Genomic DNA, 57671 nt, shown 5'->3' on the forward strand with positions numbered 1-57671 from the left:
GTGAGGTCGTCGATCCCGGCCGACGCCGAGGTCATCACCGCCTCGGTGCGCAGCGGGTTGATCTCCGAGACCGCGCCGACGAAGGTCGTCTTGCCCACGCCGAAACCGCCCGCCACCACGATCTTCGCGGAGGTGGTCGAACGGCCGCCGGCGGGCACGTCGCCGACGAACTGGTCGGCCTGCTGCGGCACACCGGGCGCCTGGCCGGGGTGGCCCATCTGACCGATCCCCGTCTGCGGGCTAGAGCTTGCGAAGTCCACTGAGCACCCTTTCGAGCAAGGTCACGTCTGGAGCGCCACCGGGGTCGGTGCCGCCGCCGGGCTGATGGATCGCCACCATCCCGGCCTCGGCGAGGTCGGCGACGAGAATCCGGGCCACCCCCAGCGGTATTGCGAGCAACGCCGAGACCTCGGCAACCGATTTCACCTCAAGGCACAGATGGCAGATCCGCTGGTGCTCGGGGAGCAGACCCTGCAACTGCGCCGGATCTGCGCTGGTGCTCACCAGCGCCTCGATCGCGAGTTGGTAGCGCGGCCGGGTGCGGCCGCCCGTCATGGCGTAGGGACGTACCAGGGGTTGGTCGCCTTCGCCCCCGAACGGTGCCTGCTGGTTCGCACCGTACGGGTCGGGTGAAGCGGGCGGCGGGGTCATGTCTCCTCCGAGAGAGGGATCAGTGAGATAAGGGCAAGGTGCGGGCTGTGGTGCTCATGTGGGGGGAGCGTGCAAGATCAGTTGAGAATGCTGCCCTGCAGTTCCGCTCGCACGTCTGGAGTGAGTACTGTTCCAGCACGGTCGACGAGCAGGGCCATCTCGTACCCGATGAGGCCGATGTCGGCCTCCGGGTGCGCAAGGACGGCGAGTGAAGAACCGTCCGAGATCGACATGATGAAGAGGAAGCCGCGCTCCATCTCCACCACCGTCTGGTTGACACCACCGCCTTCGAAGATGCGGGAGGCGCCGGCGGTGAGCGAGGTCAATCCTGAAGCGACCGCCGCCAGTTGGTCGGCACGGTCGCGCGGAAAGCCCTCGGACATCGCAAGCAGAAGCCCGTCGGCAGAGACCACCACCGTGTGCGACACCCCTGGGGTGTTCTCCACAAAGTTGGTGATCAACCAGTTCAGATTTTGCGCCGCCTGGCTCATCGGACTCAACTAACGCTCCTGCTGGTAAGTGGGGCCAATGCCGCGCCCATCCGTGCCGGCCTGCCGGCCCTGCTGGATGCCGCGACGGAGATTGGTCAGCCGGCCGCGTACGTCGTCCGGCGCACGCGAGACCTGCGGTCCCGGCTGCTGTGCGGACGACTGCTGTTGGGCGGTACCCGCGACCAGGTTGGCACGGGGCACCCGCCGCGGCAGGCCCGACGTGGTGACTCCCCCGGCGGACGGCTGGCGCACCTGTTCGGCACGGCGCCACCGCTCGTCGTTCGGCGAGGCTCCCCAGTGGGAGCCGGTGTCGGAGCCGTCCTGCGGCGGACCCTGAACGGGCTGTGGCTGCGGAGGTACGGCGGATGCCGGCTGATCCGGGCGCGGGGTGGGCGCCTGAGGCGAGCGCGGAGGGATGTCCGCTGACTGCTGCGGCGCCTGAGCTGGTGGCTGCTGCGCCTGAGTCTGCTGTGGGGGGAAAGGGGCACGCGCCGACGGCCCCGCACTGCGGAACCAGTTCGACTCCATCGAGGCGAAGATGGGGGTCGGGGCATCATCAGGTGCCGGAGGAACGGCGGGTATGCCGTACTCCGGTGCCGCGTGCGCCTGTTGTTGCTGGTGCTGCTGCTGCTGGGGCGCGTTCTCCTCGCCCCGCCGGGGAAGCGCGGGGAACTGCCCCGTCCCGCCGGGACCGGCGGCGCCGCCGCTTGAGGCCCCGGTGAAACCGGGTTGTGCGTACTCGCCGGTGGCCTCGTGTTCGTCGTGGCCACGCGGGAGGTCTTCGGTGGGGGCCTGCTGTCCGGCCGCCCAACTCGGGCGCTGCTGCTCGGCGTTGCGCTCACCGGCGTCCGGCCTCACAAACGCGCCGGTGTCGCCGGGGCCGCGCTGCGGCGCCACGGCGGGGAACTGAGCGGTGTCGCTCGGTCGCGTGAACTCGCCCGTCTGCCCCGGACCGTGCCCGGCACGTCCGTCCTGCGGCGGTGCCGCGAACTCGCCGGTGCGGCCGGGGTTTTGGCGTCCGCCTTCGGGGCCGCCCTGCTGGGGGTCGCCGCCGACGGCGGGGAACTGCCCAGTGTCGCCGGGACCGCCGTACGGCGGGACGGCAGGGAACTGGCCCGTGTCACCAGGACCGCCCTGCGGCGGAACGGCAGGGAACTGACCCGTGTCACCAGGACCGCCCTGCGGCGGAACGGCAGGGAACTGACCCGTGTCACCAGGACCTTGACGTCCGGACGACGGCCCGCCTCCGGTGAGCTCGGCCGGGTTGCCCCGGCTCGGCAGCGGCGGCGACGTACGGCCGCCGGGGGCGGACGGCGTCCGGGGGCCCTGCGGGCCCTGCCCGAAGCCGCTGCGGCCCACGGGCGGTGCGCCGAAGAGGTTGCCGGCACCCGACTCCTCGCCGCCGCTGCCCGGCAGTGCGGGACGCGGCCCGCCGCCCGCGACCTGCCCGCGCGACGGACCGCCACCGAGCTTCCCGCCACCGGGACCGCCCTGCGGTTCGCGCTGGAGGGCCGCGGCGAGGCCGCTGCCCTTGGGCGGACGCCCGCCACCGGGACCGCGGGGACCTGCGCCCGGCTTGCCCTTGTTCGCGCCGCCCTGTGCGACGTCGACAGGGAGCATCACGAGCGCGGTGGTACCGCCGGAGTCCGAGGGACGGAGCTGTATGCGGATGCCGTGCCGGAGGGAGAGGCGGCCGACGACGAAGAGGCCCATGCGGCGGGAGACGGAGACGTCGACCGTCGGCGGGTTGGCGAGCCGCTCGTTGATCGACGAGAGGTCCTCGGGCGAGAGGCCGATACCGGTGTCGTGGATCTCCACGAGGACGCGTCCGTCGGGGAGTGCGTGGCCCGTGACCTTCACCTTGGTCTGCGGGGAGGAGAACGAGGTGGCGTTCTCCAGCAGCTCGGCGAGGAGATGGACGAGGTCGTTGACGACTCGCCCGGTGACTTCGGTCGCCGGGACGGAGCTCAGCTCGATGCGCTCGTACTGCTCCACCTCGGAAGCCGCTGCACGCAGGACGTCGACGAGCGGGACCGGACGCGTCCAGCGACGGCCCGGCTCCTCGCCGGCGAGGACGAGGAGGTTCTCACCGTTGCGCCGCATGCGGGTGGCGAGGTGGTCGAGCTTGAAGAGGGAGGAGAGCTGGTCCGGGTCGGCCTCGCGGGACTCCAACTCGGAGATGAGCGAGAGCTGGCGCTGGATGAGGCCCTGGCTCCGCCGCGAGAGGTTGGTGAACATCGCGTTGACGTTCCCCCGCAACAGCGCCTGTTCGCCTGCGAGGCGGACGGCCTCGCGGTGGACGTCGTCGAACGCGGCCGCGACCCGGCCGATCTCGTCCCGGGTGTGGACACCGACGGACTCGACGGAGGTGTCGACGTCCTGCGGCTCGGCCTCCGACATCTGGCGGACCAGCTCAGGCAGGCGCTCACGCGCAACGTCCTGGGCGGTGTCCTGGAGGCGGCGCAGCGAGCGCACCATGGAGCGCGCCACGACGAAGGCGCCGACGAGCGAGATGCCGAGGACCAGAAGGATGATGGCGCCGTTGAGGAACGCCGACCCCTGGGCGTCGGAGCGGAGTTCGCGCGCCTGCTGCTCCATCTGGGAGAGGAGGCTGGCCTCGATCTTCGCCATCTCGTCGATCTTGGAGCGGTCCTGGTCGAACCAGTCCGGGTAGGAGCGGTACTGCTCCTTGATGGCTCCGCTGTTCTGCAGCACGCGATCGCGGTACTTGTCCGCGGTGGTGATGTTGACGTTCCCACCGTTGAGCGGCTTGGTGAGGTCCGACGCCTTGTCGTCACCGTAGATCTGGCTGAAGCTGGTGAGTTGGGCCTTCTCGCTGTCCGCCGCCGTGCGGGCGTAGAGGCGGTCGCTCTCCGAAAGCTGCGGGCCGCCGCTGCGCGCGAGGCCGGCCGAGATGACGGCACGCTGGATGGACGCGTACTCCTTGGCGCTGGAGAAGGCCGCGAGCGCACGCGTGGACTGGATCATCTCCGGGTTGCTCGTCGCCTGGGCCATGTCCTGGGAGAGCGAGAGGAGCGACTCGATGAGCTGGTTGTAGCTGTTGACCGTCTGCGAGACGTAGGCGTCGTTGTCGTACGCGCGGTCACGGATGTCGTTGATGTCGGTTAGCTGACGGGTGATGTCCAGGACGGTGGACTGGACCCCGGCCATCACCTTGTCGCTGCCGTCGATGTCGCCGGTGGCTTCCTTGAACGACTGGAAGGCGCGGTCGGTCTCCTCGCGGGGCGCGACGACCCAGTCGTCCTTGGCGTTGCCCGTACCCACCAGGGGACCGGCCGAGCGGTCCCGCTCCTCCTGGAGTGCGGCTGCCAACGCCGTTGCCTGCTCCGTCATTTCGGTCAGGCGCTTCATGTTGTCGAGCTGGTCGACGTTGTCGAGGGAGTCGCCGATGCGCAGGGCGCCGAGGGTGGTGGCGGCCACGACGGGGAGGGCGAGCAGGGAGACGAGGCGGGTGCTGATGCGCCAGTTGCGCATGCGGATTCTGGAGCCGGGGCCGGTCGGGGCCTTCCCTGCTCCCTCGCCCTTACCGCGGTCCTTGTCTCTGGAGCCGTCTACGTCGTGAACGGCGGCAGCGGGACCGCTCTCCTGGGCACGCTGGGCGGCGGCGTCGGACGAACTGCCCGACTCCGCTTTCCCCTCGGCGTTGCCATCCCTCTTGAAACGTCCCTGCACTAGCGTCGCAACCTCTGGACCAGGCGTCCTGCCGCGTGGACGGCGGGACGGTATCGAGTCACGGGGGGACATCCCCCCTTGGCGGTCGTGAATGACCGGCGCGCCCCACCCGACCGCCGCGCGGCGCTGGTTGAGCGCCTGTGCGCGCCGGCTGTCGTCCTGCGGCGGTCCGTGGAATTCCAGCACAGTGCCGGATCTCCAACAAGGGCTGTGGAAAACCCGCGGAGCCGCATGACGCTTCGCGCACGTCGGGTCACTACACGTGCCGAGCAGTGCTCGAAATACCGGACTTTTCCCTACGAGGCGAACAGCGGAGCGCTCCGCCTCACTGACGCGAACTGCGCGCACAAGCTCACGATGACGAGCATTGTCCGCTATGCCGCGTGCCCGAAATGCCTTGCGGGCGGCCTTCGTTCATCACTCGGTGAGCAAACTCACAGGATGATCGTGGCCTAGCTCACGCGTCGGTAGGGAACGGCGGGCCTACCCTCGGCGTTCACAGCGAGTAGCAGATCCACAAGTGCCGAGCAGTCAGTGAGGTAAGGGCAGACGTGAAGTCCACCAGCAGCCACAGGAGCATAGCCAACCCCCGCCGCACCACCCTCGCTCACCTCGAGGACGCCGACGATCTCACCACGCAGGCAGTCCGCGAGTCCGAGCAGAACGGCGAGGAGGCTCCCCTCCCGAGTGCAACCGCGAACCCCCGGCGCACCACCCTGGTGGACTCCCCCGCAGACTGAACGCCCGTGCGGAGCCGCTCGGTTGAGTGAAGCGCCCGAGGCGCCTCCGCGCACCGGCACGGAAAAGGGGCGGCGCGCCCGACCTTGGTGGTCGGAAACGCCGCCCCTTTCGCGTCACCCGAGGCGCCGTCAGCCCTGCCAACTGTGCGGCGCGCGAAACCCGTGCTGCCGGTCGAGGCGCCGCCAGCCGGCCTTGCTGGCACGGTGCGGACGCGTGGTGGCGGGCGCTCGGTGCGCGCTCGTGGCACGGGCCATCAACAGGGCGGTGACGGCGGCGAGTTCCTCCTCGCTGGCGTTGCCCTTCTCCACCCGGATCGGGTGACTGCCTGCGGTAAGCGAACTGTCGGAGTCCACGGTTTCCTCTCTTCTTCCCGTGCGTCGGTTCTCAGTCTTCTCGGCGGAGCCGGGCTCCCGCAGAAGCGCATTGCGCCTCACTGGGGCGGGTTGCCGTGCTTCCGCGCGGGCAGGTCGGCGTGCTTGCTGCGGAGCATCGCGAGGGACGCGACGAGTACCTCTCTCGTCTCCGCCGGGTCGATGACGTCGTCGACGAGGCCGCGCTCGGCCGCGTAATAGGGGTGCATGAGCTCGGACTTGTACTCCTTGACCATCCGCTGCCGCATCGCCTCGGGGTCGTCCGCGCCCGCGATCTGCTTGCGGAAGATCACGTTCGCCGCACCCTCCGCGCCCATCACCGCGATCTCGTTGGTCGGCCAGGCGTACGTCAGGTCGGCGCCGATGGTCTGCGAGTCCATCACGATGTAGGCGCCCCCGTACGCCTTGCGCAGCACCACGGAGATCCGGGGCACCGTCGCGTTGCAGTACGCGTAGAGGAGCTTGGCGCCGTGGCGGATGATGCCGCCGTGCTCCTGGTCGACGCCCGGAAGGAAGCCGGGGACGTCGAGGAAGGTGAGGATCGGAATGTTGAAGGCGTCGCACATCTGGACGAAGCGGGCGGCCTTCTCCGACGCCTCGATGTCCAACACACCGGCGAGCGACTGCGGTTGGTTGGCGACGATGCCGACGACCTCGCCGTCCATCCGCGCCAGGCAGACGATGATGTTGCGCGCCCAGCGCTCGTGCACCTCGAGGAACTCCCCCTCGTCGACGAGCTCCTCGATCACCTTGCGCATGTCGTAGGGGCGGTTGCCGTCGGCGGGGACCAGGTCGTAAAGGCCTTCGCCGCGGCGGTCGGCCGGGTCGGCCGGCTCCTCGGAGGGAGGGTTCTCGCGGTTGTTCTGCGGGAGCAGCGAAAGGAGGTAGCGCACCTCCTCCAGGCAGGTCTCCTCGTCGTCGTAGGCGAAGTGGCACACACCCGACGTCTCCGCGTGCACGTCGGCCCCGCCGAGCGCGTTCTGGGTGACCTCCGCGCCCGTCACCGCCTGGACCACGTCAGGGCCCGTGATGAACATCTGCGAGGTGTCGCGGACCATGAAGACGAAGTCGGTGAGCGCGGGGCTGTAGGCGGCGCCACCGGCACACGGGCCGAGCATCACCGAGATCTGCGGGATCACGCCCGACGCCTTGGTGTTGCGCTGGAAGATGCCGCCGTACCCCGCGAGCGCGGAGACGCCCTCCTGAATACGCGCGCCTGCACCGTCGTTGAGCGAGACGAGCGGCGCTCCCGCGGCGATCGCCTTGTCCATGATCTTGTGGATCTTCGCGGCGTGCGCCTCGCCCAGCGCACCGCCGAAGATGCGGAAGTCGTGCGCGTAGACGAAGACCGTCCGCCCGTGCACGGTTCCCCACCCGGTGATCACACCGTCGGTGTGCGGCTTCTTCTCCTCCAGGCCGAACCCGGTGGCGCGGTGCCGGCGCAGGGTTTCCACCTCGTGGAAGCTGCCCTCGTCGAGCAGCAGCTCGATACGCTCGCGCGCGGTCAGTTTCCCCTTGGCGTGCTGCGTCTCGGTGGCCCGCTCGCTCGGGCCCCGATACGCCTTCTCACGGATGGCGTGCAGTTCGGCCACGCGCCCGCGGGTGTCCTGCGGTTCGGGGGCCTCCGGCGTGGTCTCCGCCGCCTGTGGTGACAGCTCGGGCAGATCGGTCATGTATAGACCCTACGAAACGCAGGCCCGCCACAGCGTCGTCGGATTCGTACAGTCTCGGCGGCGGTTTCATGGCTCCGCTGGACAGAACTGGCCAACAACGGGTTACGAAGACGCCCCGATGCAGGTCCGCGGCACACCCTGTGTCTCTGTCGCTGTGGAGACCCCACAGCGAATGGGGACGCTCACTGTACTCGCGCGCGGCAGACGGCCGGCGCTCCACTCCGGCGCGGGGCCTGCTCCGCCCCGCGCCCCCTCGTCGCCCGAGCGATGTCAGTGGTCGCTGCAATGCTCTCGACGACACCGCCGAGAGGCAAAGGAGCCCGAGTTGACCGCCTCCACACCGCAACACTTCGCCGCCGCCCTCGCCGGCGACGCGCGCACACCACCCCCCGCGGCGGCCGGCGAGCGCGAGACCCTCGTCGCCTTCCTCGACTGGCACCGCGCCACCTTCGAAGCGAAGTGCAGCGGTCTCGCGCCCGAACGCCTCTCCGAACGCGCCGTTCCGCCTTCCGAGCTCTCCCTCCACGGGCTCGTCCGGCACCTGGCGGCGGTCGAACGCTGGCTGGTGGTTCCGGGTGCAGTTCGCCGGCGAGGACGTCCCGCTGCTCTACTACACCGACGACGACCCCGACCACGAGTTCCACGCCCTCGCAGGCGACCCGCAGCAGGCGCTGGACACCTGGCGCGCCGAGTGCGCCCGCGCGCGGGAGATCGTCGCCGCTGCCTCGCTGGAGGAGACCGGCGTGAGCCGGCGCACCGGCGAGCCGGTGTCCCTGCGCCGCATCCTGGTCGCCATGATCGCCGAGTACGCCCGCCACGCGGGCCACGCCGACCTGCTCCGCGAGCGGCTCGACGGGGCCACGGGATGGTGAGCGCGGCCCGGTCCCCAACTGCCGGGCTGATGCACCGGGTTGGGGCACGGGCCGGGCGGCGGTCAGTCGAGCGGCTCCTCGCCCGCGCGCAGGAGGCCGTAGGTGCAGCCCTCGGAGAGCGCCTGCCAGGAGGCGGCGATGACGTTGTCGGCGACGCCCACCGTCGACCACTCCCCCGAGCCGTCGCTCATCGAGATCAGCACGCGCGTGGTGGACGCCGCGCCCTTCGCCCCTTCGAGGATGCGGACCTTGTAGTCGACCAGTTCCAGCCGCGCCAGCGCCGGGTAGATCCGCTCGAGGCCGACGCGGAGTGCCTGGTCGAGCGCGTGGACCGGGCCGTTCCCCTCGCCGGTGGCGACCTGGCGCTCGCCCTTGGCCCTGAGCTTCACCGTCGCCTCGTTCACCTGGGCTCCGTCGGGGCGCTGCTCGACGATCGTGCGCCAGGACTCGAGCTGGAAGTACCGCTCGGCCACGGGCCCGCTCCCCGAGCCCCTCTCCACCTCCGTGCGCAGGAGGAGTTCGAAGGAAGCGTCGGCCGCCTCGTAGCTGTAGCCCTTGAGCTCCTGCTCCTTGACGCGCTCGACGATCCGTCCGACGAGGTCTCGGTCCCCGCCGAGGTCGTAGCCGAGCTCCTTGCCCTTGAGCTCGACGGAGGCCCTCCCCGCCATGTCGGAGACGAGCATCCGCATGCTGTTCCCGACGAGTTCCGGGTCGATGTGCTGGTAGAGGTCCGGGTCGATCTTGATCGCCGAGGCGTGGAGCCCGCCCTTGTGCGCGAAGGCCGAACTCCCCACGTACGGCTGGTGGGTGGCCGGAGTCAGGTTGACGACCTCCGCGATGGCGTGCGAGACCCAGGCCGTCTCCGCGAGCGTGCCCTCCGGGAGGACCCGCCGGTCGTACTTGAGCTCCAGCGTGGGCACGACCTGGAAGAGGTTGGCGTTGCCGACGCGCTCGCCGTACCCGTTGGCCGTGCACTGCACGTGGGTCGCCCCGCCGTCGACGGCGGCGAGCGTGTTGGCGACCGCGCACCCGATGTCGTCCTGCGCATGGATGCCGAGCCGCGCCCCGGTGTCCGCGACGACGGTGCGCACCGTCGCCTGGACCTGCGCAGGGACGGTCCCGCCGTTGGTGTCGCAGAGCACGACGACCTCGGCGCCGGCCTCGGTCGCCGTCGTGACGACCCGCTCCGCGTAGGCCGGGTTCGCCTGGTACCCGTCGAAGAAGTGCTCGCAGTCGACGAAGACCCGGCGCCCCTTCTCCCGCAGATAGGCGACGGTCTCGCCGACCATCCGCAGGTTCTCCTCCAACGTGGTGCGCAGGGCGAGTTCGACGTGGCGGTCGTGCGCCTTGGCGACGATCGTCACCACCGGAGCACCCGAGTCGACGAGTGCCTTCACCTGCGGGTCGATCGAGGCGGGCACACCCGCGCGGCACGTCGAGCCGAAGGCGACGAGTGTGGCGTGGCGAAAGTCGATCTCGCGCTCCGCGCGCTCGAAGAACTCCGTGTCCCGCGGGTTGGCCCCCGGCCAGCCACCCTCGATGTAGCCGATGCCGTAGTCGTCCAGGAGGCGGGCGACGGCGAGCTTGTCCGCGACGGTGAGGTTGATCCCCTCGCGCTGCGCTCCGTCGCGCAGCGTGGTGTCGAAGACGTGGAAGGCGGGATCTGCGGCGGCTGCGTCCTCGCCGAGGCGAGGACGCCGATGCTCCGCCGGCTGAGCGGCATCCGTGGTCATGTGCTTCTCGACTCCTGTACCGAAGTGAAGGGTCCGGAATGGTGATCCACTTGTCGCCTGCCCGCGCTCCGATCGGCTCCGCCGGGTGGTGCGGATACGAAAAAACCTCTCGCGGGTGCGAGAGGTCTGCGCGCGGGTCTGGGACACGGCTTCCGTCGCCGCACAGATGGTGCGGCAGGCGGTCACTGCGGACCGGCGCGCCAGCCGATAATCATGGCGTACATGGGCACACTGCGATTTTTGCACGCTCTTCGCCGCTCATCGACGGCGTCTCACGATCCGGTCAGCCCGACGGGCAGGAGGCTCCCGCGGCCGACAACTCCGCGGCGCCCTCCGTGAAGCGGAAGCAGGCGGGCCCGTGCGCCGGACCCGCCCGCCATGACACCCCGGGCAGCGTGAGCCATCTCACCGCGCCGCAGGCAGCTCCGCTCTCAACCGAGCTTGCGCATCCAGCCGTGGACGTCCTCGCGCCGGCCGCTCTGGATGCCGAGAAGCGCTTCGCGAAGCTGCATGGAAACGGGGCCCGCCGTGCCGTCGCCGACCTTCCACGCGTGGTCGCGCGACTTCACCTCGCCGACAGGCGTGATCACAGCGGCGGTGCCGCAGGCGAAGACCTCGCTGATCGAGCCGTCCGCGTTGCCGAGCCGCCACTCCTCGGTCGAGATGCGCCGCTCCTCCGTCGGGTAGCCCAGGTCCTCGGCGATCTGGAGCAGGGACCGCCGCGTGATACCGGGCAGGAGGGTGCCCGTGAGCTCGGGGGTGACGACCTTGGCGTCCGCACCGGAGCCGAAGACGAAGGCGAGGTTCATGCCACCCATCTCCTCGACCCAGCGCCGCTCCACCGCGTCGAGCCAGACGACCTGGTCGCAGCCCTGCTGCGCCGCCTCTGCCTGGGCGACGAGCGAAGCAGCGTAGTTCCCCGCGCACTTGGCCTCCCCCGTGCCGCCCGGCGCAGCGCGCACGTAGTCCTCGGAGAGCCAGACCGAGACGGGCTCCACACCACCGGGGAAGTAGGCACCGGACGGCGAGGCGATCACCATGAAGAGGTACTCGCGCGCCGGCGCCACACCGAGCCCGACCTCGCTGGCGAACATGAAGGGCCGCAGGTAGAGCGACTCCTCACCGACGCCGGGCACCCACTCCCTGTCCTGCTCGACGAGGATCTCGCACGCCTCGATGAAGGTCTCGACGGGAAGTTCGGGCATCGCCAGCCTGCGTGCGCTCAGTTGGAACCGCTCGGCGTTGGCGTCGGGCCTGAAGACGGCGACAGAGCCGTCGGGCCTGCGGTACGCCTTGAGCCCCTCGAAGATCGACTGGGCGTAGTGGAGCGTCTTGTTCGCCGGGTCGAGGGAGAGCGGGGCGTACGGCTCCAACTGCGCGTCGTGCCAGCCGCGGCCCTCGGTCCACTTGATCGTCACCATGTGGTCGGTGAAGTACCGGCCGAAGCCTGGTTCCGCGAGTGCAGCCTCCCGCTCAGTCGCGGGCAGCGGCTGGGCCGAGGGCTTGAGTTCGAAGTCGATTCGGGGCGTCATCTGCGCGTCCTCCGCTGGGTGTCGTGTGGACCGCGCTCCCTTGCTGCCCCCGGACTCCGGGCCACAGGCCCTCGCTGCTCCGGCACTGCCTGTCGGCGGCCCACGTTCGATTATCGCGCGTGCGGACCGAAATGGGGACGGGGGGATGGCGGTCGATGTGTGGGAAGGTGCACCCGGCCGAGCACAGCACAGCGGCCGGGCGCCTGGCCCGGCCGCTGGTGGCGGTTGAGTCCGGGCCTAGCCCGCTACTCGTGCCGCGAGCGCGTCACCGATCTCGTCCGTGGTGCGGACGGTCTCCGCGCGCTCGGCGAGATCGGCGGTGACCGCCTCGTCGATGCGGGCGGCCTCGGTCTCGTAGCCGAGGTGGCGCAGGAGCAGCGCGACGGAGAGGACCGTCGCCGTGGGGTCTGCCTTGCCGCTGCCGGCGATGTCGGGCGCGGAGCCGTGGACCGGCTCGAACATCGAGGGGTAGGCGCGGGACGGGTTGATGTTGCCCGAGGCCGCGAGGCCGATACCGCCCGAGACGGCGGCGGCGAGGTCGGTGAGGATGTCGCCGAAGAGGTTGTCGGTGACGATCACGTCGAAGCGCTCGGGGTCCGTCGTGAGGAAGATCGTGGCGGCGTCGACGTGGAGGTAGTCGGTGGTCACCTCGGGGAACTCGGCTCCGACGCTGTCGAAGATCCGCTTCCAGAGGTGACCGGCGTGCACGAGCACGTTGTTCTTGTGGACGAGCGTCAGCTTCTTGCGGGGGCGCGCGTCGGCGCGCGTGTAAGCGTCCCGCACCACGCGCTCGACACCGTAGGCGGTGTTGACGCTGACCTCGTTGGCGATCTCGGCGGGCGTCCCCGTCCGGATGGCACCGCCGTTGCCGACGTACGGGCCCTCCGTCCCCTCGCGGACGACGAGGAAGTCGATCTCCGGGCGGCCCGCCAGCGGCGAGACGGTGTTGGGAAAGAGCTTGGAGGGACGGAGGTTGACGTAGTGGTCGAAGGCGAAGCGCAGCTTCAGCAGCAACCCGCGCTCCAGGACGCCCGAGGGGACGCTCGGGTCACCGATGGCGCCGAGGAGCAGCGCGTCGTGCCGGGCGAGCCGCTCCAGCTCCGCATCGGTGAGCGTCTCGCCGGTGGCGTGCCAGCGGCGGGCGCCGAGGTCGTACTCCTCGGTCTCCAGCTTCACGTCCGACGGCAGGGCGGCGGTGAGGACCTTGATGCCCTGGGAGACGACCTCCGGGCCGATTCCGTCACCGGGGATCACTGCGAGGCTGATACTGCGCGACATGACCGGGACCTTACTCCTCGTCCCATGACATGACACAACCGGCTCGCATCCTGGACACGTCGGCTCAACGCACGGAAGCGGGAGGGGAGTTCGACCACCGGCCCCCGCCCGGCTCAGTGGCCGGCCGAGCCTCCGTTGTCCCTGCGGTCGAGCGCGCGCTGGAGGGCGGCCGCGGCATTGCGGCGGACCGCCTCGTGCTCCTTCGCCGCCGCACGTACACGGCGGGCCCTCGGCGTGGTGGTGGCAGTCTCCATGGCTTACAACTCCTTCTGCTGACGAGTCGGGAAGAGGCGCTCAGGGTGCCGTCCTCCACGCCGTCACGGCGGCGCCCCGTCGCGTGGCACGCGGCAGAGCACATGGGAGGGCGGAAAAGCCGGAAGCCGCGGGGGCATTGGGCGCCGCGGGGATCACCCGCCGACGCCGAGCCGCGTCCGAGGAAGCTCGATGGAGCAGATCGTTCGGCTTCTACAAATGTAGGAGCCCGCAGCCGTTCTGTCTCGCCAATTACTCGGTCTTCCTACTATCTGAGACGACGCACCTCCTCCGCCCCTGGCCGCTCCGGAGCCGCGCGGAACACGAGGACGGGCCCGGCCCTGCTCCGAGGCGAGGAGCAGGGCCGGGCCCGTCGTGCCGGGTGCGCGGCGGCGTCAGTCCATGTGCGGGTAGCGGTAGTCGGTCGGCGCGACCCGCGTCTCCTTGATCGCCCGCGGCGAGGACCAGCGCAGCAGGTTGAACTTCGAGCCCGCCTTGTCGTTGGTCCCCGAGGCCCGGGCACCGCCGAAGGGCTGCTGCCCGACGATCGAGCCGGTCGGGCGGTCGTTGAGGTAGAAGTTGCCCGCGGCGAACCGCAGCTTCTCCGACGCCTCGGCGAGCACGGCGCGGTCCTGCGCGAGGACGGCACCCGTGAGCGCGTACCCGGAGGCCGACTCCATCTGGTCGAGCATCGCGTCCCACTCCGCGTCCTCGTAGACGTGGACGGCGATGATCGGCCCGAAGTACTCCTCGGTGAAGACCTCGTTCGCAGGGTCCGAGCAGACGATCACCGTCGGGCGGACGAAGTAGCCGACGCTGTCGTCGTAGGTACCGCCGGCGATGATCTCGCAGGACGGGTCGGCCGTGGCGCGGTCGATCGCCGCCTTGTTCTTGGCGAACGCGCGGTCGTCGATGACGGCGCCGAGGAAGTTCGACAGGTCGGTGACGTCGCCCATCGCGAGCCCCTCGACCTCCGCGACGAGCTCGTCCTTGAACCCGCTCTCCCAGACCGAGCGCGGCAGGTAGGCGCGGGAGGCCGCCGAGCACTTCTGGCCCTGGTACTCGAACGCGCCCCGCGTGATCGCCGTCTTGAGGATCGCCGGGTCGACCGAGGGGTGCGCGACGATGAAGTCCTTGCCGCCGGTCTCGCCGACGAGCCTCGGGTAGGAGCGGTAGTTGGCGATGTTCTCGCCGACCGACTTCCAAAGGTGCTGGAAGGTGGCCGTCGAGCCGGTGAAGTGGATGCCGGCGAGCTCGGGGTGCGGAAGCGCGACCTCGGAGACCTCCCGGCCGTCGCCTGTGACGAGGTTGATGACGCCCTTCGGCATCCCTGCCTCCTCCAGCAACTCCATGAGCAGCACGGCGGAGTGGGTCTGCGTCGGCGACGGCTTCCAGACGACGACGTTGCCCATGAGCGCAGGCGCCGTCGGCAGGTTGCCTGCGATCGCGGTGAAGTTGAACGGGGTGACGGCGTAGACGAAGCCCTCCAGCGGGCGGTGGTCCATCCGGTTCCACACACCGTTCGGCTGCACCAGCGGCTGCTCGGTGAGGAGTTCGCGCGCGAAGTGGACGTTGAAGCGCCAGAAGTCGATCAGTTCGCAGGGTGCGTCGATCTCCGCCTGCTGCGCCGTCTTGCCCTGACCGAGCATCGTGGAGGCGGCGATCTTTTCGCGCCAGGGGCCCGCCAGGAGGTCGGCGGCCTTGAGGATGATCGCGGCGCGGTCGTCGAAGGAAAGAGCGCGCCAGGCGGGAGCGGCCTTGAGCGCGGCGTCGATCGCGTCCTGCGCGTCGGCGTGGGTGGCCGTCGCGTAGGTGCCGATCGCCTTGGCGTGCTGGTGCGGCTGCACGACGTCGACCCGCTCGCCGCCGCCCATCCGCCGTACGCCGTCGATCGTCATCGGCAGCTCGATCGGGTTCTCGGCGAGCTGCTTGAGCTCGCGCTCCAACCGCGCGCGCTCGGCGCTCCCCGGGGCGTACGTCTGCGGGGGCTCGTTGTACGGGGCCGGGACCTGGGTGACAGCGTCCATGGTTCTCTCCTTCGCCGGTGTGGCGTTCTCTACGCTACGTGGGTGTGCCGCTCGGCGGCGGGGATCGGGTCAGCCCCTGGTGACCAGGGACCGCAGGAAGAAGCCGACGTTGGCGGGACGTTCCGCGAGGCGGCGCATGAAGTAGCCGTACCAGTCGGTGCCGTAGGGGACGTAGACGCGCATGCGGCGGCCGTCGGCGACGAGCCTGGACTGCTCCTCGGTGCGGATGCCGTAGAGCATCTGGAACTCGTACTCGTCGCTCTGCCGCCCGTTGCGGACGGCGAGTTCCTCCGCGAGGGCGACCATGCGCGGGTCGTGCGAGCCGACCATGGGGTAGCCCTTGCCGGCCATGAGGGTCTTGAGGCAGCGCACGTACGCCCGGTCGACCTCGTGCTTGCTCTGGTACGCGACCGAGGCGGGCTCGTCGTAGGCGCCCTTGACGAGCCGGACGCGGGAGCCCGCGCCGGCGAGGGCACGGCAGTCGTCCTCGGTGCGGTACAGGTAGGACTGCACCACGACGCCCGTCTGCGGGTACCGCTTCCGCAGCTCGGCGAGGACGGCGAGCATCGAGTCGATGGTGGTGTGGTCCTCGGCGTCGAGGGTGACGGTGGTGCCCGCCTCGGCCGCCGCCTCGACGACGGCGAGGACGTTCTCGAAGGCGAGGTCCTCGCCCCCGTCGGTGAGGCCGAGGCCGAAGGCGGAGAGCTTCACCGACATCTCCGCGCGGTCGCCGAGGCCCGTGCCGGCGAGCGCCTCGACGAGCCGGAGGTAGGCGTCCCTGTTGCCCAACGCCTCGCTGCGTTCTGTGATGTCCTCGCCGAGGTGGTCGAGGGTCACCCGCTTTCCGGCGTCGGTGAGCGAGGTGACCGTCTCCATCGCCGGTGCGAGCGCCTCGCCCGCAACGAAGCGGTCGACGACGGGCCGGGTGACCGGAGCTGCGGCCACGATTCTGCGGATGCTGTCGCTGCGCGCGGCGGCGAGGAGCACGGGACCCAGCACGGGCACCTCCACGGGTTGTGCGTCTGTCGGCTCGACGGTGCGGGAGCCACCCAGAACCTAAGGATCGTGCCGGTCGGCAGCCATCGACACCTGTCACGTATCCGTGGCCCGGATCTCAGACAGATGTACGAGATCGGGCACGCAGGTGGAGGAGAATGTCAGGAGCGCCCGGCGGTACGACCGCGGCAGGAGGACGCGGCCGGCGGAGAAGGAGGCGGGGATGCGTGAGGACTACCAGACGCTCATCGACGGGGTCTCCACCCTGCTCGGCACGCCCGCGCTGCTGGAGGGGCGGGACTTCGGGCTGATCGCCTTCGGCGCGCACCCCGGGGACGGTGCGGAGGCCGCGCTCGATCCCGTCCGGACGCGCTCCATCCTTCAACGGGGCTCCAGTTCGGCGGTGCGCACCTGGTTCGAGGGCTTCGGCATCACCCGCGCCGCGGGCCCCGTCCGTATCCCGCCCGACCCGTCGGCCGGCGTCGTCCACGGGCGGATCTGCCTGCCGGCCCGAGAGAGCGGCGTCGTCCACGGGTACATCTGGCTCCTTGACGACGGAGTGCTCTCCCTCGACGATCCGCGGCTCGACGCCGCCATGGGCACGGCCGCACGGATCGGCCAACTCCTCGCGGCACGCACCCGGAGCGAAGCGCGGCAGGGCGAGCTGCTGCGGGCCGTGCTCACGGGCGACGAGGGCGCCGCGCGCGACGAGGCAGAGGCCGAACTGCGGCATGCACTGGGACCGGTGGCGCAGGGCCACGTCGCACTCGTCGCCGTGACGCCGTGGCCCGCGCCGAGCGCCGGGCGCGCTCCCGCGCAGGTTCCCTACCTCATCGCCCACACCCCGCTCGACGGAACGCTCGCCGTGCTCGTACGGCTGCGCACCTCCGACGTGGGCCCGGCGGCGGAGGCGGCGGAGAGGCTGCTGGGGTGCGGTGAGGCTCCGGGGGCGACGGGCGCCTGCGCGGGGGTGAGCGGAGCGCGCGAGAGCGCGAGGGGGTTGCGCGGCGCGTGGCGTCAGGCGCGTGCGGCGGCACGTGCGGCGGGTGCGGAGCGGCGGTTCTCGCCGGTGGCGAAGTGGGACGGGATCGGGCCGTACCGCCTCCTCACCGAACTCGACCCCGGGCACGCGGAGGACGCGGCCGTACTCCCGCTCCTCGGCCACGCGCACCGCGAACTCGCCCGTACCGCCGAGGTGTTCCTCGACCATGCCGGCCAAGCGTCGCGGACCGCGACAGCCCTCGGCGTCCACCGGCAGACCCTCTACTACCGCCTCTCCCGCATCGAGCGCCTCACCGGGCTCGACCTGGACGATGGCGAGGACCGGCTGCTGCTGCACATGGCCCTCAAGACGAGGCGGTTGTAGGGGCGTTGGCGCTGGAGCGCAACGGCGCCCGGCTCCGGTGCGGGGGCCGTCCGTCGGACGGCAGGGCATCGGTGCTTCGCGGCGGCTGACGGGTTCCCGTAGACGGTCGGGGACGGCTACCGTCCTGCCTTTCTCCGGTGAACTCGCCTGAGTATGCGGTGCGTTCACCCGCTGGAGCGCCGTGCAGTGCGCGCGAGCGAGCGCTGCGGGGCCCGCCAAGCGGGGCGGCTACGACTGCGCTTGCCTCCACCTCAGCGCCGTCGAAAAGGCGCCTCGACCGTGCATGGCCGCGACGGCAGGCGTCCGCACCTTCGCACGGGCGGGTGGAGCGTGCCCGCCACGCCTGGTCCGCCCCGGGGGAAGGGCTCCCGGCCGAGCCCGCCGACGTTGGACGGCGCCCCCGGACATCAAACGCCCCGCAGCCACACCCGCACTGCGGCAAACGGGAGTTGGCCGCCCGAACGCCGTGCCCTACTCCCGCTCGGTTGGCCCCGGCACCTCGCCACCCGCACCCAGCGTCAGTGCGGAGTCGGCGTGGAGCGTGAGGCGTACCGGCACGAAGTCGGCCGCGTCGACCGGCGACTCGGCGGTTCCGGGGTGGCGGGCGAAGCGCGGATGGGCGCCCCCGCTGAGCTGCCACCGTATGCGGTGGCCGACATCGAAGCGATGGGCCGTCGAGCTCATCGGCACGGTGCGGTGCGACGGTTGCTGCCCCTCGGTCCGCACCTGTCCCAACCCGTCGCAGACGTTGACGGAGCGGCCCTGCGCGTCGACGTCGCACAGACGGGTGAAGACGGCGGCATGGCCGGTGTCCGTCGAGACGCTCAACCGTGCGGAGACCTGGCCCAAGACGTCGACCGGCTCGGTGAGCGGAGGCCCCGTGAACGTCAACACGTCGTCCCTGGTCTCCAGTACGCCGTTGTCGCGGGGACCGGCAGCGGGCGAGAGCAGGGGGCCGCCGACGGACGGCGTGGGGTCGTCCGGGTCGTACCGGAAGGACGCCAGAGGCGCGGAGCCGGTGGGGGCCTGCTGGGTGAGATGTCCGTGCGGGGCGGGGAACCAGACTCCGGCGCCCGTGGGCGGGGGCCAGTCGTCGAGGTCCCGCCACGCGTCCTCGCCGCTGACGTGCACACGCACCCTGGTGGGACGGAGACCCGAAGGGTCACCGGACAGGTGGGCGCGGAGCCAGGCGAGACTGTCGGCGAACACCTCGGCCCACCCCCGTTGGAGGGCCGAGGTGTGCGTCCAGGGGCCGACGAGCAGGGCGGCGTCGCACCCTGACCGGCGCAGGCGCGCGTACTGCTCCAAGGTCTGGTCGAGCAGCGCGTCGTGCCATCCGGTGACCAGGGCGGTGGGCACGTCGAGCTGCTCGGCCGATGCGGCCAACGAAGCGCCGTGCCAGTAGGCGTCGTCGGGGTCCGGATGCGTCATCACGTCGTCGAGCCAGGGCACTTCGCCACCGAGGGCAGGCACGTACGCCCCGCGCAGCGGCCGCGCAGCGACGACGCCGCGGAGCCGGCGCTGGAGGCGCAGCGTCGCCCTCATGAACCGTGGCACGCCCCTGTGCTGGTAGGTCAGGCCGGCGCCGACGGAGAGGGTGTTCTCCAGGCGCAGCACACCGTCGGCGTGGAAGAGGGCGTGAGGGTCGTGCAGTCCCAACTGCACCACCATGGCCTTCAGTTCGGGCGGCGGCTCGGCAGCGAGCGCCCACTGCACGTAGGCGAGGTAGCTGGGGCCGACGGTCCCGAGGGTGCCGTCGAACCAGGGCTGCTCGCGGAGCCAGGCCACCGTCGCCCGGGCGTCGGCGACCTCGTTGCGCCACAGGTCGAACGCGCCACCCGAACCACCGGTGCCGCGGCAGCTCTGGAGGACCACGTGGAAGCCCTGTTCGGCGAAGAGGAGGCCGTACATGGGCGACCACGGCAGACCTCTGCCGTACGGCGAGCGCACCAGGAGAGTGGGGAAGTCGCCCTCGGCGCGGGGGAAGTAGTGGTCGGTGACGAGCGGGCTGCCGTCGGCGCCCGGCACCGGGAGTCCCGGCTCCCACCCGGCCTCGTACAGCTTGGCGGGGAGGCGGCGCCATGTCGCCCTCATCGCCCGTGCGGCGCGTGGGGGTTTCCCACGGGGCGGCGTCCAACTCGACGTCGGGGCAGGGGTGTCGGCTCGCTGTGTCATCATGGCCTCCCGTGTTTTCCGTACGGCGTACGAGAATACAGGGTGTTTCACTGAGAGGCTCAACAAGGCCAACGCGACCGAGAAAAGGCGTGGACCATGCCTCACGACGAAGGCGCCCGCGGCGTCGACCCTCAGCAGCTCTGGCTGCACTCCGGCCCCCCACGCAGAGGTCGCAAGCCTGCCTACAGCCGAGAGGCGATCACCGCGGCAGCCGTCGCACTCGCCGACGCGGAGGGGATCGAAGCCGTCACCATGCGGAGAGTGGCCGCGCAGGTCGGCGCCGGCGTGATGTCGCTCTACAGCTACGCGCCCGACAAGGAGACGCTGCTGCACCTGATGGTCGACCACGTCAGCGGCGAACTCCCGACCACCGACCCGCTCACCGGTGACTGGCGCGTCGACCTCAAGGCCGTCGCCCATCGGCAGCGTGCCCTCATGCTGCGGCACCCCTGGCTGCCGGCGGCGCTCTCCACCCGCCGTACTCCGGGCCCCAACGCCCTGGCGTTCCTCGAGCACGTCCTCGCAGCCCTACGGCCGACCGGCCTGGACGGTGCGGCGAAGCTGGAGGTCTTCGCCCAACTCACCGCGTTCGCGGCCGCGCACGTCTCCCACGAGATCACACAGGCCGCGGCCGCACAGTCCACCGAGCGCGCCGGAACCGAAGCCCGTTACCTCGCCGCGGTCGCGAGCGACGGCGCACACCCCGAGCTCGCCGAAGCCCTCTCCGCTCCCGGGCGCCCCCTCACCCCCGAAGCCACCTTCGCGCGGTTCCTCAACCGCCTGGTCGACGGGCTCGCCACCGGCTGAACCCACCCCGGCGGAAGCCGCGCAAACGGGCCGGGCTCGGCAGGAGGTCGAACCTCCCGCCGAGCCCGGCCCCTTGCTGCTGCGCCCGCGCAGAGCGGCTCGTCCCGCGCAGGCGTCCGGTTCACTCCGTTAGGTCGACCCCGCGGGCGCGGGTGGCGCCGACCTCGCCGGCGATCTCGTTGAGCACCGTGGCACCGACGGTGTCGTCGACGGTGAGGGCGACGACCGCCTCACCGCCCTCCTCCGCCCGAGAGACCTGCATACCGGCGATGTTGACGCCGGCCTCGCCGAGGATGCGGCCCACGGTGCCGACGACGCCCGGGCGGTCCGTGTAGCTGAGGAACGCCATGTGGTCGGTGAGGGCGAGGTCGACGTCGTGGTCGTTGATGGCGACGATCTTCTGGAGGTTCTTCGGACCGGCGAGGGTGCCGGAGGCCGAGACCTCCTCACCGCCCGAGAGTGTGCCGCGCACGGTGACGACGTTGCGGTGGTTCCGCGCCTCGCTCGACGTGGTCAACCGCACCTCGATGCCGCGCTCCTGCGCGAAGAGCGGGGCGTTGACGTAGGAGACCGTGTCGTCGACGACGTCCTCGAACACGCCCTTCAGCGCGGAGAGTTCCAGCACCTTGACATCGTGCTGAGTGATCTCGCCGTAGACCTCGACGTCGAGCCGGACGGCGACCTCGCCCGCCAGCGCCGTGAAGATGCGGCCCAGCTTCTCCGCAAGCGGCAGCGCCGGACGGACGTCCTCGGCGATGACCCCGCCCTGGACGTTGACGGCGTCCGGCACCAGTTCGCCCGCGAGCGCCAGCCGGACCGACTTGGCGACGGCGATACCTGCCTTCTCCTGCGCCTCCCCCGTCGAGGCGCCGAGGTGCGGGGTGCAGACGACCTGGTCGAAGGCGAAGAGCGGGGAGTCGGTGCAGGGTTCGGAGGCGTAGACGTCGAGCCCCGCGCCTGCCACGCGCCCTTCCTTGAGCGCTGAGGCGAGCGCGTCCTCGTCGACGATGCCGCCACGCGCCGCGTTGACGATGCGGACGGACGGCTTGACCTTGTGGAGCGCCTCGTCACCGATGAGGCCCGCGGTCTCCGGGGTCTTCGGGAGGTGGACGGTGACGAAGTCCGAGACCTCCAGGAGTTCGTCGAGGGAGAGCAGCTTGACGCCCATCTGCGCGGCGCGGGCCGGCTGGACGAACGGGTCGTAGGCGACGACCTTCATGCCGAACGCCGACATGCGCTGCGCGACGAGCACACCGATCCGCCCGAGCCCGACGACGCCGAGGGTCTTCTCGCTCAGCTCGACGCCTGTGTACTTGCTCCGCTTCCACTCGCCGTTCTTCAACGAGCCGGTGGCCTGGGGGATGTTGCGGGCAGTGGCGATGAGGAGGCCGCAGGCGAGCTCCGCGGCGGTGACGATGTTGGAGGTGGGGGCGTTGACCACCATCACGCCCGCCTTCGTCGCCGCGGGAACGTCGACGTTGTCGAGGCCGACGCCGGCGCGGGCGATGACTTTGAGCTTCCCGGCGGCGGCGATCGCCTCGTCGTCGACCTTCGTTGCCGAGCGGACGAGGATCGCGTCGACGTCGGCGATCGCAGGAAGGAGCTCGGCTCGGTCCGCACCGTTGCAGTGCCGGATCTCGAAGTCCGGTCCGAGGGCGTCGACAGTGGCGGGCGACAGCTCTTCTGCGATGAGTACTACAGGCTTGCTCACGTGGTCTCCAGTCGGATCATCCCCGCACGCCGGCGGGGCACGGCCGAGTCCCGACGGCCGCAGACGGTGGAGGGGGTCATCCCCGCGGGCGCAGGGCAGACGCACGACGCTGTGAGCCTGGCGCGCTTGCATGATGCAGTCTAGCGACGGCCCCCGGACGTGACGGAACTCTCGAAATGATCGTTCCCCTGCCAGCGGACGGCACGCCTCGGAGGGCGCTCCCTTCGTGGAAGCGCCCTCCGAGCGTACGCCGGGATCGGTCAGCCCGAAACGGGGCCGCGGCGGGTCCGCGTGGGGACCGCCCGGAGCGTCAGGCGTTCTTGGAAGCCTCGCCCTCCGGCTCGTCGACCCAGCTCATCAGGGAGCGGAGCTTGCGGCCCGTGCTCTCCAGCAGGCTGTCGTGGTCGTCCTTCTTGTACTCGTTGTACTTCGGCAGACCGGCGTTGTACTCGGCCATCCAGTTGTTGGCGAAGGAGCCGTCCTGGATCTCCGAGAGGATCTTGCGCATCTCGGCCTTGGTCGCGTCGTTGACCACGCGCGGACCCGAGACGTAGTCGCCCCACTCCGCCGTCTCCGAGATCGACCAGCGCATCTTCTCCAGGCCGCCCTCGTACATGAGGTCGACGATGAGCTTCAGCTCGTGGAGGCACTCGAAGTACGCGATCTCCGGCTGGTACCCGGCCTCGACGAGCGTCTCGAAGCCGGCCTTCACGAGGGCCGAGGTGCCGCCGCAGAGCACGGCCTGCTCACCGAAGAGGTCGGTCTCGGCCTCCTCGGTGAAGGTCGTCTTGATGACGCCGGCACGGGTGCCGCCGATGCCCTTCGCGTACGAGAGGGCGAGCGCGAACGCGTTGCCGCTGGCGTCGTTCTCCACCGCCGCGATGCACGGGACGCCGCGGCCCTCCTCGTACTGGCGGCGGACCAGGTGGCCGGGGCCCTTGGGCGCGACCATGCAGACGTCGACGGTCGACGGGGGCTGGATGAAGCCGTAGCGGATGTTGAGGCCGTGCCCGAAGAAGATCGCGTCGCCGTCCTTGAGGTTCGGGGCGACGGACTCCTCGTAGATCTTGGCCTGGATCGGGTCGGGGACGAGGATCATGATCACGTCGGCCTCGGCTGCCGCCTCGCCCGGAGTGGTCACCTTCAGGCCCTGCTCCTCGGCCCTGGCACGGGACTTGGAGCCCTCGTGCAGGCCGACCCGCACGTCCACGCCGGAGTCGCGCAGCGAGAGCGCGTGGGCATGGCCCTGGCTCCCGTAGCCGAGGACCGCGACCTTGCGGCCCTGGATCAGGGAGAGGTCGGCATCGTCGTCGTAGAACAGCTCGGCCACTTGGGGTTTCTCCTTGCTTCGCTTGCTGATTGCGTCGGCCGCCTGTGGCGGTCGGCGTTGGGGCGGGGCCTACGGGACTTCAGGCCCCCGTGAGTGCAACGGCGCTGCGGCTCAGGCCGTCCGCTCGAGCGAACGCAGGCTCCGGTCGGTGATGGAGCGGGCGCCTCGCCCGATGGCGATCGTGCCGGACTGCACCAGTTCCTTGATGCCGAAGGGCTCCAGCATCTTCAGCATCGCCTCCAGCTTGTCGCCGGAGCCGGTCGCCTCGATGGTGACGGCCTCGGGTGAGACGTCGACCGTCTTGGCGCGGAAGAGCTGGACGATCTCCACGATCTGGGAGCGGGTCTCGTTGTCGGCGCGGACCTTGGCGAGGACCAGTTCGCGCTGGACAGCCGAGTCCGGCTCCAACTCGACGATCTTCAGTACGTTGACCAGCTTGTTGAGCTGCTTGGTGACCTGCTCGAGCGGCAGGTCCTCGACATTCACCACGATGGTGATGCGGGAGATGTCGGGGTGCTCGGTGACTCCGACGGCGAGCGAGTCGATGTTGAACCCGCGCCGGGAGAACAGTGAGGCGATCCTAGCGAGGATGCCCGGAGTGTCCTCCACCAGGACGGAGAGTGTGTGCTTGGACATGTGGGCGGCCCGTTTCGTGAGAGAGTGCTCGGTTGCTCGGCGGCCGGATCGGCCGGTCAGTCGTCGCCGCTGAAGTCCGGGCGGACTCCGCGGGCCGCCATGACCTCGTCGTTGGAGGTACCGGCGGCGACCATCGGCCAGACCATGGCGTCCTCGTTGACGATGAAGTCGACGACGACGGGGCGGTCGTTGATCGCGTTGGCCTTCTCGATCACCGCGTCGAGCTGGTCGGGGGTCTCGCAGCGGAGGCCGACGCAGCCCATCGCCTCCGCGAGCTTCACGAAGTCGGGGCAGCGGGTGCCCCTCGACAGCGGGCCCTCCTCCGGCTCCTCGGGCGGTGCGCCGTGGGGCGCGTGGAGGTTGGTGTTGGAGTAGCGCTGGTTGTAGAAGAGGGTCTGCCACTGGCGGACCATGCCGAGCGCACCGTTGTTGATCACGGCGACCTTGATCGGGATGCCGTTCATCGCGGCCGTGACCAGCTCCTGGTTGGTCATCTGGAAGCAGCCGTCCCCGTCGACCGCCCAGACGGTGCGCCCCGGCTGCCCCACCTTGGCACCGAGCGCCGCCGGGACCGCGTACCCCATCGTGCCGAGGCCGCCGGAGTTGAGCCAGGTCGCCGGGGTTTCGTGGTCGATGAAGTGCGCCGCCCACATCTGGTGCTGGCCCACGCCTGCGGCGAAGACCGAGTCTTCAGGGGCGAGTTCGCCGAGCCGCTGGATCACCTGCTGCGGGGCGAGCGTGCCGTCCTCGGGCAGGTCGTAGCCGAGCGGGTACGCCTCGCTCCAGCGGCTGAGGAGCTTCCACCACTCCGCGTACCGGGCTCTCGCCTCCTCGCCTGCGTACCCGCCCTCGAACTCCGCCTGGAGGGCGACGACGAGGTCGGCGATCACCTCGCGCGCGTCGCCGACGATCGGGACGTCGGCCGCGCGGTTCTTGCCGATCTCCGCGGGGTCGATGTCGGCGTGGACGACCTTGGCGTGCGGCGCGAAGGAATCCAACTTTCCGGTGACGCGGTCATCGAAGCGGACTCCGAGTCCCACGATCAGGTCCGACTTCTGCAGCGCGGTGACGGCCGCGACGGCTCCGTGCATGCCCGGCATGCCCAGGTGCTGCTCGTGGCTGTCGGGGAAGGAGCCGAGGCCCATGAGCGTCGTCGTGACAGGGGCGCCCGTGAGTTCGGCGAGCACCTTCAACTCCGCGGAGGCGCCTGCCTTCAGGACGCCGCCGCCGACGTAGAGAACGGGGCGGGAAGCCTCGCAGAGCAGCCGTGCCGCCTCCCTGATCTGCTTGCCGTGCGGCTTCGTCACAGGGTGGTAGCCGGGCAGGTCGGTGGTGGGCGGCCACGCGAAGACGGTGCGGCCCTCCAGCGCGTCCTTGGCGATGTCGACGACGACGGGGCCCGGGCGTCCCGTGGCAGCGATGTGGAACGCCTCGGCGATGATGCGCGGGATGTCGTCGGGGTCGCGCACGAGGAAGTTGTGCTTCGTCACCGGCATCGAGATGCCGCAGATGTCGGCCTCCTGGAAGCCGTCGGTGCCGATCATCCGGCTGGCGACCTGGCCCGTGATGGCGACCATCGGCACCGAGTCCATGTGCGCGTCGGCGAGCGGCGTGACGAGGTTGGTGGCGCCGGGGCCAGAGGTGGCCATGCAGACGCCGACCTTCCCCGTGGCCTGCGCGTACCCCGTGGCCGCGTGGCCCGCGCCCTGCTCGTGGCGGACGAGGACGTGGCGGACCTTGCCCGAGTCCATCATCGGGTCGTAGGCCGGAAGGATCGCTCCGCCGGGGATACCGAAGACGGTGTCGGCCCCTACCTCCTCGAGCGAGCGGATGAGGGACTGCGCGCCGGTGATCGGCGCTGCGGGTGCAGGGATGGTGGGCTGTCCGCCGGTACGGGCCCGCGGCTGGGGCTTGGGCGCCCCGGTTGCCTGCTCGGTCATCGCTCTCTCTTCTCGGAGGTGAGGGTCCGGGTGTTCGCTCGCGGTGGGCTGTGACGGGGAGGCCGTCCGCACGTCGCCGGCGCCCGGTTGCGGAGGGCGCGGCCGGGGCTCTGCCCTGCCCGGCCGGTGCCGCCGGTGGTCCGCTCGCATCTTCCGGTCCGTGTGGTGGTGTACGGGGCGGCCTCGCGACCCCGCCTTGTGCAACAAAAAACCCCTCGTGCCGTGAGGCAAGCGAGGGGAGCGCGCCGCTGGTGTGCGCGGATTCTTACGATCCGCTGTCAGCCGACGCGCTTTCCAAGTACGAGAATTCGGGTGTGCATGGCAGAGACAATCCCCCCGTCAACCCCCGGGTGTCAAGTGGGTGGGACGGACGTCTCAGCATTCGGTCGGAGGGCGGGGCGGCCGAGGGAGTCCGCTGGGACCGCGCCGCCCCTCGGCATCGGAAGGGTGCCGGCGATCACCACCGAGCGGCCGCCGAGCTCCTCCCCCGAGAGGCCAACCGGTGCTCCCATGCCGCCTCCTGCCGCCCCCACTCCTGAGACGGCTCCGACCGCGCCCACCGGATCGAGCCGGCGCCGCTGGAGGAGGTACTCGCCGCGCGTGAGCGCCCTCCGCAGCCGGTGCTCGTCCAACGGGCCGCTGAACGTGGCCCCTTGGGCGTGCGAGCATCCCAACTCCCTCAGCGTCTCCGCCTGCTCGGGGAGGTCGACCCCCTCTGCGACGGTGAGGAGACCGAGGTCGCCTGCGATGGTGAGGAGGCCGGCCGTGACCGTGCGCTGACGTGGGGAGTCCATGGTGCCGCGGACGGCGGCGGCATCGAGCCGCAGCATGTCGACCGGGAGACGGCGGAGCGCGGTGAGGGCTGCGTATCCGCTGCCGAAGCCCTCCAGCGCGATGCAGACGCCGAGCCTCCGCAGCGCGCTCAGGCGGCGCTCCAACTCGTCGAAGTGCGTGCGTGGATCGCTGTCGGTGAGCTCCAGGACGAGGCCGGAGGAAGGGAGCCCGTGCCGCTCCAGGAGGGCTTCCACAGCCGCCGGGGCGAGGGACGCCTCGGTGACCCGGCGCATCGGGAGGCGGACGATCACGGGTGTGGTGAAGCCGTCGAGGTAGCGGGCCGCCGCCTGCCGGACGGCCTCCTGGAGGAGCCAGCGGCTCACCTCGGCAGCCCGTTCGCTCCGGGCGCCGCCCGCCTCGTCCTCGGTCGCGCCCTCGGTGCGGAGGAACTCGGCCGGCGTGAAGAGGATGCCCTCGGCCGAGCGCCAGCGCGCCTCGGCGGCGACGGCGGTGATCCGGCCGGTGTCGAGATCGACGACGGGCTGGTGGAGGAGGGTGAACTCGCCGTCGTGGAGGGCGCTTCGCAGCCTCGCCTGGAGCTCGGCGCGCTTGACCACCTCGGCTTGCATCTGGGGGGCGTAGAGCTCGACGCGGTCCTTGCCCGCCTGCTTCGCGCGGTACATCGCGAGGTCGGCGTTGCGCATCAGGGCCGAAGGCGAGATCCCCGGCTCCGCGAAGGCGATACCGATCGAGGCGGCCACGCGTACCTGGTTGCCGCCGTCCACCCGGTACGGCTCGGAGAGGGTGAGGCGGAGACGGTCGGCGATCTCCTGTATGCGCAACTCCCGTTCGGCGGCGGTCTGCCGCCCGCAGTCGGCGTCGGACTGGATGAGAACGGCGAACTCGTCCCCGCCGAGGCGGGCGGCGGTGTCCCCGGCGCGGATCGACTCGCGCAGTCGCCGGGCGGCGAGGATGAGCAGCTCGTCCCCGGCCTGGTGGCCGACGGTGTCGTTGACGGCCTTGAAGCCGTCGAGGTCGATGTAGAGCACGGCGGCCCCGCCGTCGCTTTCGCGGCGGCCGGAGAGCGCCTTCCTCACCCGCTCGGTGAACAGGGCCCGGTTGGGAAGGTCGGTGAGGGTGTCGTGGGAGGCATTGTGCTGCAACTGGGCCTGGAGGCGGACGCGTTCGGTGACGTCACGGCTGTTGAAGATCAGGCCGCCCTGGTAGCGGTTGACGGTGGACTCGACGTTGAGCCAGTGGCCGTCGCCGTGGCGGAAGCGGCACTCGATGCGTGCCGAGGGCTCCTCCTCGGGCGAGGAGGCGAGGAACCTCCGCACCTCGTGGAGGACGCCGGCGAGGTCGTCGGGGTGGACGAGCGCGGCGAGTTCGGAGCCGACGAGCCCGTCGCCGTCCCTGCCGTAGACACCCGCGGCTGCCGGCGACACGTACCGCAGGACGCCGTCGGGCGCTGCGATCATGATGACGTCGCTCGACCCTTGCACCAGCGACCTGAAGTGGCTCTCCTTGTAGGCGAGTTCCTGGGTGAGCCGGAGGTTGTCGCCAAGCATGATCCCCTGGCGGACGACGAGCGCGAGCACGACGGCGCAGCCCGTGAAGAGCACGACCCGGTCGACGTCACGGCCGTCGAGCGAGTTGTAGAGGATGCCCAGCACGCAGACCGCGGCCGAGAGGTAGGGCATCAGTGCGGCGAACGAGCCCGGCAGGGACCTGCGCCGCTCCGGCATCCCCGCGGCGTCGCCCGAAACCGCCCCTGCCTCCCCCTCGGGGCGCCGCTCGCCGGACTCATGCCTGCGCACCCAGGGCGCGTACGCGAGGAGGAGGGAGCCGGCGAACCAACCCGCGTCGAGGAGTTGGCCCGAGGTGTAGTGGTCCCTGAGCATCGGCGAGGTGAACAGGGCGTCGCAGAGGACGGTGAGGGCGAGGGCGCCGATGGCGGTGTTGACCGCGGAGCGGTGCGCCGAGGTGCGGCGGAAGTGGAGCACCAGCACCATGCTGACGAGCACGATGTCGAGGAGCGGGTAGGCGAGCTTGAGGGCGCCGAGGGCGACGGAGTCGTCGGCCCCGTAGGCCGTGTGCACCAGCGCGACCGACCAGGAGAGCGTCAGCAGGGAGCCGCCGATCAGCCAGGTGTCGAGGCCGAGGCAGACCCAACGCGCCCTGGTGACCGGGCGCTTGGCGAGCACCAGCAGGCCGACGATGGCCGGTGGCGCGAAGAGCAGGAAACAGAAGTCGGCTGCCGAGGGGCGCGGCACGGCTGAGTGGAGAACCAGCTCGTACCACCCCCAGACGGCGTTGCCCGCGCTCGCCATCAGCGAGGAGGCACCGAAGAGCAGCCAGGCCGGCCGGAACTCGCGCTCACTGCGGGTGATCGCGTACCAGAGGCAGGAGGCGCCGGCGAGCAGGGCGGCCAGGCTGAGGCCGAAGTCCCCCATGAAGACGGCGACTTCCTCGGACCTCCAGCCGAGCGCCGCACCGACGGCGTACCCCCCGGAGAGCGCGGCGATCACCAACTGACCCGCCACGCCCGGCCGAAGCCCGGCGAGGAGATGCCGGGGTGCCGTGCGACGGTGGTACGACGGAAGGGGACGTACGCCGGTCCAGAGCCGGCGCTCCCCGGGTACTGCTTCCTGCGCGCTCACCAGACTGCCCTCCAGGCCGGAGGTTTCTCCTGCTGCCGCCGCACCGCGAACGGCCAACCGGCCGTTGCTGCCGGGGGTGTTGCCTCCGGCAGCGGGTGACACCGGCGCCGCGCGCGGCGCTTGGTCCTGTGCTCCTGCATTCCGCCCGTCGCCCCCCTCGTGTCCGGGTTCGCCCCCTGTCGGGACGATACACCAGCTCGTCACTCAGGGACATAGCCCCCATACAGTCCGTGACGATAAAAGGCATGCCCGGCACGGGGAGCATTCATACGCTTCCGTAGCGTGGTTTCTGAGCGCTTCGACGGCTTTCCGCCTCCCCGGATACCGCTTGCGGCCCCCCGTCGCCGCACAGCGCGGGACAGCGCCTCCAGGTCTCTCGCGGGCGCCGCGCCGAACCGGCGCCACCGCACGGCAGCATGCACGCCCGCCGACGCGAGCGACAGGGCGCAACGTCCTTTCGTCGCACCGTCGAGCGATCTCTCGCATCTCCCGCAACCGTGCCCGGGCGGACGGCAGTTCGACGCGGACGGCGCCGCTCGCCGCTCCCCCGTCACCGCTTCCCCTCAGGCCACTGCCCTCACGTGGTCGAGCGGTGCGCCGCGCGCCCAGCGTCCCAACTGCTCGCGCAGGAGCCGCTCGGCACGGGGCCGGAACGCGGAGGTCGGTCCGCCGACGTGCGGGGTGATCAGCGTGCCCGGCGCCTGCCAGAGCGGGTGGTCCTCCGGGAGCGGCTCGGGCTCCGTGACGTCCAGCGCCGCCCGCAGCCTTCCGGGCTTCCGCGGGCCCGACGGCCCTGCGGGTGTGCCCAGTTCGGCGAGGAGCGCGTCCGTGTCGACGACCGCTCCGCGTGCGATGTTGACGAGCAGCGCCCCGTCCTTCATCCGGCCCAGGAAGGCCGCGTCGGCGAGGTGCCGCGTCTGGTCGGTGAGCGGCGTGCAGAGGATCACCGCATCGGCCAGGGGCAGCAGTCCGTCCAGTTCCGCGAGCGTACGTACGGGTCCCCGGGGGGCCTCTCGGGCGTGCCTGGCGACCCGCAGCACCTCGGCCACCTCGAAAGGAACAAGCCGTTCCTCGATCGCGGCGCCGATCGCACCGTATCCGACGATCAGCACCCTCTTGTCGGCGAGCGACTCGCGGAATCCCCCGTTCCAGATTCCGGCGTCCTGCTGCCTGACGAAGTCGGGGACGCCGCGCAGCGAGGCGAGGACGAGGCTGAGCGCCAACTCCGCGGTGCTGGTGTCGTGGACGCCCTGCGCGTTGCAGACGAGCGTCCCGTCCGGAAGGTGCGGGATCGACGGTTCCAGCGCGTCGATACCGGCCATGAGCATCTGGACGACGCGGAGGTTGGGCATCACGGGGAGCGGCCGGAGCGTCGCCTCCCTGCCGCGCATGTACGGGGGGACGTAGAAAGCGCAGTGGGCCGGGTCGGCGGGGAACTCCTCGCCGCCGTCCCAGTGCCGGTAGGTGAGAGAGGTCGGGAGGCCCTCGACGGTCTCGGGGCGGAAGGGGAGCCAGACCTCGCGGGCCTCGGGCGCGGGTGCAGGCGGCATGTTGGTCGACGCATTCATGCGCCCCGAGGTTAGATCGTCGGTGGTCGCCGAGTGGATCAAGGGCCGTGCGACGGCTGTCGGTGCCACCGGTTAGTTTGGTGGCCGTCAGGAGGGAGCTCGACCGTTGGAGCGCAGGAGTCTCGGGCCCGTGGCGCTCGGGGTGGGAGCCATTGGGCTCGGGTGCATGCCCATGAGCTGGGCGTACTCCACCTCTGAGCAGCGCGGGGAGACGTCCGTGCGCGCCGTGCACACTGCCCTCGACCGGGGCGTCACGCTCCTCGACACCGCCGACATGTACGGCCCGTTCACCAACGAGCTGCTGCTCGGCAGGGTGCTCAAGGAGCGCCGCGAGGACGCGTTCGTCTCCACCAAGTGCGGGCTGCTCGTCGGCGAGCAGCACCTCGTCGCCAACGGCCGTCCCAGCTACATACGCCGCGCCTGCGACGCATCCCTGCGCCGCCTGCAGACCGACACCATCGACCTCTACCAGCTCCACCGCGTCGACCCGGAGGTCCCTGTCGAGGAGACCTGGGGTGCGATGGCCGAGCTCGTCACCGCGGGGAAGGTACGGGCGCTCGGCTTCTGCGCGATGGGGGCGCGCGCCGACCGCCGCGGTAGGTCGGGGGTGCACGAAAAGACGCTCGGTCAACTCGCCCGCGTCCAGCAGGTCTTCCCCGTCGCCGCCGTGCAGGCGGAGCTCTCCGTCTGGTCCCGCGAGGCCCTCCGCACCCTGGTGCCCTGGTGCAGCGCGCGCGGCGTCGGGTTCCTCGCCGCCATGCCGCTCGGCAACGGGTACCTGACGGGCCGCCTCACCACAGGCGGCGGCTTCGAACCCGACGACCTGCGTGCGCGCCATCCCCGGTTCACCGCGGAGATGATGGCGGCGAATCAGCCGGTCGTCGCCGGGCTCCGCCGCGTCGCGGAACGGCACGGCGCGACGCCCGCGCAGGCGGCGCTCGCCTGGCTCCTCGCACAGGGGGCGCACGTCGTGCCGGTGCCGGGCACGAAGAAGGCGGAGTGGGTCGAGGAGAACAGCGGGGCGGCCGAACTCGCGCTCACAGCCGAGGATCTCGCCGAGATCACCGCGCTCCCCCAGGCCGTCGGCTCGTGGTACTGACGAGCTCGCTGGGAACACCGTGGTGCGCCGAAACGTCGCCTCGTGTGTGGTGTGCTGACCCCTACCGCAACCCGACGAGAAGGGGATCGACGACGTGCGACGCTCCCGAGCGACCGCGGCCCTCGCGGCAGCCCTGACGACCCAACTCCTGCTCTCCGGCTGCTCGTCGGACTCGGGCGACGGCGAGAGCTCGCCGTCGCCCTCCGCCTCCGGCGAGGGCTCCGCCGACGCCTCGCCCTCGGGCTCCGCGGCGCCGGCCAAGGGCGACGCCGAGGTGGTGGAGACGCTCACCAAGAACCTCGAAGCGCCCTGGGGCCTCGCCGAACTCGGCGACGGAGACCTGCTGGTGACGGAGCGGGACAGCGGTAAGGTCCTCCGCGTCGACGGGGAGAGCGGGGAGAAGACCGAGGCGGGGACCGTGCCGGGCGTCGCCGCCGCCGGGGAGGGCGGCTTGCTCGGCGTCGCCGTCCCGCCGGGGGACGACAGGTCGGTCTATGTCTACTTCACCACCGAGTCCGACAACCGCATCGCGCGCCTCGTCTACGACCCGAAGAAGGACGAGGGCAACCAACTCGGGGCACCCGACACGGTGCTCAAGGGCATCCCCAAGGGCACCACGCACAACGGCGGCCGGATCGCTTTCGGCCCGGACAAGATGCTCTACGCCGGTACGGGCGAGGGCGGTCGGGGCGACGAGGCGCAGGACCGCGAGTCGCTCGGCGGGAAGATCCTCCGGATGACGCCCGACGGAGAGCCTCCCGGCCAGGGCAACCCCGAGGCGGACTCGGTCGTCTACTCCTGGGGCCACCGCAACGTGCAGGGCTTCGACTGGGACTCGGGAAAACGCCTGTGGGCCTCGGAGTTCGGTCAGGACGACTGGGACGAGCTCAACCTCATCCAGCCGGGGAAGAACTACGGCTGGCCCGAGGTGGAGGGGAAGGCGGACGAGCGCGGGTACGTCGACCCGATCGAGCAGTGGAAGCCGAGCGAGGCGTCGCCGAGCGGCCTCGCCGTCGCCGAGGGCTCGGTGTGGATGGCCGGGCTGCGCGGGGAGCGACTCTGGCGCATCCCGCTCGACGGGACGAAGGCGGCGGCCGAGCCGCAGTCGTTCTTCAAGGGGAAGTACGGGCGCCTTCGCACCGTCGCCCCCGCGGGGAAGGACGGGCTGTGGCTCGTCACTAGCGAGACGGACTCCAGGGGGACGCCCTCCAAGGGCGACGACCGTATCCTGCGGTTGAAGGTGCGCTGAGCGGACACCCGGAGGATCGGGGCGGCGGAGCGGACCGACACCACCGAGCGGAGGAGAACGATGCTGAGCGTCAACGCGCTCGAGGAGCTCTTCATCCCCGGCTCGCGCCACGTCCACGAGGAGCGCAAACGGCTGGAGTACAGCCGCGACGACGCGACCGTCGGCGGGCCGGGGTGCGGGCCCATCGACCTCGACTCGGGCAAGGTCGTCGTCACCCTGCCGACGGAGGGCGTGCTGCCGCCCCGCCCGCGCGTCGAGGAGGAACCCGGCGAGGCGTAAAGGCGGCGCTGAGCGCAAGGGACGGCCGGGGGCGGCCCGGATCGCTGTACGTGGCCGGGGTGTTGGGGCTCCTGTGCGAGGGGCTGCGGGCAGCGCTGGGTGCGTACGGTTGTGGCCCCGGCCCAAGCAAGCGGTGGGTGGGTGCTCACTAGGAGTGGGGAACACCAGCGCCTGATACGCGCGGTTGCGGTGCGGACTCGGGGTCGGGGCGGCGCATGAGGGGTAGCGCCCAGCAACTTCCAATACGTGTGGCTCCGCTTGCGGTATGAGCCCGGGTCCTTGGGCACACGCTTTCGGCGCGACGGACGTCGACGGTCCGCACGCCGGCCTCGATACCGATAGGCACCAGGGTTGTGGGGCGGTGCCGGGCGGCATGTCCGTCTTGCAGGCTCAGCTCTTACCACTGCACGACTCCCACGGCTACGAGCCCCGCGGAATCGCAGCACTACACGCAACCTCGACCGCTGCGGGAGCCCGAGGCGTTGGCGACGGACGAGCGGAGGGTATGTCGGCGCCTCACGTGCACAGCTCTGACCACGCCACGAGCCCGGGAGGTGCAGCAAGCACAGGGCTCAACGCCCCGAACCAGTAGCGTTCGGCACTTACGGACACCGCGGAACAGCGCCAGGCGTGCCCAGCTACGGCACGAGCTCGAGTCGCCGAGCGGTGCCGAGCGGCCGGCGAGGCACGGGCGCGCGTTACCGGGCTCTCGCCTCTGCCGCCTGCTCACCCGCCAGTCCCAGTCGGAACGCTGCCGCGGCCGCTTCTCCCCGGCCGGCGACGCCGAGCTTGGAGAGGATGTTGGAGACGTGCACGCTCGCCGTCTTCGGTGAGATGAACAGCTCCGCGGCTATCTCACGGTTGCTGCGGCCCTCGGCGACGCGGATCAGGACCTCCCGCTCACGTGGTGTCAGGTTCTCGGCGGCTCGGGGCGCCCGGCGCTGTTCGCCGGCTAGGCCGGCCTGTGCGGCAAGCCTTTCGGCCGCCGCACGGAGCGGCTGCGAGCCGATCCGCACGGCCGTCTCCCGTACCGAGGCGAGGAGTTGGGCCGGGGAACCTGGCCGGCCTGCCCCTGCGGTGCGTGCGCCGTGCGCGTGCAGGAGGGCCTCGGCTCTCCTGAAACGTGCGTGGGCGAGGAGGTGCGGGCGCTCCAACGGGACGAGCGTCTCCTCGACGCCGCACCACTGGGAGGCATCGAACCGCCTTGCGGCGCGGAGGAGTTCGGCGCGCAGCAGTTCGCGGTGGGCCGCCCACACCGGCACGGGGTGGGCGAGGGTACGTGCCGCCTCGGAGATCCTCGCGAGGGCCTCCTCGCGGCCCTCGGATGCTTCGGGGTTCTCCGCCACCGCGGCCTCGTGGTGTGCGGCGGCGAGGAGGAGTGGCCAGGCGTAGCGGTGGGTGCCGGGTGGGAAGCCCTCCGAGACGCCGAGCGCCGCTCTCTCCCTGACGGCGGCCGTGTCCCCCCGCAGCGCGGCCTCCAGGACGGAGAGGGTGCGCAGCGGGATGCGCTGCTGGGGCTCGTACGGCTCGGTCCCGAGGGCCCGGCGGGCCCGGGCGAGGGCCTCGCCTGCGCCGGCGGTGTCGCCGCGGAGGGCCGCGAGTTCACCGGTGCGGAGGGCTATCAGGCCGCGTGTGCCGACGGTGACCGGGCCACCGCGTGCCTGCTCCAGCAGCCCCGGAACGCGGTCCCACTCGCCGAGCGAGAGGAGCCCTTCGATCTGGTTGCCGAGTGCGAAGACGAGCTGGGAGCGGCGACCGGTCTCGACGGCGGCGTGCGCGGCACGCTCGGCAGCGGTGACGGCCTCCCGGGAACGTCCGACGGCTTCGAGTGCGGAGGAGAGGTTGATGTCGGCGCGGATCACCTCGGCGTGCGCGCCGTTCCTCTCCGCCTCACCGCGGCCGACCCGGATCTGCTCGAGGCCGGCTTCGATGTCGCCGGAGGCGGCCGTGACGGTGCCAAGGGTGTTGCGCGCCCTGATCTCCGTCTCCCTCGAACCGACCGTCCGTGCCAACTCGACGGCGCGTGTGGCGAGTTCGAGGGCGTGCTCGCCCGGGTCGCGCAGCATCGCCCAGCACGCCGCGACGTGGAGCGCCTCCGCGTGGACGGGCGAGGGCGCGAGCCCCCGGCCCAGCTCTTCGGCCTTGGCTATCTCGGCCGAGCCGTCGCCGCTCCCCAGAGCGACGGCGAGCAGCGCACGCTTGACCCAGAACCAGGCGCAGCGCAGCGGCTCGCTGCGCTCGTCGAGGAGGTCGAGAGCGCGCCGGACGAGCGTCATCGCACGGTCCGTCTCCCCCGCCGTGCGCGCCGCCACCACAGCCTCGGCGAGAAGTTCGACGCGGCCGGGCGGCTTCGCCCGGTGGGACGGGAGGTGCACCGCACGACTCTCCCCCAGTTGGAGCCCGGCTCTGACCTCCTCCGGCGCCGCGTCCCACAACTCCATGGCGCGCTCGAGGAGTTGCCGCTGCTCGGCGTAGGCGTACCGCCCGGCTGCGACCTCGGCGGCGAGGAGCGCGGCGGGGAGGGCACGGGCGGCGTCGCCACCCCGGTACCAGTGGCGCGCGAGGCGGGTGGTGCGCTCCTCGGCGGGGAGGAGGTGCGGGTCGGCTTCCAGGGCTGCGGCGTAGCGCCGGTTGAACGCGGCGGCCTCACCGGGGAGGAGGTCGTCCTGGACGGCCTCGCGGAGCAGGGCGTGACGGAAGCGGTAGCCGGCGCCGTCCGCCGTCGGCAGGAGGACCTTGGCGCCGACCGCCGTACGGAGCGCCTCCAGCAACCGGTGCTCGGGGAGTTCGGCGACGGCGAGCAGGAGGACGTACTCCGCGCTGGAACCCGCCTCCGACACCAGGCGCGCCAACTGCAGCGCCTCCTCGGGGAGCCGCTCGACGCGGATGAGCAGGAGGTCGCGGAGCGACTCGCTGATGCTGCAGGTCGCGCACTCCGACGTGAGCTCCTCGACGAAGAAGGGGTTGCCCTCCGAGCGCTCGAAGACCGCCTCGGCGAGCGCGGCTTCCGGCTCGGCACCGCCCTGTATGCCGACCATCTGTGCCTCCACCTCCGCGCGGCTCAGCGGCCTGAGGCCGACGCGGCGGACGGTGCGGAGGCGGTCGAGCTCGGCGAGGAAGGGGCGGAGCGGGTGCCTGCGGTGGATGTCGTCGGTGCGGTAGGTACCGATGAGGACGACGCGGCCGGTGCGCAGCGTGCGGTAGAGGTAGCCGAGGAGTTCGCGGGTGGAGCGGTCGGCCCAGTGGAGGTCCTCCAGGACGAGGACGAGCGGGCGCTCGGCAGCGAGCACCTCCAGCAGCCGTGCCACGAGCTCGAAGAGCCGCGCTCGGTCCCCCTCGGCCTCCTCCCACATCACCTGGCGGGCCGTGGCACTCTCGTGGCCTGCCGGGCGCGCGGGCGCGATGTCGGGGAGCAGCCGGGCGAGTTCGGCCTCCCGGCCGGCGGCCGCGCCCGCGACCGCCTCGGCTCCGAGCTCGGTGCGCAGGCCGCGCAGGGCCGTCGTGAACGGCGCGAACGGAAGGCCCTCGCCGCCGAGTTCGAGGCAACTGCCGACGGTGGTGACGGCCCCCTCGGCGCGCGCCCAGGCGAGGAACTCCTCCAGGAGTCGCGTCTTGCCGAGCCCGGCCTCTCCGGCGAGCAGGAGGTGCTGCGGACCGGACTGAACCTGCTCCAACGCCTCGCGGAGTTGGGCGAGTTCGTCCTGGCGTCCGACGAAGACGGGGCTTACGGAGGTCGCGTACGTCACGTCGACAAGAGTCCCACCCGGGACTGACAGGGCGGCACCCTTCCGCGACGGGTGAACCGCATGCGCCATCTCAGGCGGCCCTTCCCCACAGACGCCGCCCGCGCTTCCGCCGCCCGGACCGGCCGAACCTCGCCGCACCGCGCTTCCGCAGCCCGCGCGGCTCCTCCGCCTCCGCCTCGCGCTGCTCCGCTCGGCTGGCCTCGACCGCGAGACGCTGTTGCTCCGCCTCGTGCCGGAGTTCGGCTGCTCTCACCCGGTAAATCTCGTACTCCGCGTACATCGCGCCCCCTGTGCTTCCCGCGAGTCCAGGGAGGACTCGCTCTGCCCCGCACACTCCTCTCTAAGAAGCACCCGCCACATGGGGAGAGTTGAGGATTGACGTCCACGAGAGGGACCTTAGAAACAGCGCGCCGCGCCCCTGGTTCCTTAGAAAGCAGCCCAGCCGCGACCCCGACCACGGCGACGGAAGCGGAAGCAGACGAGCACAGCGCACCCGCACGCGTCGAAGCGAAAGCCCGCCGCACACGGCAGCCGCCCGTCACGACGGAGCCGGCGAGGTCCGCACGCCACCCCTGCACCCCGGCTCGGGGCGGCGACCTGTGTCGCGGCGTCGGCGTTCTTCGGGAAGGCGCCGCCCAGCTCAGCCCCCGCCGCCAGATCACTTCCACCCCCGCCCGGCGGGCGAAGACGAGCACCCGGCAGCCGTCGACCTTGGGGCTCGAAGATGAGCTCGCCCGGCAGCACACGGGGACGCGTCGATCGCCCGCGCCAGCACCGGCGTCAACGGCGAGATACGCATCATCACCACCCGAAACCGCCCCACCGCGGGAAAGGGCGTGGTCCGACCGGGCCCGGCTGACCCGACAGGTCTTCACACCCCTCCCCCGCGGCGCGCAGCCGAGGATCATCGGAGCCGCGGCATTGTGCGACGCCGCGGGGTCAGCCCCGCGACCGTATGCACGACTTGCGGTTGCTCCGGTGCTGCGTGCGGTGTCCCGCGCGGCGGCCAGGCACGGAGAAGCTGGGCGAGGAGAGCTGGCGTGGGCACGAGCGCGAGAATCCGCCACCAAGGGCGTGTGGTCATCGGGAAGATGCCGCAAGAGGACCGGGTCTTGTCAGAGCCGGCAGGTAGAACTGAGCGACTGGCAAACGACAGCGAGACTTGCGAGGTACCCCGATGCGTCCTGCTCTGCCCCTGCCCGCGATCGATGACGGTCCGCGGGTGCCCGGCATGCTGCTGATCCGCACCCACCACGACGACGAAGCCTGGCGTGACGTGCTCTCCCACGTGGATGGCCTGCCTGGCCTGGTCACGCCGCACCCGGGAGACGCGGCCCACGCGGTGCCGCCAGAGCCCATCCCCCGACGCCTGATCGTGGTGGACGACCCCGCTTGGCAGGGCGCCACCCCCGAGGAGGCACGCGAGGCCCTACGCACACACGAAACGTGGATACCCGACCTCGTGCTGCTCACCAACGACGAGACCACGGCCGACCCTCAACTGCGTCCGCTGCTGGCGTTCCGCGGCACCGACGGAGACGCCTTCCGGATCACGTCCCGCCAAGCAGCCCTGCTCCACCTGGTATTGCACCGCCCGTACTTGTGGATGACCTTGGAGCACTTCGAGAAGGAGGCCCCTGTCGAGGCAGAAGCGACAGCGGGGGACCGGTGGGACGACCTGCCCGAGCCGGTGGGTGCCTACCTGGAGTCGCTGAACCCTGCGCCGCGCTATGAGCCACCGAACCGGGCTCTGCCCCTCCTCACCCAGGAGAACTTCGGTCTGCTCGTGCGTACCGACTTCAGCGATGACGCCGCCTGGACGTCGCTTGTTGAGACCGTGCACCGTCCGGGAGTGGATTATGACGACCCCATCGAGGACTTCAGCGACTACGTCGACACCGTGGACGACCCGCTCTTCGAAGGCTCCACCCCCACGCAGCTCATGGCACTGGTCCACCGCAGCCAAGACGACGAAAGGATGGTTGCGGACCTCGTGGTGCTCGCGGACCGGACCGCGATGCGCGATCCCGACCACCGCGTCCTGGTCGTCTCACTGAACAGGCCTATCGGTGACACCTTCCGCATCGACCCGAGGAGGGTCGGGATCATGGTGGCCAACCTGGCGATCGGCAACATGGATATACAGGACTTCATGGACGAATAGCCCAAGGCCAGCCCTGCGGACCGACAGTGGCTTCCAACCGTTCACGCACGCAAGAGTCCAAACCCGAGCCGTGCAAGAGAGCTGTCAAAGGCCGCCGGCTTTCACGTGCTCAAGGAATGTGCCGAGCGCAGTAGGTGAGAAGGCCAGTGCTGGACGGTCGGTGTCCTTGGGAGTCCCGTACGGCAGACCAGCCGGTCACCCTCCCCAGCTCCACGCATTCGTTCCCGCCGCTGCTGCTGTAGCTGTTCTTCCGGTAGTCAGCCGTCGACAGCTCGGCAGCGGTGGTGCGTCGTTACGTGTACTCCTCGCGTGCTGGTCTCAGGATCCAGAGATCGAGTCGTGGATGCGGCCTGACTGCGGAGGTAGTCGAACGTGACCCGGTTAGCCCTCTGCCTCGGTCGGCTCGCTGACGTACAGCCCGCCGCCGAGCAGCTCGACGTCCACCGCGGTGCGTCGCCCGCCGCGAGCGTCACGAAGTGGCCGACACCGGCCGCGCTCGCGCCCGGACCCCGGGCAGGCCCCAGAGCCCAGGCACCATCCCGGTGCCGGGGCTCACCCCTGCCGTAACCGGCTCACGGCCGCTCGTCAAGGCGCCTGCACTGGGCGGGCGCCGGACGTGTTTCACACTGGCGTCGACGCCCTGCTCAAACTCGCCGCCCCGCCCGCACGTCCACGCGGGACCGACCGGGACAGAGTGCCCCGCCCCACCCAACGCCCCCACACAGCCCGCCTGTTGACCAGCCCCCTCCCAAGCGAAAAGCCGGCCACCGGTATCCGATGGCCGGCTCGCGCCGGGTGCAGGGCTGTCGCGCCGGGAGGCGGACGGTCAGCCCCCGGCGCCGGGCAGCTCCGGCTGCGAGGCGAAGAGGTCGAAGTACATGCCCAGCCCCGTGAGAAGACCGATCGCACCGAGGATCGCACCGCCGAGCGCGACGGCGCGGACCCAGGGGCGGGTGTCGGTACGCCCGCTGAGCTGGAGGACGAGGAGTCCGCCGAGGAGCACGGCGACGAGCGCGAAGATGCTGTTGATCATCGCGGTGGCGTGCCAAGGGGCGCCGTAGAGCGCGTTGACCTGGTCGCTCCCGCCCCCGCTCCCCGCCTCGATCTGGCCGAGGAGCTGCTTGCGCTCGCGGAACATTTCGCTGAGCGACGTCCCGGTGATCGAAGCGAGGCCGAGTCCGGCGCTGACGACCGCGCCGGCGCCTGCGGCGAGGCCGCCGCTCTTCGCGACGGGCAGCTCCGTCGCCTCGCCGTCGGCCGGCGCGTCGTCGCGGGCGTCCTCCGGGGTCTCCTCGGAGTCCGCCGTCTGCTCAGCGGCCTCCGTCTTCTTCGCCTCCTCTTCGGTCGTCTCCGGCTCCGTGCCGGTCTTCTCGTTGTCGGTCTTGGTCGTATCGGTAGCCATGGTGCGCAACCGTAGAAGCCGAATCTGAGAGCCCGATGAACGGGGGGTGCCTCGGCTCGGGCAGGCGGGGACCGGCTGCGGCGCCCACCGACGCGTGCGCCGGGGCACGGGCGGCGTCTGCGGGCTCCCCATCGCGGTGCTCCTGGCCCTCCGGCTCGATGCTGATCCGCGGAAGCCACCTGTCGACGGCGCGCGGCAACCACCAGTTGGCGCCGCCGAGCAGGTGCATCAGCGCGGGCACGAGGAGCGTGCGCAGGACGAACGCGTCGAGCGCGACGGCGGCGGCGAGCGCCACCCCGAACATGGCGATCACCCGGTCCCCGCTGAGGACGAAGGCGCCGAAGACCGCGATCATGATCACGGCGGCCGAGTTGATGACCCGGCCGGTGTCGGCGAGGCCGACGCGGACCGCGCACCGGTTGTCGCCGGTGCGCCGCCACTCCTCGTACATCCGGCTCACCAGGAAGACCTGGTAGTCCATGGAGAGCCCGAAGAGCACCGAGATCATGATCACCGGCAGGAACGGCTCGATCGGCCCGCCGCTCCCCAGGCCCAGCAGCTCGCTCCCCCAGCCCCACTGGAAGACCGCGACGACCACCCCGAACGAGGCGGCGACGGCGGCGACGTTCATCACCGCGGCCTTGAGCGGTACGGCGAGACTGCGGAACGCGAGCATCAGCAGCAGGCACCCCAGGCCGATTACGACGCCGCCGAAGAGCGGCAGCTTGCCCGTCACCACCTCGGCGAAGTCGTCGTTGCCCGCCGTGAGCCCGCCGACGTGCACCTCGGGCGCCGCGTCGCCAAGAGCGCCGGGGAGGACGTCGTCCCGCAGCTCCGCCACGAGCCGGGAGGTCGCGACCGACTGCGGCGAGGTTTCCGGCACCACCGTGATCACGCCCGTGGTGCCGCTGCCGTCGAACTCCGGACCGCTGACCCGGGCCACCCCCGGGGTCTCCCGCAGCGTCTCGGGGACCCCGTCGAAGGCGAGGCGGTCGCCCGAACCGTCGAGTTCGCCGACGAGAGTCAACGAGCCGTTGGTGCCGGGCCCGAAGCCGTCGGCGAGGAGGTCGTACGCCTGCCGCGTCGTGCTCTTCGCCGGGTGGTTGCCCTGGTCCGACGTGCCGAGATGGAGGGCGAGCGCGGGCACCGCGAGAACGGCCATCACCGCCACGGCGAGGGCGGCGAGGAGCTTGGGGCGGCGCTCGACCAATTGCGACCACCGCACCGCGAACCCCGTCGGCACATCGGGCTGCGGACCGCGCTCCGCGAGGCGGCGGCGCTCCCTGCGACTGAGCGCGCGGGTGCCGATGAGCCCGAGCAGCGACGGCAGCAGCGTGACGGAGGCCGCGACGGCGAGGACGACCGTCAGCGAGGCCGCGAGCGCGACGCCGTTGAGGAAACCGAGCCGGAGGATGAGCATCCCTAGGAGCGCGACGCAGACGGTCGCGCCGGCGAAGACGACCGCGCGCCCGGAGGAGGCCACCGCCTTCGCCGCGGCCTCGTGCACGGGAAGCCCGGCGCGGAGGCCGCGGCGGTGTCGCGTGACGATGAAGAGGGCGTAGTCGATGCCGACGCCGAGGCCGATGAGCGTGCCGAGCATCGGCGCGAAGTCGGCGAGCTGGAGCAGGTGGCTGAGGAGCCCGGTCGCCGAGGCCGCGGTACCCACCCCGACCACCGCCGTGACGAGCGGCAGCGCCGTCGCGGCGAGCGAGCCGAAGGCGAGGAAGAGGACGACCCCCGCGACGCCGAGCCCCACGGCCTCCGCGACCGTCGCCGACGGCGCCTGGAGAGTCCCCGACCCCGGTCCGCCGACCTCGACCCGGAGCCCGTCCGACGACGCGGCCGTGGCCGTGTCGACGACCGCGCGTACGTCCCGCTCCTCCAACTCGTCGTAGGCGGCCTCGTAGCGCAGATCAGCGTAGGCGGTCCGGCCGTCCTCGCTGATCTGCGCGCCGCCCCTCCCGGCGTACGGGCTCTGCACGGAGGCGACCCCGCTGTAGCCCCCGATCTCGTCGAGGACCTCCGTCATCCGCTGCTCGACGGCGGCGGCGCGGACCGTCCCCGAGTCGGTGTGCCAGACGATCGTGTCGTAGTCGCCCGACCGGTCGGGGAACGCCTTCTCCATCTGGCGTGCGGCGGCGCCGGATTCGGTCCCGGGGACGTCGTAGTCGGCCGAGTAAGCCGAGCCGACGCACGAGGAGGCGGCGGCCGTCCCGGCGAGCGCCGCCAGCCAGAGCAGCAGGACGAGGAGGCGGCGTCGCAGACACCAGCGTGCGAGTGCGGTCACGTGAGCTCGCCTGCTTCCCGGGTCGTGCGCCGAACCCTCCCGGGAGTGCCGTGCGCGGTCGTGCGGGCTGTGGCGTCAGCATCGCACCGGACAATGATCCTTTGTCCGCTATGTGGGGATGGCCACACGACCGCGCTCGGCCCGCACACCGGGCGACCAGGCCGGTCAGGGAGCGGCGCCGTCCGCAGGTCCCGGCTCGGCGCTGTTCCCCAGCTCGCACCAGACGGTCTTCCCGCAACCGCCGTCCCCCGGCTCGAAGCCCCAGCGGTCCGCGAGGTACTGGACGAGGAACAGCCCCCGTCCGTGCTCCTCGTCCGATGCCGGAGTCCGGGGACGCGGCACACCGACCCCCGCGTCACTGACGTCGATCCGCAGTATCCCGCCGCGCAGGCCGAGCCGGACCCCGACCGGCTGCTCGCGCTCCTCCGACGCCAGCACCGCGTTGCCCATCAGCTCGGAGAGGAGGAGAACGGCGGTCTCCAACTGCTCCTTCGGGCTCCCCCACCCGCCGAGCACCTCCCGCAGCGCGGTCCGCGCCCTGGGGACGCTGCGCGGGGTGCCGGGAAAGCGGTAGTTGATCTTGTACGGGGGTGCCGCCACTTCGGTCTCCAGATGTACAGACGGGGGCCAACCGGCCCCGCCTGTAGGCCGGTTGAGACTCAAGGAAGATCAGCGTGGGCCTGAAACGAGGCAACTTGCAACGTTGCGGGTTGTTTTGTTTTATTTTTTCACCCTTCCGAGGGAAGCAGACGGATCGCCCCCTTTCCTTCTGCTACAAGAAGAGCTATGAGTGCACGCACGAGCGCAGAGCGCCCCTCCACCGTCCTGGGGCGCCAACTCGGCGACGAACTCCGCCGATTGCGGGAAGCCGCCGGCCTGTCGACCACGGACGCAGCCGACGTGCTCGACTGCACCAAGGGCAAGGTCAGCCGCATGGAGAACGGCAAGGTACTCGTCAGGTCACCAGACGTGACGGCTCTCCTCAATGCCTACGGTGTTCACGAACCGAAGTCGCACAGAAAACTCACCAATCTGGCACGCGCCGCCAACCACCGCCGGCAGCACGGCTGGTGGAACCGGTACGGACCCGTGCTCGCCGACACCTACCGCGACTACGTCACGTTGGAGGCGATCGCCGAGTCGCTCCGCACCTTCCAGGCCCAGTTGGTGCCCGGTCTCCTCCAGACGGAGAAGTACGTCCGCGCCGTCACCGTGGCTTCGCACGCATGGCGGAGCGCCGATGAGATCGATCAGTTCGTATCGGTCCGTATGACCCGGCAGAAGAGGCTCACCGACAGCCCACCGCTGCGCCTGCGGGCCGTCCTCTCCGAAGCCGTCCTCCTCCAACAGGTGGGCGGCGCACGCGTGATGCGGGAGCAGTTGGCCGCCCTCGCGGACGCCTCCGAACTCTCCAACGTGACGGTCCAGGTCCTTCCGTTCTCCCACGGGGCCCATGCCAGCATGTTCGGCCCGTACCTCATACTGGGCTTCCGGCAGGAGACGGCGACGGACGTCGTGTTGGCGGACAACCCGACCGGTGCAGTGTGGCTGGAGCGCGAACCCGAAGTCCGGCGCTATCGGGAGCTGTTCGACGCCGCGCGTACGGGCGCCCTGTCCTGCGTCGAATCCCGCTCACTCATCCACCGCAGGGCCAAGGAGCACGAGAGATGAGCCGTCGAGACGAGTCGTCGCAGCTCTCCGGGAGCGCATGGCGGACCAGTAGCCACAGCGGGGGCCACAACGAGTGCGTCCAAGTGGCCGATGCGCACCCCGAGTTCCTCCCCGTCCGCGACAGCAAGTTTCCGGAGGGCCCGACGCTCGCTTTCCCCCGGGTCGCCTGGACGGCGTTCGTCGCCCACCTGCGGTAGCCGAACGCCACTTCCACTCACCCGAGTTGGGCGCCGCACCGCCTCCTCCGACCGATAGTCGGCGCACTATGCTGCGCCTTGACCGATCACGGCACGCACGTGAGCGGCCTCCATCTGCCCGCGCCGTCCGAGGAGCGCCCATGGCCGACGAAGAGACGATCGACACCAGCAGGCCCCACTCGGCGCGGATGTACGACTACTACCTCGGCGGCAAGGACTGGTTCGAGGCCGACAAGCAGGCCGCCGAAGCGGCCATCGCGTTCTGGCCGCACGCCGCCGTCACCGCGCAGCAGAACCGGTACTTCATGCACCGGGCCACCCGGGTACTCGCCCGCGACTACGGCGTCCGGCAGTTCCTCGACCTCGGCACCGGCATCCCCACCGCACCGAACCTGCACCAGATCGCGCAGGAGGTCGCCCCGGACGCGAAGGTCGTCTACCTCGACAACGACCCGCTCGTCCTGGAGTACGCGAGCGCGCTGCTGCGCAGCACCCCCGAAGGGCACACCGCCTACGTCGAGGCCGACGTGCGCGAGGTCTCGCTCGGCGAGAACCAGGAAGTGCACGAGGTGCTCGACTTCGAGCAGCCGATCGCGCTCTCCCTCATCGCGCTGACGCACTTCTTCCCCGACGACTGGGACCCGCACGCGATGGTGGAGCGGTTCCTGGCGCCGCTGCCCTCGGGCAGCTTCCTCGTCCTCTCGCACGCGACGCCCGACTTCGAGCCGGAGATCGCCGAAAAGGTCCGGCAGCTCTACCTGCAGAGCGGGACGCCCGTGCAGTTCCGCGCGAAGGCGGAGATCGAGCGGTTCTTCGACGGACTGGAGCTGGTCGAGCCCGGCGTCACCACCGTCCACCGCTGGCGCCCCGAGGAGCCCTCGGAGTACTCCGACTACCAGGTCTCGTTCTACGGCGGCGTCGCCCGCAAGCCCTGACGACCGCGCACACGCGGCGGGACCCACCGAACCGGTGGGTCCCGCCGCGTGGTTGAGCGCTCAGCCCTCGACGCCGAGCTTCTCCAGGATCAGCTCGCGGACGCGCGCGGCATCCGCCTGCCCCCGGGTCGCCTTCATGACGGCACCGACGAGCGCACCGGCCGCCGCGACCTTGCCGCCCTTGATCTTCTCGGCGACGTCGGGGTTCCCGGCGATCGCCTCGTCGACTGCGGTGCCGAGCGCGCCCTCGTCGGAGACGACCTTGAGGCCGCGCTTCTCGACGACCTCGTCAGGGGCGCCCTCGCCCGCGAGGACTCCCTCGATCGCCTGCCGCGCGAGCTTGTCGTTGAGCGAGCCCTCCGCGACGAGCGCGCAGACCCGGGCGACCTGCTCCGGCGTGATCGGCAGCGCCTCCAGGGCGACGCCGTCCTCGTTGGCGCGGCGGGCGAGTTCGCCCATCCACCACTTGCGTGCCTGGTCCGACGGCGCTCCGGCCTCGGCGGTGGCGACGATCGGGTCGACGGCGCCGGCGTTGAGGACCGACTCCATCTCGTGCTCGCTGATCCCCCACTCCTCACGGAGCCGGTTCCGCCGCTCGCGGGGCAGTTCGGGCAGGGTGCCGCGAAGCTCCTCCACCCACTCGCGCGGGGGCGCGACCGGGACGAGGTCGGGCTCGGGGAAGTAGCGGTAGTCCTCCGCCTCCTCCTTGACGCGGCCCGAGGTGGTGGAGCCGTCGTCCTCGTGGAAGTGGCGGGTCTCCTGGATGATCGTGCCGCCCGCGTCGAGGACCGCGGCGTGTCGCTGGATCTCGAAGCGGGCCGCGCGCTCCACGCTGCGCAGCGAGTTGACGTTCTTCGTCTCGCTGCGGGTGCCGAACTTCTCCGCGCCGTGCTGCCGGAGCGACAGGTTGACGTCGCACCGCATCTGGCCCATCTCCATGCGGGCCTCGGAGACGCCGAGCGCCTTGATGAGCTCGCGCAGCTCGGCGACGTACGCCTTGGCGACCTCGGGGGCCCTCTCGCCCGCGCCGACGATCGGCTTGGTGACGATCTCGATGAGCGGGATGCCGGCGCGGTTGTAGTCGAGCAGCGAGTGCGAGGCGCCGTGGATGCGGCCCGTCGCGCCGCCGATGTGCGTCGACTTGCCCGTGTCCTCTTCCATGTGGGCGCGCTCGATCTCGACGCGGAAGACCTCGCCGTCCTCAAGCTGTACGTCGAGGTAGCCGTCGAAGGCGATCGGCTCGTCGTACTGGGAGGTCTGGAAGTTCTTCGGCATGTCCGGATAGAAGTAGTTCTTCCGGGCAAAGCGGCACCACTCGGCGATCTCGCAGTGGAGCGCGAGGCCGATACGCACGGCTGAACGCACCCCCTCGGCGTTGACGACCGGGAGGGCGCCCGGGAGGCCGAGGCAGGTGGGGCAGGTCTGGCTGTTCGCGTCGGCGCCGAGGCCGGTGGAGCAGCCGCAAAACATCTTGGTCGCGGTGCCGAGCTCGACGTGGACCTCGAGGCCCATCACCGGCTCGTAGGACGCCAACGCATCCTCGTAGGACACCAGTTCAGTGACGGTCACGGAAAACTAACCTCTCTTTTCCCCGCGTCAGCCCGCGAGGATGTCGTCGTCGCCCATCCGCCGCAGCTCGCGGACGAGGAGGGCGACACCCGTCACGATGGAGGCGCCGGACACCAGCGCATCGACGAGCCTCAGGGAGTCCTGCTCGTGCCGAGCGTTCTTCGCTTGCTTGACCACGGTGACCGCACCGAAGAGCGTGGTCCCGATGGACAGGTACACGCCGGGCTTGGACTTCTTGAAGCCCTTGGCCTTGTCCAGCTTTCCGCTCATGGTGCTGTCTCCTGTTCCTCGATCGTCCGTTGGCCTCACAGCGACGGTGCCTCGTCGAGTAGCTGATGACCCCAACGTGCCTCGAAGGCGGCCTCGACCGCCGCACCGACACGATAGAGCCTGTCGTCCGCCATCGCCGGGGCGATGATCTGGAGCCCGACCGGCAGTCCGTCCTCCGGCGCGAGCCCGCACGGCAGCGACATCGCGGCGTTGCCCGCGAGATTGACGGGGAGCGTGCAGACGTCGGCGAGGTACATCGCCATCGGGTCGTCGGCGCGCTCGCCCAGGGGGAACGCCGTCGTCGGGGTGGTCGGCGAGACGATGACGTCGACCTGTGCGAAGGCCCGCTCGAAGTCGCGTGTGATGAGGGTGCGGACCTTCTGCGCCGAGCCGTAGTACGCGTCGTAGTAGCCGGAGCTGAGCGCGTAGGTGCCGAGCATGACGCGGCGCTTCACCTCGTCCCCGAAGCCGGCCTCGCGGGTGAGTGCGGTGACCTCCTCGGCCGAGTGCGTGCCGTCGTCGCCGACGCGCAGGCCGTAGCGCATCGCGTCGAAGCGGGCGAGGTTGGAGGAGCACTCGCTCGGCGCGATGAGGTAGTACGCGGCGAGCGCCTTCGTGAAGGACGGGCAGGAGAGCTCGACAACCTCCGCGCCCAACTCCCGCAGCAGCTCCACGGATTCACCGAACCGCTGCATCACGCCGGCCTGGTACCCCTCACCGCTGAACTCCTGCACCACGCCCACGCGCAGGCCACGCACCTCACCGTTGCGGGCCGCCGCGACGACGTCGGGGACGGGTGCGTCGATGGAGGTGGAGTCGCGCTCGTCGTGGCCGGCGATCACCGAGTGGAGCAGGGCCGCGTCGAGGACGGTGCGGGCGCAGGGGCCGCCCTGGTCGAGCGAGGAGGAGAAGGCGACCATGCCGTAGCGCGAGACGCCGCCGTACGTCGGCTTGACGCCGACCGTGCCGGTGACGGCGGCGGGCTGGCGGATGGAGCCGCCCGTGTCGGTGCCGAGGGCGAGCGGGGCCTCGAAGGCGGCGAGCGCCGCGGACGAGCCGCCGCCCGAGCCGCCGGGGATGCGGGTGAGGTCCCAGGGGTTGCCCGTCGGGCCGAAGGCGCTGTTCTCGGTGGACGAACCCATCGCGAACTCGTCCATGTTGGTCTTGCCGAGGACGACGACGTCGGCTTCCTTCAGCTTGCGCGTCACCGTCGCGTCGTACGGCGGGACCCAGCCTTCGAGGATCTTGGAACCGACCGTCGTGGGGATGCCCTCGGTGGTGAAGATGTCCTTCAGGGCGAGCGGTACGCCGGCGAGCGGGCCGAGCCTCTCGCCGGCCTCGCGCTTCGCGTCGACCTCGCGGGCCTTGGCGAGTGCGCCCTCGCGGTCGAGATGGAGGAACGCGTGGACCTTCTCGTCGACGGCCTCGATGCGCGCGAGGTGCGCCTCCGTCGCCTCGACGGCGGTGACCTCGCCGGCGGCGATCTTCTCCGCGAGCGCGGCCGCGGAGAGTCTGGTCAGGTCGGTCACGATTCCTCCCCCAGGATCTGCGGCACCATGAATCGCTGCTGCTCGTGGGCGGGCGCACCGGAGAGCGCCTGCTGCGGGGTCAGCGAAGGACGGACGACGTCCTCGCGCATGACGTTGGTGAGCGGCAGCGGGTGGGAGGTGGGCGGAACGTCCTCGTCGGCGACATCGGAGACGGCGGCGACCGCGCCGATGATGTCGTCGAGCTGACCGGCGAAGTGCTCCAGCTCTTCGTCCTTCAGCTCCAGGCGTGCCAGCCGGGCGAGGTGGGCGACCTCCTCGCGCGTGATGCCAGGCATGCAGCGATCCTCTGGGGTGAGTGTTGGATTTTCCGCCCCAATCCTATGGGTCCCGTGGGGTGGTGTGCGCCGGGCGGGTGCACACCCGCGAGCGGATCGCCCTCCGCTACTGGACGGGTTGCCTGCCGCCCGTCGGCCGCTCGCCCCCTGGGCGCTGTTCGAGCGCGGGCGCGAGGGACTGCGTCGCGCCGCCCGCTTCCGGCGTCGAGCGCCGCGGGGCCGCAGGGGGCGGGGGTGCGGCGGCGCTCGTGCCCGGCGCCGGCTCGGTCGGGTCGTCGGAGGTGGACGGGCCGGGGAGGGCGGTCCCGGGGTTGCCTCCGGAGCCGACCGCGGGGGTGCCTGCGGCGGGTGGGGGTCCTGCGAGGCGGTCGCCGTCGAGCGCCTCGCGGTCCGTGCAGGGGGAGGCGGTCGCCGTGTCCCTGGCGCGGAGCCAGGCCGTCGTCTCGCTCGGCGGCATCGCGGCGGCGACGAGCCAGCCCTGGACGGCGTCGCAGCCGAGGTCCCGCAGGCGCTCCCAGGTCTCGTCGTCCTCCACGCCTTCGGCGACGACGAGCAGCCCGAGTGAGTGCGCGAGGTCGACGGTGCAGCGGACGATCTCGGCGTCCTCGGTGTCTACGGCGAGGCGTGCGACGAAGGAGCGGTCGATCTTCAGCTCGCTCACGGGGAGGCGGCGCAGGTGGACGAGGGAGGAGTACCCGGTGCCGAAGTCGTCGAGCGACATGCGCACACCGTGTCCCGTGAGCCCGGCGAGCGTGTCGGCGGCGCGCTGCGGGTCCTCCAGGAGGACGTGCTCGGTGATCTCCAACTGGAGTGCGTGCGCCGGCACTCCGTGGCGCGCGAGGCGGGCGGCGACGGCTCCGGCGAAGCCGGGCGAGTGGACGTCGCGCGGGGAGACGTTGACGGCGACGGGCACGGTGAGTCCCTGCGCCCACCACCTCGCCACCTGCGCGAGCGCCGTCTCCAGGACGTACTCGGTGAGCCTCGGCATCAGCCCCGAGGTCTCCGCGATGGCGATGAACTCGTCGGGAGGCACCCGGCCGCGCTCGGGGTGGACCCACCGCACCAGCGCCTCGAGGCCGGAGACGGTGCCGTCGAAGCCGACCTTCGGCTGGTAGTGGAGGGCGACCTCGCCCGCGTCGAGGGCGCGGCGGAGGTCGGCGAGGAGGCCGAGGCGGTCGGGGGTGTTGCCGTCCCGGGTGGCCTCGTAGACCTCGACGGCGGTGCGGTCGCGCTTCGCCTCGTACATCGCGACGTCGGCGCGGCGGAGCAGCCCTTCGGCCTCCTGGGCGTGTTCGGGGAAGACGGCGACGCCCGCGCTCGCCTCCAGGACGAGGTTGAGGCCGTCGAGGTCGAGCGGGGAGCCGAGGGCGCCGACGAGTTCGCGGGCGATCTTCTGGGCCTGCGTGATCGAGGTGCAGCTCGGCAGCAGGACGGCGAACTCGTCGCCGCCGAGGCGGGCGGCCTCGGCGCCGCGGGGCAGGGCGGTGCGGAGGCGGTCGGCTATCTGCAACAGCAGGCGGTCGCCTGCGAGATGGCCGAGGGTGTCGTTGACCGAGCGGAAGCGGTCGAGATCGATCAGGACCAGGGCGGCCCTGCTCTCGGTGCGTTCGGCCTCGTCGAGCGCGGCCCAGCTCCGCTCCATGAGCCAGAGGCGGTTGGGCAGTCCCGTGAGCGGGTCGCGGAGCTGCTCCTCCGCGCGGGCGCGTGCGATGCGCAGCGTCGAGTCGAGGGCGATCAGCGGGACGGCGAAAAGCGGCAGCAGCGCGGCTTTGTAGACGGCGACGACCGCGATCAGCGGCGCGAGCCCCAACAGCGCGACGGCAACGAGCAACTGCCGTGCGAGCGCCGTGCGCAGCGGCGTCGGCAGGCTGGTCGTGCGCGGCGCGAAGGAGAACCACAGCAGTGCGCGCGAGACGGCGAGGTAGCCGACGACGGCGAGCCCGACGAGCAGCAGCGCCCCCGGAACCCACTGCTCCGGCTGCCACGGACGTGCGACGGAAGGGTGGACCCCGAACGCGGCCAGGATCAGCGCGGCCGTTCCGATGCCGAGGATGTCGATGGCGCCGTGCGCCAACGCCTGCCGCCAGCGGTGCCGCCGTGCCGCTCCCACGAGCACCACGACCGCGAGACTCACCAGGGCGGCCGGGACCCAGCCGTAGAGGAGGAGGATCGCGAGGGTGAGCGCGGCGCCCGAACCCGTGCCGCCCCACCAGCGGTCCCTGCCCAGCGCCACCAAGTGCCCCACGACGGCGCCGATGAGGAGCGCGAACGCCCAGCCGGCGACTCCGTCGGGGAAGAGCGCGTGTCCGTCCGTCAGGACGCGGACGAATCCGAGTACGAGGACGACGCCGGCCGCAGCGGTCACGAGCGGAGGCAGCAGCGGTGGTCTCAGCGCCGAGAGGCGCTGCAACCACGAGGGCACGTCCTCCGTGCCCCTGCTACCAGACGCGCCGCCCGATGCTCCGCCCTGCGCGCTCGCCTGGGCGCCGGTCTCGGAGGGCAGACGAGAGCCCGCGGGGAGACTGCCCCCGGTGAAATCCTGCATCCCGGTCCCTCTCACAGCCGTCGGGGCCCGCTCTCGCCACGCACAGGCCCACCCTTCAACAGTAGGCCGCCGAGAGCGATATGGGGCAGCGATCGGCGGTGGTTGCCCGGAAGCCATCGGCTCCGAAGCGTCCATCTGCCGTACGAAGCACGACAGATGGGACAACAGCGGCCCGACGTCACGCATCGCACCGCCGCCTGCCGCGGGGGCTTGCGGCACAGCCGGACCTCGATGAACTCCCGCTGCCTGCGGCTCAGGCGGTACCTGCGCCACGTGCAGCTCTTCTGCCGGCCTAACCGGGAGCTTGGTGCGGGACGGGCGGCGCCCCCGAACGGAAGTGCGCCGGCGGCCTGTTGACCGGGGAAGGCCGCGGCCCGAAGCGGAAGGGCGCCGGGGTCCTGCCGCCCGCCGCCGGCCGCCACGGCTTCAGCCCTCCTCCTCGACGGGCTCCGCCGCATCCCGCGCCGCGTCCGGTCCCTCGGTCAACAGGAGTGCGAACGCGTCGTCGCGGAGGACCGGGACCTTGAGCTGGACGGCCTTGTCGTACTTCGATCCGGGGTCAGCGCCGGCAACGACAAAATCGGTCTTCTTCGAGACGGACCCCGTCACCTTGGCGCCCCGGCTCTGGAGCGCCTCCTTGGCGCCGTCCCTCGTGTACGAGGCGAGGGTTCCGGTGACGACGACGGTGACCCCGGCGAGCGGACGCGGCCCCTCCTCCGCGGCGCCCTCCTCCTCCATCCGCACGCCGGCCGCCCGCCAGCGCGCGACGATTTCGCGGTGCCAGTCCTCCGCGAACCAGTCCTTGAGCGAGGCGGCGATCGTGGGACCCACGCCCTCCGTCGCCGCCAACTCCTCCTCGCCGGCCTCCGCGATGCGGTCGAGGGAGCGGAACTCCCTCGCCAGCGCGGCCGCGGCGACGGGGCCGACATGCCGGATGGAGAGCCCCGTGAGGATACGGGCGAGGGGGCGGTCCTTGGCCGCCGCGATGTTCTCCAGCATCGCCAGGGTGTTCTTCCGCGGCTCGCCCTGCTGGTTGGCGAAGAGGGTGACCACCTTCTCCTCGCCCGTCTTCGGGTCGCGCTTGGGGAGCCCTGAATCGGGGTCGACGACGTGCGCGCGGATGGGGAGGAGGTCTTCGACGGTGAGGTCGAAGAGGCCGCCCTCGTCGCTGAGCGGCGGTCGCGACGGCTCCAGCGGCTGGGTGAGCGCGCTCGCGACGACGTATCCGAAGTGCTCGATGTCGAGGGACTTGCGCCCGGCGAGATAGAAGAGCCGCTCGCGCAACTGGGCGGGGCACGAGCGCGCGTTGGGGCAGCGGAGGTCGATGTCGCCCTCCTTCATGGGGCGCAGCGCCGTGCCGCAGTCGGGGCAGTGCGTCGGCATCACGAACTCGTGCTCGCTGCCGTCCCGGAGGTCGGCGACGGGGCCGAGGATCTCGGGGATGACGTCACCGGCCTTGCGGAGGACGACCGTGTCCCCGATCAGGACGCCCTTGGACTTCACCACCTCCTGGTTGTGCAGGGTGGCGAACTCCACCTCGGAGCCGGCGACGGTGACCGGCTCGACGACCGCGTACGGCGTGACCCGGCCGGTGCGGCCGACCCCGACGCGGATGTCGAGAAGCTCGGTGTTGACCTCCTCCGGCGCGTACTTCCAGGCGATCGCCCACCGCGGCGCGCGCGAGGTGGCGCCGAGCCGGCCCTGGAGCGCGATCTCGTCGAGCTTGACGACGACGCCGTCGATCTCGTGCTCGACGGAGTGGCGGTGCTCGCCGTAGTAGGAGAGGAACTCCCGCACCCCGGCGAGCCCTTCGACGACGCGGCTGTGGGTCGAGGTGGGAAGGCCCCACTCGCGCAGCAGGTCGTAGGCGTGCGAGAGGCGGTCGATGTCGAAGCCCTCGCGCGCGCCGATGCCGTGGACCACCATCTGGAGCGGGCGGGTGGCCGTGACCTTTGGGTCCTTCTGGCGGAGCGAGCCCGCCGCCGCGTTGCGCGGGTTGGCGAAGGGCTTCTCGCCCGCCTCCACGAGGCGCTTGTTGAGGTCGTCGAACCGCTCCATCGGGAAGAAGACCTCGCCGCGTACCTCGACGAGCTCGGGGACGCGCTCGCCCGCGAGGCGCTCCGGGATACCGGAGACCGTGCGGATGTTGGGGGTGATGTCCTCGCCCGTGCGGCCGTCGCCGCGGGTGGCGGCGCGGGTGAGGCGCCCGTGCTCGTAGGTGAGGTTCACGGCGAGGCCGTCGATCTTGAGTTCGCAGAGGAAGTGGTAGGGCACGCCGGAGAGTTCGCGCGCGATGCGGTCGGCCCACTCGCCCAGCTCGGCGTCGTCGAAGGCGTTGTCGAGGGAGAGCATCCGCTCGCGGTGGGCGACCTCGGTGAACTCCGTCTCGTACTGCCCTGCGACCTTCTGGGTCGGCGAATCGGGGGTGCGTAGCTGCGGGTGCCGGTCCTCCAGCGCCTCCAACTCGCGCAGGAGCCGGTCGAACTCGGCGTCGCTGACGATCGGGGCGTCCCTGACGTAGTAGCGGAAGCGGTGGTCCTCGATCTCCTCCGCGAGCCGCTGGTGCCGCTCGCGGGCTTCGGCGGGCACGGCCGCCGCTTCTTCACCGGCCACAGTCTCTTCCTCTCCGGTCCGGTCGGCGCCGCACGCCGGGACGCGGAAGAGCGCCGGCGGGCGCTCCTTGCGGGCGACGGAGCCACTCGGGAACTACTCGGGGTCGTCGGCGAGCGAGCCCGCCGCGCGAACGCAGTGGGCGAGCACCGCGCGAGCCGCCGCCGGCGCGGAGCCGGCGAGCCCGCAGGCAGGGGTGACCACCACGGACTCGCTGAGCAGCCCGGGAGCGAGCCCCAGCCTGCGCCACAGCGACCTGACACCCGAGACGCTACTAGCCGGGTCTGACAATTCCGCCGCATCCGAGACCGCGCCGGGTACGACGCCCGCAAAGAGCGCGAGGCCGTCTTCGACCGCCTCCCCCAGCGCCGTGTCCTCGGCTTCCCGCGCCTCGTCGGCGGCGCCGCGCTCGCCTGCAAGCTGGGCGGCGTCGAAGGAGAAGCCCGTCGCGCCGGCCCGCCGGAGCAGGCCGAAGGGCGCCCCGGGGGCGCAGCAGTGAAAGATCACCGGGAGGTGCGCGTGCGCGTCCGCGGCGAGGCCGGAGACGAGGTCGCGGAGGGCCGACTCGGCGACCGTGCCCTCTACAGGGGCGTACCTGCGGTACCCGCTCGCGGTCGGCACCCGGCCGCCCAGCACGCGGGGCAGCGAGGGCTCGTCGAGCTGGAGGACGAGGCGCGCCTGCGGCACGCGGCGGGCGACCTCGGCGAGGTGGGCCGCGAGCCCCTCGCGGAGCGAGGCGGCGAGGTCGCGGCAGGCTCCGGCGTCGCCGAGCATCGCCTCGCCGTTGCGCCGTTGCAGCGCGGCGGCGAGCGTCCAGGGGCCGACCGCCTGGACCTTCAGCGCCCCGGTGTGCTCGCCGGCGAACTCCTCCAGTGCGTCGAGGTCCTCGCCGAGCCAGGAGCGGGCCCTGCGGGTGTCGCGGCCCGGGCGGTCGGCGAGGCGCCAACCGCTCGGCTCCGCCTGCACGTAGAGCTCGGCGAGGAGCCCGGCGGTGCGGCCCGGCATGTCGGCGCCGGGCCCGCGGGCCGGCAGCTCCGGGAGGTGCGGCAGGGCTTCGAAGGTGCCGAGCACCGCCTTGGCCGCCTCGCGTGCGTCGTCTCCGGGCATCGAGCCGACGCCGGTCGCGGCGCCGCGACCCCAGGGGAAGTACGGTTCCGTCTCACTCACCCGGAAAGGGTACGTGGCCGGGCGCAAGCCCCTCGAGGACGGCTCCTCCGTGCGGGCGCCGCGACAGGGGGAAGTTCAACTCTTCGGACGCACCTGCAAATCGGTCACCTCGGCCCCGCGCGGGAGGTCGAGCGCGCACACCACCGTGTGCGCCACGTCGGCCGGTGCGAGCCACTGCTCCGGGTCGTAGGAGCGGCCCTCGTAGCGGTGGATCTTCTCCTGCATCGGCGTCGCCGTGCGTCCCGGGTAGACCGAGGTGACGCGCACTCCGGCGGAGGTCTCCTCGGCGCGGAGCGAGTCGGCGAGGGCTTTGAGTCCGTGTTTGCTCGCCGCGTACGCGCCCCATTCCGGATTGGCGCGGAGTCCGGCGCCCGAGTTGACGAAGACGACGTGTCCGCGCGACTGCCTGAGTTGGGGGAGCAGCAGCCGTGTGAGTTCTGCGGGCGCGACGAGATTCGCGGCGAGCGACGCGTTCCACAGCGCCGGAGTCGATTCGGCGACCGGGGACAATTCCGCAACGCCGCCGATGTGCAGCAGCGAATCAAGCGTTTCCGGCTGCTCCTGTTTCTCCAACGCCCAGGAGAGTCGCGCGGGTTCGGAGAGGTCGCCCACGACGGTCCGTGCGCCGGGGAACCTTTCCGCCAACTCCTTGGCTCGGCCCGCGTTTCTCGCCAGCAGCCACAGGGTGTCTCCACGGTCGAGAAGACGTTGGGAGACCGCGCTTCCGATTCCGGACCCGGCGCCGGTGATCAAGTGTGTTGCCATACCGACATCCTGCCGCATCGCGCACCCGCTCCCCCGCGATCGTCGGCCCACCGCGCCGCGGGGTGCGTTCGAGCGGGATCGTCCGGTTTAGCTTGCTTGTCGCTACGGTCGGACAGAGCGGGTACTTGTCATGGTTTGACGCCGCATGCCCCCCGCATTTTTTCGGGACCGAGAACCCGCTGGTCAAAGCGGTGTTTCAGGCCAATGTAACGGCGTGCAGGTCGAGTTGGGGGCATAGATCTGCCGGAGCTGGATAGCTATGCGCCAGAGACCGTGCGTGCCCCCTCAACCTGCCGTGCATTCCCTGGGCACTTCCAGGGCCACCCCAGTGCGGCGTCATCCGGGGCGCGCGCCATAGGCCACCGTCTCAGTACTGGAGGTTTCGTCATTTCCGCGCGACCGGCTCAGGAGTTCGGAGACAACCCCGTCGAGGTCCGGGAAACGGGCCACTACACAGAAGAATACGTCCCAAGCTTCGCGGAGAAGTGGGACGGGCTCATAGATTGGGAGAAGCGGACAGAGAGCGAAGGCAATTTCTTCATCGACCTCATGCGCAAGCGAGGCGTGAAGAGCGTGCTCGACGTGGCGACGGGGACCGGGTTCCACTCGGTGAG

Annotated in this window: 43 protein-coding genes and 2 pseudogenes (1 of these 45 running past the window's edge); 12 read left to right on the forward strand and 33 right to left on the reverse strand. The window is 71.2% G+C overall.

Annotated elements, in window-relative coordinates:
* The 4 genes and pseudogenes from F603_RS31550 to F603_RS0104335 form a co-directional block, all read right to left on the reverse strand.
* Nucleotides 1-218 (reverse strand): annotated as a pseudogene (locus tag F603_RS31550) (ATP/GTP-binding protein); the annotation flags it as partial.
* Between the two features lie 22 nt (nucleotides 219-240).
* Nucleotides 241-651, reverse strand: a complete 411-nt coding sequence (locus F603_RS0104325) for a DUF742 domain-containing protein (RefSeq protein ID WP_019544789.1) — start codon at nucleotides 649-651, stop codon at nucleotides 241-243.
* 77 nt (nucleotides 652-728) lie between these two features.
* On the reverse strand, nucleotides 729-1142 hold the full coding sequence (locus F603_RS0104330) for a roadblock/LC7 domain-containing protein (protein WP_019544790.1): 414 nt from the start codon (nucleotides 1140-1142) through the stop codon (nucleotides 729-731).
* A 9-nt stretch (nucleotides 1143-1151) separates the two neighbouring features.
* A complete protein-coding gene (locus F603_RS0104335; RefSeq protein ID WP_026328137.1) occupies nucleotides 1152-4835 on the reverse strand; it encodes a sensor histidine kinase in 3684 nt (1227 codons plus the stop codon).
* Between the two features lie 551 nt (nucleotides 4836-5386).
* On the opposite strand from F603_RS0104335, the gene F603_RS0104340 reads away from it, so the two are divergent.
* On the forward strand, nucleotides 5387-5575 hold the full coding sequence (locus F603_RS0104340) for a hypothetical protein (protein WP_019544792.1): 189 nt from the start codon (nucleotides 5387-5389) through the stop codon (nucleotides 5573-5575).
* Nucleotides 5576-5704: 129 nt separating this feature from the next.
* On the opposite strand, the gene F603_RS0104345 is transcribed toward F603_RS0104340, so the two are convergent.
* Nucleotides 5705-5929, reverse strand: coding sequence for an acyl-CoA carboxylase subunit epsilon (locus F603_RS0104345; protein WP_019544793.1), 225 nt, complete (start codon nucleotides 5927-5929; stop codon nucleotides 5705-5707).
* Nucleotides 5930-6006: 77 nt separating this feature from the next.
* On the reverse strand, nucleotides 6007-7620 hold the full coding sequence (locus F603_RS0104350) for an acyl-CoA carboxylase subunit beta (RefSeq protein ID WP_019544794.1): 1614 nt from the start codon (nucleotides 7618-7620) through the stop codon (nucleotides 6007-6009).
* A 325-nt stretch (nucleotides 7621-7945) separates the two neighbouring features.
* Here F603_RS0104350 and F603_RS31555 point away from each other — a divergent pair.
* Nucleotides 7946-8492: pseudogene (locus F603_RS31555) on the forward strand (DinB family protein).
* A 62-nt stretch (nucleotides 8493-8554) separates the two neighbouring features.
* On the opposite strand, the gene cimA reads toward F603_RS31555, so the two are convergent.
* The 6 genes from cimA to F603_RS0104385 form a co-directional block, all read right to left on the reverse strand.
* Nucleotides 8555-10225 (reverse strand): citramalate synthase, encoded by a 1671-nt coding sequence (gene cimA / locus F603_RS0104360; RefSeq protein WP_019544796.1) that lies wholly within the window; start codon nucleotides 10223-10225, stop codon nucleotides 8555-8557.
* Between the two features lie 431 nt (nucleotides 10226-10656).
* Nucleotides 10657-11757 (reverse strand): branched-chain amino acid aminotransferase, encoded by a 1101-nt coding sequence (locus tag F603_RS0104365; RefSeq protein ID WP_019544797.1) that lies wholly within the window; start codon nucleotides 11755-11757, stop codon nucleotides 10657-10659.
* 237 nt (nucleotides 11758-11994) lie between these two features.
* Nucleotides 11995-13035, reverse strand: a complete 1041-nt coding sequence (locus tag F603_RS0104370) for a 3-isopropylmalate dehydrogenase (RefSeq protein WP_019544798.1) — start codon at nucleotides 13033-13035, stop codon at nucleotides 11995-11997.
* 113 nt (nucleotides 13036-13148) lie between these two features.
* A complete protein-coding gene (locus F603_RS35315) occupies nucleotides 13149-13289 on the reverse strand; it encodes a hypothetical protein (RefSeq protein ID WP_019544799.1) in 141 nt (46 codons plus the stop codon).
* A gap of 393 nt (nucleotides 13290-13682) precedes the next feature.
* Nucleotides 13683-15314: an L-glutamate gamma-semialdehyde dehydrogenase gene (gene pruA / locus F603_RS0104380; protein WP_019544800.1), complete on the reverse strand. Its 1632-nt coding sequence runs from the start codon at nucleotides 15312-15314 to the stop codon at nucleotides 13683-13685.
* Between the two features lie 69 nt (nucleotides 15315-15383).
* Nucleotides 15384-16313 carry a proline dehydrogenase family protein gene (locus tag F603_RS0104385; RefSeq protein ID WP_019544801.1) on the reverse strand — a complete coding sequence of 310 codons (930 nt, stop codon included), beginning with the start codon at nucleotides 16311-16313 and terminating at the stop codon, nucleotides 15384-15386.
* Between the two features lie 220 nt (nucleotides 16314-16533).
* Between F603_RS0104385 and F603_RS0104390 the strand changes: the two genes are divergently transcribed.
* Nucleotides 16534-17676, forward strand: coding sequence for a PucR family transcriptional regulator (locus F603_RS0104390; protein ID WP_019544802.1), 1143 nt, complete (start codon nucleotides 16534-16536; stop codon nucleotides 17674-17676).
* A gap of 471 nt (nucleotides 17677-18147) precedes the next feature.
* On the opposite strand, the gene F603_RS0104395 is transcribed toward F603_RS0104390, so the two are convergent.
* Nucleotides 18148-19770 (reverse strand): CocE/NonD family hydrolase, encoded by a 1623-nt coding sequence (locus F603_RS0104395; RefSeq protein ID WP_019544803.1) that lies wholly within the window; start codon nucleotides 19768-19770, stop codon nucleotides 18148-18150.
* Between the two features lie 177 nt (nucleotides 19771-19947).
* On the opposite strand from F603_RS0104395, the gene F603_RS0104400 reads away from it, so the two are divergent.
* Nucleotides 19948-20658, forward strand: coding sequence for a TetR/AcrR family transcriptional regulator C-terminal domain-containing protein (locus F603_RS0104400; RefSeq protein WP_019544804.1), 711 nt, complete (start codon nucleotides 19948-19950; stop codon nucleotides 20656-20658).
* A gap of 121 nt (nucleotides 20659-20779) precedes the next feature.
* Here F603_RS0104400 and serA read toward each other — a convergent pair whose 3' ends face one another.
* From serA to F603_RS0104430, 6 genes are all read right to left on the reverse strand, one after another.
* The gene (serA, locus tag F603_RS0104405) at nucleotides 20780-22369 is read right to left on the reverse strand and encodes a phosphoglycerate dehydrogenase (protein ID WP_019544805.1); all 1590 of its coding nucleotides are present in this window, start codon (nucleotides 22367-22369) and stop codon (nucleotides 20780-20782) included.
* 310 nt (nucleotides 22370-22679) lie between these two features.
* Nucleotides 22680-23699, reverse strand: coding sequence for a ketol-acid reductoisomerase (gene ilvC / locus F603_RS0104410; RefSeq protein ID WP_019544806.1), 1020 nt, complete (start codon nucleotides 23697-23699; stop codon nucleotides 22680-22682).
* A gap of 111 nt (nucleotides 23700-23810) precedes the next feature.
* Nucleotides 23811-24335 carry an acetolactate synthase small subunit gene (gene ilvN / locus F603_RS0104415; protein WP_016909951.1) on the reverse strand — a complete coding sequence of 175 codons (525 nt, stop codon included), beginning with the start codon at nucleotides 24333-24335 and terminating at the stop codon, nucleotides 23811-23813.
* A 56-nt stretch (nucleotides 24336-24391) separates the two neighbouring features.
* On the reverse strand, nucleotides 24392-26275 hold the full coding sequence (locus tag F603_RS0104420) for an acetolactate synthase large subunit (protein ID WP_019544807.1): 1884 nt from the start codon (nucleotides 26273-26275) through the stop codon (nucleotides 24392-24394).
* 353 nt (nucleotides 26276-26628) lie between these two features.
* Nucleotides 26629-29709 (reverse strand): putative bifunctional diguanylate cyclase/phosphodiesterase, encoded by a 3081-nt coding sequence (locus F603_RS31560; protein WP_425426947.1) that lies wholly within the window; start codon nucleotides 29707-29709, stop codon nucleotides 26629-26631.
* A 563-nt stretch (nucleotides 29710-30272) separates the two neighbouring features.
* Nucleotides 30273-31277, reverse strand: a complete 1005-nt coding sequence (locus F603_RS0104430) for a 2-hydroxyacid dehydrogenase (RefSeq protein ID WP_078503541.1) — start codon at nucleotides 31275-31277, stop codon at nucleotides 30273-30275.
* Nucleotides 31278-31383: 106 nt separating this feature from the next.
* On the opposite strand from F603_RS0104430, the gene F603_RS0104435 reads away from it, so the two are divergent.
* From F603_RS0104435 to F603_RS0104445, 3 genes are all read left to right on the forward strand, one after another.
* Nucleotides 31384-32376 (forward strand): aldo/keto reductase, encoded by a 993-nt coding sequence (locus F603_RS0104435; protein ID WP_026328139.1) that lies wholly within the window; start codon nucleotides 31384-31386, stop codon nucleotides 32374-32376.
* 94 nt (nucleotides 32377-32470) lie between these two features.
* Entirely contained in the window at nucleotides 32471-33625 is a 1155-nt protein-coding gene (locus F603_RS0104440) for a PQQ-dependent sugar dehydrogenase (protein ID WP_019544810.1), read from the forward strand.
* Nucleotides 33626-33685: 60 nt separating this feature from the next.
* Nucleotides 33686-33904 (forward strand): DUF6191 domain-containing protein, encoded by a 219-nt coding sequence (locus tag F603_RS0104445; RefSeq protein WP_019544811.1) that lies wholly within the window; start codon nucleotides 33686-33688, stop codon nucleotides 33902-33904.
* 698 nt (nucleotides 33905-34602) lie between these two features.
* Here the strand turns inward: F603_RS0104445 and F603_RS0104450 are convergent.
* Both F603_RS0104450 and F603_RS0104455 read right to left on the reverse strand, forming a co-directional pair.
* Entirely contained in the window at nucleotides 34603-37650 is a 3048-nt protein-coding gene (locus F603_RS0104450) for a helix-turn-helix transcriptional regulator (RefSeq protein ID WP_019544812.1), read from the reverse strand.
* A 70-nt stretch (nucleotides 37651-37720) separates the two neighbouring features.
* Nucleotides 37721-37930, reverse strand: a complete 210-nt coding sequence (locus F603_RS0104455) for a hypothetical protein (protein WP_019544813.1) — start codon at nucleotides 37928-37930, stop codon at nucleotides 37721-37723.
* An 897-nt stretch (nucleotides 37931-38827) separates the two neighbouring features.
* Here F603_RS0104455 and F603_RS0104460 point away from each other — a divergent pair.
* Nucleotides 38828-39814 carry a DUF6924 domain-containing protein gene (locus tag F603_RS0104460; protein ID WP_019544814.1) on the forward strand — a complete coding sequence of 329 codons (987 nt, stop codon included), beginning with the start codon at nucleotides 38828-38830 and terminating at the stop codon, nucleotides 39812-39814.
* A 109-nt stretch (nucleotides 39815-39923) separates the two neighbouring features.
* Here F603_RS0104460 and F603_RS36365 read toward each other — a convergent pair whose 3' ends face one another.
* The 4 genes from F603_RS36365 to F603_RS0104475 form a co-directional block, all read right to left on the reverse strand.
* Complete coding sequence (locus F603_RS36365) at nucleotides 39924-40085, reverse strand: DUF397 domain-containing protein (protein WP_078503543.1); 162 nt, start codon at nucleotides 40083-40085, stop codon at nucleotides 39924-39926.
* Between the two features lie 555 nt (nucleotides 40086-40640).
* On the reverse strand, nucleotides 40641-41216 hold the full coding sequence (locus F603_RS0104465; protein ID WP_019544815.1) for a hypothetical protein: 576 nt from the start codon (nucleotides 41214-41216) through the stop codon (nucleotides 40641-40643).
* On the reverse strand, nucleotides 41125-43503 hold the full coding sequence (locus tag F603_RS0104470; RefSeq protein ID WP_019544816.1) for an MMPL family transporter: 2379 nt from the start codon (nucleotides 43501-43503) through the stop codon (nucleotides 41125-41127). The genes F603_RS0104465 and F603_RS0104470 overlap by 92 nt, the downstream gene beginning before the upstream one ends.
* A 165-nt stretch (nucleotides 43504-43668) precedes the next feature.
* Nucleotides 43669-44103, reverse strand: coding sequence for an ATP-binding protein (locus F603_RS0104475; protein ID WP_019544817.1), 435 nt, complete (start codon nucleotides 44101-44103; stop codon nucleotides 43669-43671).
* 186 nt (nucleotides 44104-44289) lie between these two features.
* Here F603_RS0104475 and F603_RS0104480 point away from each other — a divergent pair, with 186 nt between their 5' ends.
* The 3 genes from F603_RS0104480 to F603_RS0104490 all read left to right on the forward strand — a co-directional run bounded on the left by F603_RS0104480 (nucleotide 44290) and on the right by F603_RS0104490 (nucleotide 46306).
* Entirely contained in the window at nucleotides 44290-45174 is an 885-nt protein-coding gene (locus tag F603_RS0104480; protein ID WP_019544818.1) for a helix-turn-helix domain-containing protein, read from the forward strand.
* Nucleotides 45171-45371 (forward strand): DUF397 domain-containing protein, encoded by a 201-nt coding sequence (locus tag F603_RS0104485; RefSeq protein ID WP_019544819.1) that lies wholly within the window; start codon nucleotides 45171-45173, stop codon nucleotides 45369-45371. Before F603_RS0104480 ends, F603_RS0104485 begins: the two co-directional genes overlap by 4 nt.
* A 140-nt stretch (nucleotides 45372-45511) precedes the next feature.
* Nucleotides 45512-46306, forward strand: coding sequence for an SAM-dependent methyltransferase (locus F603_RS0104490; protein ID WP_019544820.1), 795 nt, complete (start codon nucleotides 45512-45514; stop codon nucleotides 46304-46306).
* Nucleotides 46307-46366: 60 nt separating this feature from the next.
* Here the strand turns inward: F603_RS0104490 and gatB are convergent, their stop codons facing one another.
* The 8 genes from gatB to F603_RS0104530 all read right to left on the reverse strand — a co-directional run bounded on the left by gatB (nucleotide 46367) and on the right by F603_RS0104530 (nucleotide 57057).
* Nucleotides 46367-47875 (reverse strand): Asp-tRNA(Asn)/Glu-tRNA(Gln) amidotransferase subunit GatB, encoded by a 1509-nt coding sequence (gatB, locus tag F603_RS0104495; RefSeq protein WP_019544821.1) that lies wholly within the window; start codon nucleotides 47873-47875, stop codon nucleotides 46367-46369.
* 27 nt (nucleotides 47876-47902) lie between these two features.
* Complete coding sequence (locus F603_RS0104500; protein WP_019544822.1) at nucleotides 47903-48145, reverse strand: hypothetical protein; 243 nt, start codon at nucleotides 48143-48145, stop codon at nucleotides 47903-47905.
* Between the two features lie 35 nt (nucleotides 48146-48180).
* Complete coding sequence (gatA, locus tag F603_RS0104505; protein WP_019544823.1) at nucleotides 48181-49674, reverse strand: Asp-tRNA(Asn)/Glu-tRNA(Gln) amidotransferase subunit GatA; 1494 nt, start codon at nucleotides 49672-49674, stop codon at nucleotides 48181-48183.
* Complete coding sequence (gene gatC, locus F603_RS0104510) at nucleotides 49671-49970, reverse strand: Asp-tRNA(Asn)/Glu-tRNA(Gln) amidotransferase subunit GatC (protein WP_016909969.1); 300 nt, start codon at nucleotides 49968-49970, stop codon at nucleotides 49671-49673. The genes gatA and gatC overlap by 4 nt, the downstream gene beginning before the upstream one ends.
* A gap of 106 nt (nucleotides 49971-50076) precedes the next feature.
* On the reverse strand, nucleotides 50077-52392 hold the full coding sequence (locus tag F603_RS0104515) for a putative bifunctional diguanylate cyclase/phosphodiesterase (RefSeq protein ID WP_019544824.1): 2316 nt from the start codon (nucleotides 52390-52392) through the stop codon (nucleotides 50077-50079).
* Between the two features lie 549 nt (nucleotides 52393-52941).
* A complete protein-coding gene (ligA, locus tag F603_RS0104520) occupies nucleotides 52942-55128 on the reverse strand; it encodes an NAD-dependent DNA ligase LigA (RefSeq protein ID WP_019544825.1) in 2187 nt (728 codons plus the stop codon).
* A 93-nt stretch (nucleotides 55129-55221) separates the two neighbouring features.
* Nucleotides 55222-56292, reverse strand: a complete 1071-nt coding sequence (locus F603_RS0104525; RefSeq protein ID WP_281168866.1) for a uroporphyrinogen decarboxylase/cobalamine-independent methonine synthase family protein — start codon at nucleotides 56290-56292, stop codon at nucleotides 55222-55224.
* A 75-nt stretch (nucleotides 56293-56367) separates the two neighbouring features.
* Nucleotides 56368-57057 (reverse strand): SDR family oxidoreductase, encoded by a 690-nt coding sequence (locus F603_RS0104530; RefSeq protein WP_019544827.1) that lies wholly within the window; start codon nucleotides 57055-57057, stop codon nucleotides 56368-56370.
* A gap of 387 nt (nucleotides 57058-57444) precedes the next feature.
* On the opposite strand from F603_RS0104530, the gene F603_RS0104535 reads away from it, so the two are divergent.
* A protein-coding gene (locus F603_RS0104535) for a glycine/sarcosine N-methyltransferase (RefSeq protein ID WP_483855292.1) crosses the window boundary here: on the forward strand, nucleotides 57445-57671 show its beginning. The gene runs 1417 nt beyond the window's last position; 227 of the gene's 1644 nt are visible here — the first part of the coding sequence; its start codon is at nucleotides 57445-57447; its stop codon lies beyond the right edge, outside the window.

Origin of the sequence: Streptomyces sulphureus DSM 40104, from assembly GCF_000381025.1 — a bacterium.
Classification (GTDB): Bacteria; Actinomycetota; Actinomycetes; order Streptomycetales; family Streptomycetaceae; genus Streptomyces; species Streptomyces sulphureus.

Bases quoted from the DNA above. Each gene is read 5' to 3' on its own strand.
- F603_RS0104325 (WP_019544789.1), bottom strand. From the start codon at position 651: ATGACCCCGCCGCCCGCTTCACCCGACCCGTACGGTGCGAACCAGCAG.
- F603_RS0104330 (WP_019544790.1), bottom strand. From the start codon at position 1,142: ATGAGCCAGGCGGCGCAAAATCTGAACTGGTTGATCACCAACTTTGTG.
- F603_RS0104350 (WP_019544794.1), bottom strand. From the start codon at position 7,620: ATGACCGATCTGCCCGAGCTGTCACCACAGGCGGCGGAGACCACGCCG.
- cimA (WP_019544796.1), bottom strand. From the start codon at position 10,225: ATGACCACGGATGCCGCTCAGCCGGCGGAGCATCGGCGTCCTCGCCTC.
- F603_RS0104365 (WP_019544797.1), bottom strand. From the start codon at position 11,757: ATGACGCCCCGAATCGACTTCGAACTCAAGCCCTCGGCCCAGCCGCTG.
- F603_RS0104370 (WP_019544798.1), bottom strand. From the start codon at position 13,035: ATGTCGCGCAGTATCAGCCTCGCAGTGATCCCCGGTGACGGAATCGGC.
- F603_RS35315 (WP_019544799.1), bottom strand. From the start codon at position 13,289: ATGGAGACTGCCACCACCACGCCGAGGGCCCGCCGTGTACGTGCGGCG.
- pruA (WP_019544800.1), bottom strand. From the start codon at position 15,314: ATGGACGCTGTCACCCAGGTCCCGGCCCCGTACAACGAGCCCCCGCAG.
- F603_RS0104390 (WP_019544802.1), top strand. From the start codon at position 16,534: ATGCGTGAGGACTACCAGACGCTCATCGACGGGGTCTCCACCCTGCTC.
- F603_RS0104395 (WP_019544803.1), bottom strand. From the start codon at position 19,770: ATGAGGGCGACATGGCGCCGCCTCCCCGCCAAGCTGTACGAGGCCGGG.
- F603_RS0104400 (WP_019544804.1), top strand. From the start codon at position 19,948: ATGCCTCACGACGAAGGCGCCCGCGGCGTCGACCCTCAGCAGCTCTGG.
- ilvN (WP_016909951.1), bottom strand. From the start codon at position 24,335: ATGTCCAAGCACACACTCTCCGTCCTGGTGGAGGACACTCCGGGCATC.
- F603_RS0104420 (WP_019544807.1), bottom strand. From the start codon at position 26,275: ATGACCGAGCAGGCAACCGGGGCGCCCAAGCCCCAGCCGCGGGCCCGT.
- F603_RS0104430 (WP_078503541.1), bottom strand. From the start codon at position 31,277: ATGAATGCGTCGACCAACATGCCGCCTGCACCCGCGCCCGAGGCCCGC.
- F603_RS0104445 (WP_019544811.1), top strand. From the start codon at position 33,686: ATGCTGAGCGTCAACGCGCTCGAGGAGCTCTTCATCCCCGGCTCGCGC.
- F603_RS0104455 (WP_019544813.1), bottom strand. From the start codon at position 37,930: ATGTACGCGGAGTACGAGATTTACCGGGTGAGAGCAGCCGAACTCCGG.
- F603_RS0104460 (WP_019544814.1), top strand. From the start codon at position 38,828: ATGCGTCCTGCTCTGCCCCTGCCCGCGATCGATGACGGTCCGCGGGTG.
- F603_RS0104465 (WP_019544815.1), bottom strand. From the start codon at position 41,216: ATGGCTACCGATACGACCAAGACCGACAACGAGAAGACCGGCACGGAG.
- F603_RS0104480 (WP_019544818.1), top strand. From the start codon at position 44,290: ATGAGTGCACGCACGAGCGCAGAGCGCCCCTCCACCGTCCTGGGGCGC.
- F603_RS0104485 (WP_019544819.1), top strand. From the start codon at position 45,171: ATGAGCCGTCGAGACGAGTCGTCGCAGCTCTCCGGGAGCGCATGGCGG.
- F603_RS0104490 (WP_019544820.1), top strand. From the start codon at position 45,512: ATGGCCGACGAAGAGACGATCGACACCAGCAGGCCCCACTCGGCGCGG.
- F603_RS0104500 (WP_019544822.1), bottom strand. From the start codon at position 48,145: ATGAGCGGAAAGCTGGACAAGGCCAAGGGCTTCAAGAAGTCCAAGCCC.
- gatC (WP_016909969.1), bottom strand. From the start codon at position 49,970: ATGCCTGGCATCACGCGCGAGGAGGTCGCCCACCTCGCCCGGCTGGCA.
- F603_RS0104530 (WP_019544827.1), bottom strand. From the start codon at position 57,057: ATGGCAACACACTTGATCACCGGCGCCGGGTCCGGAATCGGAAGCGCG.